The sequence below is a fragment of the Saccharothrix longispora genome, from assembly GCF_030852425.1.
Taxonomy (GTDB): Bacteria; Actinomycetota; Actinomycetes; order Mycobacteriales; family Pseudonocardiaceae; genus Actinosynnema; species Actinosynnema longispora.
Window position 1 is genome coordinate 1 of the sequence record NZ_NSDM01000002.1, and the last position, 57,671, is coordinate 57,671.

At 72.2% G+C, this 57,671-nt stretch carries 54 protein-coding genes and 3 pseudogenes (2 of these 57 only partly in view); 24 read left to right on the plus strand and 33 right to left on the minus strand.

Translation table 11 applies throughout. The features are described from left to right. A complete protein-coding gene (locus tag CKY47_RS05600; RefSeq protein ID WP_306744561.1) occupies positions 1-606 on the minus strand; it encodes a transposase in 606 nt (201 codons plus the stop codon). 287 nt (positions 607-893) lie between these two features. On the opposite strand from CKY47_RS05600, the gene CKY47_RS05605 reads away from it, so the two are divergent. The 4 genes from CKY47_RS05605 to CKY47_RS05620 are packed head-to-tail and all read left to right on the plus strand — an operon-like array spanning position 894 to position 3,562. Next, positions 894-1,661: a hypothetical protein gene (locus CKY47_RS05605; RefSeq protein WP_306744562.1), complete on the plus strand. Its 768-nt coding sequence runs from the start codon at positions 894-896 to the stop codon at positions 1,659-1,661. Positions 1,662-1,709: 48 nt separating this feature from the next. Continuing rightward, a complete protein-coding gene (locus CKY47_RS05610) occupies positions 1,710-1,910 on the plus strand; it encodes a hypothetical protein (protein WP_306744563.1) in 201 nt (66 codons plus the stop codon). Between the two features lie 52 nt (positions 1,911-1,962). Continuing rightward, positions 1,963-2,613: a transposase gene (locus CKY47_RS05615; RefSeq protein WP_306744564.1), complete on the plus strand. Its 651-nt coding sequence runs from the start codon at positions 1,963-1,965 to the stop codon at positions 2,611-2,613. A gap of 10 nt (positions 2,614-2,623) precedes the next feature. Then, positions 2,624-3,562 carry an aminoglycoside phosphotransferase family protein gene (locus tag CKY47_RS05620; RefSeq protein ID WP_306744565.1) on the plus strand — a complete coding sequence of 313 codons (939 nt, stop codon included), beginning with the start codon at positions 2,624-2,626 and terminating at the stop codon, positions 3,560-3,562. 190 nt (positions 3,563-3,752) lie between these two features. Here the strand turns inward: CKY47_RS05620 and CKY47_RS05625 are convergent, their stop codons facing one another. After that, the gene (locus CKY47_RS05625) at positions 3,753-4,400 is read right to left on the minus strand and encodes a TetR/AcrR family transcriptional regulator (RefSeq protein WP_306744566.1); all 648 of its coding nucleotides are present in this window, start codon (positions 4,398-4,400) and stop codon (positions 3,753-3,755) included. Positions 4,401-4,487: 87 nt separating this feature from the next. On the opposite strand from CKY47_RS05625, the gene CKY47_RS05630 reads away from it, so the two are divergent. Beyond that, a complete protein-coding gene (locus CKY47_RS05630) occupies positions 4,488-5,336 on the plus strand; it encodes an SDR family NAD(P)-dependent oxidoreductase (RefSeq protein ID WP_306744567.1) in 849 nt (282 codons plus the stop codon). Between the two features lie 89 nt (positions 5,337-5,425). Then, on the plus strand, positions 5,426-5,695 hold the full coding sequence (locus CKY47_RS05635; RefSeq protein ID WP_306744568.1) for a hypothetical protein: 270 nt from the start codon (positions 5,426-5,428) through the stop codon (positions 5,693-5,695). A 54-nt stretch (positions 5,696-5,749) separates the two neighbouring features. Here the strand turns inward: CKY47_RS05635 and CKY47_RS05640 are convergent, their stop codons facing one another. After that, entirely contained in the window at positions 5,750-6,607 is an 858-nt protein-coding gene (locus CKY47_RS05640; protein ID WP_306744569.1) for a phosphotransferase family protein, read from the minus strand. Between the two features lie 275 nt (positions 6,608-6,882). Between CKY47_RS05640 and CKY47_RS05645 the strand changes: the two genes are divergently transcribed. Beyond that, positions 6,883-7,449: a ribonuclease FAU-1 family protein gene (locus CKY47_RS05645; protein ID WP_306744570.1), complete on the plus strand. Its 567-nt coding sequence runs from the start codon at positions 6,883-6,885 to the stop codon at positions 7,447-7,449. A 271-nt stretch (positions 7,450-7,720) separates the two neighbouring features. Here CKY47_RS05645 and CKY47_RS05650 read toward each other — a convergent pair whose 3' ends face one another. From CKY47_RS05650 to CKY47_RS05660, 3 genes are all read right to left on the minus strand, one after another. Beyond that, entirely contained in the window at positions 7,721-8,194 is a 474-nt protein-coding gene (locus CKY47_RS05650; RefSeq protein WP_306744571.1) for a hypothetical protein, read from the minus strand. Between the two features lie 202 nt (positions 8,195-8,396). Then, a complete protein-coding gene (locus CKY47_RS05655; protein ID WP_306744572.1) occupies positions 8,397-9,641 on the minus strand; it encodes a PQQ-dependent sugar dehydrogenase in 1,245 nt (414 codons plus the stop codon). A gap of 708 nt (positions 9,642-10,349) precedes the next feature. Then, positions 10,350-10,691 carry an ATP-binding protein gene (locus CKY47_RS05660; RefSeq protein WP_306744573.1) on the minus strand — a complete coding sequence of 114 codons (342 nt, stop codon included), beginning with the start codon at positions 10,689-10,691 and terminating at the stop codon, positions 10,350-10,352. A gap of 316 nt (positions 10,692-11,007) precedes the next feature. On the opposite strand from CKY47_RS05660, the pseudogene CKY47_RS05665 reads away from it, so the two are divergent. The 3 genes and pseudogenes from CKY47_RS05665 to CKY47_RS05675 all read left to right on the plus strand — a co-directional run. After that, a pseudogene (locus tag CKY47_RS05665) lies at positions 11,008-11,676 on the plus strand (transposase family protein); the annotation flags it as partial. A gap of 166 nt (positions 11,677-11,842) precedes the next feature. Further along, a complete protein-coding gene (locus CKY47_RS05670; protein WP_306744574.1) occupies positions 11,843-12,409 on the plus strand; it encodes a hypothetical protein in 567 nt (188 codons plus the stop codon). A gap of 300 nt (positions 12,410-12,709) precedes the next feature. After that, complete coding sequence (locus tag CKY47_RS05675) at positions 12,710-13,435, plus strand: transposase family protein (protein WP_306744996.1); 726 nt, start codon at positions 12,710-12,712, stop codon at positions 13,433-13,435. Positions 13,436-13,823: 388 nt separating this feature from the next. Here CKY47_RS05675 and CKY47_RS05680 read toward each other — a convergent pair. Continuing rightward, positions 13,824-14,128, minus strand: a pseudogene (locus CKY47_RS05680) (transposase); the annotation flags it as partial. A 72-nt stretch (positions 14,129-14,200) separates the two neighbouring features. After that, positions 14,201-14,722, minus strand: coding sequence for an RICIN domain-containing protein (locus CKY47_RS05685; RefSeq protein WP_306744575.1), 522 nt, complete (start codon positions 14,720-14,722; stop codon positions 14,201-14,203). 585 nt (positions 14,723-15,307) lie between these two features. Here CKY47_RS05685 and CKY47_RS36825 point away from each other — a divergent pair. The 8 genes and pseudogenes from CKY47_RS36825 to CKY47_RS05715 all read left to right on the plus strand — a co-directional run bounded on the left by CKY47_RS36825 (position 15,308) and on the right by CKY47_RS05715 (position 20,876). Then, a complete protein-coding gene (locus tag CKY47_RS36825; protein ID WP_371320620.1) occupies positions 15,308-15,850 on the plus strand; it encodes a transposase in 543 nt (180 codons plus the stop codon). Beyond that, entirely contained in the window at positions 15,754-15,963 is a 210-nt protein-coding gene (locus CKY47_RS36830; RefSeq protein WP_371320625.1) for an IS3 family transposase, read from the plus strand. Before CKY47_RS36825 ends, CKY47_RS36830 begins: the two co-directional genes overlap by 97 nt. Before the next feature lie 8 nt (positions 15,964-15,971). Further along, positions 15,972-16,109 (plus strand): annotated as a pseudogene (locus CKY47_RS37200) (DDE-type integrase/transposase/recombinase); the annotation flags it as partial. A gap of 481 nt (positions 16,110-16,590) precedes the next feature. Beyond that, positions 16,591-17,112 carry a hypothetical protein gene (locus CKY47_RS05695; RefSeq protein ID WP_306744576.1) on the plus strand — a complete coding sequence of 174 codons (522 nt, stop codon included), beginning with the start codon at positions 16,591-16,593 and terminating at the stop codon, positions 17,110-17,112. Positions 17,113-17,191: 79 nt separating this feature from the next. Next, positions 17,192-17,320 carry a hypothetical protein gene (locus CKY47_RS05700; protein ID WP_306744577.1) on the plus strand — a complete coding sequence of 43 codons (129 nt, stop codon included), beginning with the start codon at positions 17,192-17,194 and terminating at the stop codon, positions 17,318-17,320. 234 nt (positions 17,321-17,554) lie between these two features. Continuing rightward, on the plus strand, positions 17,555-18,115 hold the full coding sequence (locus tag CKY47_RS05705; RefSeq protein ID WP_306744578.1) for a hypothetical protein: 561 nt from the start codon (positions 17,555-17,557) through the stop codon (positions 18,113-18,115). Further along, entirely contained in the window at positions 18,112-19,443 is a 1,332-nt protein-coding gene (locus CKY47_RS05710; protein WP_306744579.1) for an ATP-grasp domain-containing protein, read from the plus strand. Before CKY47_RS05705 ends, CKY47_RS05710 begins: the two co-directional genes overlap by 4 nt. Next, positions 19,440-20,876, plus strand: coding sequence for a pyridoxal phosphate-dependent decarboxylase family protein (locus CKY47_RS05715; protein WP_306744580.1), 1,437 nt, complete (start codon positions 19,440-19,442; stop codon positions 20,874-20,876). The genes CKY47_RS05710 and CKY47_RS05715 overlap by 4 nt, the downstream gene beginning before the upstream one ends. 373 nt (positions 20,877-21,249) lie before the next feature. Here the strand turns inward: CKY47_RS05715 and CKY47_RS05720 are convergent, their stop codons facing one another. The 5 genes from CKY47_RS05720 to CKY47_RS05740 all read right to left on the minus strand — a co-directional run bounded on the left by CKY47_RS05720 (position 21,250) and on the right by CKY47_RS05740 (position 27,791). Further along, entirely contained in the window at positions 21,250-21,903 is a 654-nt protein-coding gene (locus CKY47_RS05720; protein ID WP_306744581.1) for a hypothetical protein, read from the minus strand. An 817-nt stretch (positions 21,904-22,720) separates the two neighbouring features. Further along, a complete protein-coding gene (locus tag CKY47_RS05725; protein ID WP_306744582.1) occupies positions 22,721-23,854 on the minus strand; it encodes a hypothetical protein in 1,134 nt (377 codons plus the stop codon). Positions 23,855-24,173: 319 nt separating this feature from the next. Continuing rightward, the gene (locus CKY47_RS05730; protein ID WP_306744583.1) at positions 24,174-25,595 is read right to left on the minus strand and encodes a peptide ligase PGM1-related protein; all 1,422 of its coding nucleotides are present in this window, start codon (positions 25,593-25,595) and stop codon (positions 24,174-24,176) included. Between the two features lie 224 nt (positions 25,596-25,819). Next, positions 25,820-26,791 (minus strand): NAD(P)H-dependent flavin oxidoreductase, encoded by a 972-nt coding sequence (locus tag CKY47_RS05735; protein ID WP_306744584.1) that lies wholly within the window; start codon positions 26,789-26,791, stop codon positions 25,820-25,822. A gap of 58 nt (positions 26,792-26,849) precedes the next feature. Beyond that, entirely contained in the window at positions 26,850-27,791 is a 942-nt protein-coding gene (locus CKY47_RS05740) for a DMT family transporter (RefSeq protein WP_306744585.1), read from the minus strand. Between the two features lie 116 nt (positions 27,792-27,907). Between CKY47_RS05740 and CKY47_RS05745 the strand changes: the two genes are divergently transcribed. Next, positions 27,908-28,780, plus strand: coding sequence for a LysR family transcriptional regulator (locus CKY47_RS05745; protein WP_306744586.1), 873 nt, complete (start codon positions 27,908-27,910; stop codon positions 28,778-28,780). A gap of 34 nt (positions 28,781-28,814) precedes the next feature. Here CKY47_RS05745 and CKY47_RS05750 read toward each other — a convergent pair whose 3' ends face one another. From CKY47_RS05750 to CKY47_RS05795, 10 genes are all read right to left on the minus strand, one after another. Further along, positions 28,815-29,669 (minus strand): alpha/beta fold hydrolase, encoded by an 855-nt coding sequence (locus CKY47_RS05750; protein WP_306744587.1) that lies wholly within the window; start codon positions 29,667-29,669, stop codon positions 28,815-28,817. Next, complete coding sequence (locus CKY47_RS05755; protein WP_306744588.1) at positions 29,666-30,445, minus strand: alpha/beta fold hydrolase; 780 nt, start codon at positions 30,443-30,445, stop codon at positions 29,666-29,668. Before CKY47_RS05755 ends, CKY47_RS05750 begins: the two co-directional genes overlap by 4 nt. Positions 30,446-30,496: 51 nt before the next feature. Further along, positions 30,497-32,107, minus strand: coding sequence for an AMP-binding protein (locus CKY47_RS05760; RefSeq protein ID WP_306744589.1), 1,611 nt, complete (start codon positions 32,105-32,107; stop codon positions 30,497-30,499). Then, complete coding sequence (locus CKY47_RS05765) at positions 32,104-32,769, minus strand: iron-containing redox enzyme family protein (RefSeq protein WP_306744590.1); 666 nt, start codon at positions 32,767-32,769, stop codon at positions 32,104-32,106. The genes CKY47_RS05760 and CKY47_RS05765 overlap by 4 nt, the downstream gene beginning before the upstream one ends. Beyond that, a complete protein-coding gene (locus CKY47_RS05770) occupies positions 32,766-33,485 on the minus strand; it encodes a hypothetical protein (protein WP_306744591.1) in 720 nt (239 codons plus the stop codon). The genes CKY47_RS05765 and CKY47_RS05770 overlap by 4 nt, the downstream gene beginning before the upstream one ends. Before the next feature lie 11 nt (positions 33,486-33,496). Then, complete coding sequence (locus CKY47_RS05775) at positions 33,497-34,063, minus strand: carboxymuconolactone decarboxylase family protein (RefSeq protein WP_306744592.1); 567 nt, start codon at positions 34,061-34,063, stop codon at positions 33,497-33,499. Positions 34,064-34,076: 13 nt separating this feature from the next. Then, positions 34,077-35,666: a tryptophan 7-halogenase gene (locus CKY47_RS05780; protein WP_306744593.1), complete on the minus strand. Its 1,590-nt coding sequence runs from the start codon at positions 35,664-35,666 to the stop codon at positions 34,077-34,079. Between the two features lie 48 nt (positions 35,667-35,714). After that, complete coding sequence (locus tag CKY47_RS05785) at positions 35,715-36,353, minus strand: GNAT family N-acetyltransferase (RefSeq protein ID WP_306744594.1); 639 nt, start codon at positions 36,351-36,353, stop codon at positions 35,715-35,717. Positions 36,354-36,565: 212 nt separating this feature from the next. Then, positions 36,566-37,495: a ParB/RepB/Spo0J family partition protein gene (locus CKY47_RS05790; protein ID WP_306744595.1), complete on the minus strand. Its 930-nt coding sequence runs from the start codon at positions 37,493-37,495 to the stop codon at positions 36,566-36,568. A 176-nt stretch (positions 37,496-37,671) separates the two neighbouring features. Next, a complete protein-coding gene (locus CKY47_RS05795; RefSeq protein ID WP_306744596.1) occupies positions 37,672-37,950 on the minus strand; it encodes a hypothetical protein in 279 nt (92 codons plus the stop codon). A 1,547-nt stretch (positions 37,951-39,497) separates the two neighbouring features. On the opposite strand from CKY47_RS05795, the gene CKY47_RS05800 reads away from it, so the two are divergent. Continuing rightward, positions 39,498-40,793, plus strand: coding sequence for an MFS transporter (locus CKY47_RS05800; protein ID WP_306744597.1), 1,296 nt, complete (start codon positions 39,498-39,500; stop codon positions 40,791-40,793). A gap of 19 nt (positions 40,794-40,812) precedes the next feature. On the opposite strand, the gene CKY47_RS05805 is transcribed toward CKY47_RS05800, so the two are convergent. From CKY47_RS05805 to CKY47_RS05845, 9 genes are read right to left on the minus strand one after another with little or no spacing between them, the layout of a single operon-like run. Beyond that, complete coding sequence (locus CKY47_RS05805; RefSeq protein WP_306744598.1) at positions 40,813-41,685, minus strand: class-II aminoacyl-tRNA synthetase family protein; 873 nt, start codon at positions 41,683-41,685, stop codon at positions 40,813-40,815. Further along, positions 41,682-41,945, minus strand: a complete 264-nt coding sequence (locus CKY47_RS05810; RefSeq protein ID WP_306744599.1) for a hypothetical protein — start codon at positions 41,943-41,945, stop codon at positions 41,682-41,684. Before CKY47_RS05810 ends, CKY47_RS05805 begins: the two co-directional genes overlap by 4 nt. A 17-nt stretch (positions 41,946-41,962) precedes the next feature. After that, entirely contained in the window at positions 41,963-43,138 is a 1,176-nt protein-coding gene (locus CKY47_RS05815) for a cytochrome P450 (protein WP_306744600.1), read from the minus strand. Beyond that, positions 43,135-43,800 (minus strand): GAF domain-containing protein, encoded by a 666-nt coding sequence (locus tag CKY47_RS05820; RefSeq protein ID WP_306744601.1) that lies wholly within the window; start codon positions 43,798-43,800, stop codon positions 43,135-43,137. Before CKY47_RS05820 ends, CKY47_RS05815 begins: the two co-directional genes overlap by 4 nt. An 18-nt stretch (positions 43,801-43,818) precedes the next feature. After that, a complete protein-coding gene (locus CKY47_RS05825) occupies positions 43,819-44,751 on the minus strand; it encodes a PAS domain-containing protein (protein ID WP_306744602.1) in 933 nt (310 codons plus the stop codon). Beyond that, positions 44,748-47,966 carry a non-ribosomal peptide synthetase gene (locus tag CKY47_RS05830; protein WP_306744603.1) on the minus strand — a complete coding sequence of 1,073 codons (3,219 nt, stop codon included), beginning with the start codon at positions 47,964-47,966 and terminating at the stop codon, positions 44,748-44,750. Before CKY47_RS05830 ends, CKY47_RS05825 begins: the two co-directional genes overlap by 4 nt. After that, complete coding sequence (locus tag CKY47_RS05835; RefSeq protein WP_306744604.1) at positions 47,963-48,682, minus strand: thioesterase II family protein; 720 nt, start codon at positions 48,680-48,682, stop codon at positions 47,963-47,965. Before CKY47_RS05835 ends, CKY47_RS05830 begins: the two co-directional genes overlap by 4 nt. Next, complete coding sequence (locus CKY47_RS05840; protein WP_306744605.1) at positions 48,679-49,890, minus strand: condensation domain-containing protein; 1,212 nt, start codon at positions 49,888-49,890, stop codon at positions 48,679-48,681. Before CKY47_RS05840 ends, CKY47_RS05835 begins: the two co-directional genes overlap by 4 nt. Then, positions 49,887-52,850, minus strand: a complete 2,964-nt coding sequence (locus CKY47_RS05845; RefSeq protein WP_306744606.1) for a non-ribosomal peptide synthetase — start codon at positions 52,848-52,850, stop codon at positions 49,887-49,889. The genes CKY47_RS05840 and CKY47_RS05845 overlap by 4 nt, the downstream gene beginning before the upstream one ends. A 426-nt stretch (positions 52,851-53,276) precedes the next feature. Between CKY47_RS05845 and CKY47_RS05850 the strand changes: the two genes are divergently transcribed. The 4 genes in view from CKY47_RS05850 to CKY47_RS05865 are tightly spaced (each overlapping or abutting the next) and all read left to right on the plus strand, a layout consistent with a single transcriptional unit that may run on beyond the window. Next, the gene (locus CKY47_RS05850) at positions 53,277-54,194 is read left to right on the plus strand and encodes a cysteine peptidase family C39 domain-containing protein (protein ID WP_306744607.1); all 918 of its coding nucleotides are present in this window, start codon (positions 53,277-53,279) and stop codon (positions 54,192-54,194) included. Next, entirely contained in the window at positions 54,191-56,026 is a 1,836-nt protein-coding gene (locus CKY47_RS05855) for an HAD-IIIC family phosphatase (protein ID WP_306744608.1), read from the plus strand. Before CKY47_RS05850 ends, CKY47_RS05855 begins: the two co-directional genes overlap by 4 nt. Beyond that, a complete protein-coding gene (locus tag CKY47_RS05860; RefSeq protein ID WP_306744609.1) occupies positions 56,023-56,244 on the plus strand; it encodes an acyl carrier protein in 222 nt (73 codons plus the stop codon). The genes CKY47_RS05855 and CKY47_RS05860 overlap by 4 nt, the downstream gene beginning before the upstream one ends. Then, positions 56,241-57,671 carry the 5' portion of an SDR family NAD(P)-dependent oxidoreductase gene (locus CKY47_RS05865; RefSeq protein ID WP_306744610.1) on the plus strand. Its footprint extends 15 nt past the window's final position, so 1,431 of the gene's 1,446 nt are visible here — the first part of the coding sequence; it begins with the start codon at positions 56,241-56,243; its stop codon lies beyond the right edge, outside the window. The genes CKY47_RS05860 and CKY47_RS05865 overlap by 4 nt, the downstream gene beginning before the upstream one ends. Next, positions 57,632-57,671, minus strand: partial view of a phosphopantetheine-binding protein gene (locus CKY47_RS05870; RefSeq protein WP_306744611.1) — the final stretch only. It continues 233 nt past the right edge of the window; only the last 40 of its 273 coding nucleotides appear in the window; its start codon lies beyond the right edge, outside the window — the gene reads right to left on this strand; it ends in the stop codon at positions 57,632-57,634. The two genes, CKY47_RS05865 and CKY47_RS05870, sit on opposite strands and share 55 nt — an antisense overlap.

Genomic DNA, 57,671 nt, shown 5'->3' on the forward strand with positions numbered 1-57,671 from the left:
TCACCAGCGCGTCTCGCCCGCGAAATACCGGGCCGCCTTGCGCAGGATGTCGCGCTCCTCCTCGAGCTCGCGAATCCGCTTGCGCGGCGCGGCGTTCTCGTCCTCCGGTGAACCCGACGGCGGCGCGGCCGCGGGAGCGGCGGCGGTGTGGGTTCCGGTGCGTCGGCCGTCGTCGAGCCGGATCCAGTTGCGCAGCGTCTCGTGGTTGACCCCGAGGTCGTCGGCCACCGACTTGATCGTCGCGCCGGGTCGGGACCGGTAGAGCGCGACCGCCTCGGCCCGGAACTCCGGCGGGTAGTGCTTCATCACCATCTGAACGGGACTCCTGTCCACCCGGATCGTCAGGATCCAAGTGTGTCCGGTGTCCAACATCCAGGGGCAAGTCCCGTAGTCACGAGGCGAGAACTCGTGGGCGGACAGGGATGCGCGGTACAGGTCGGCGGCTCGACGCGGACGGCCGGCTTCCGTGTGGCAGATCGCTGTCTGCATCGCCAGCAACGTGGCGTTGCAGTGGCCGCCGAGCGGTTCATCGGCGACGCTGCTCTCGGCGTCCGCCAACAGGCGGTGGGCCTCGTCCAGTTTACGATCGACCTCGATGTCGTCCACTCCGAGCATCGCGTGGGCACGGGCTTCCTGTTGGGTCACCCGGCGCACAAACCGAGGAAGCCACGACGCCGTCTACCATATCAGGAACGCAGCATTAGGCCCGAACGGAATCGTCTTGCTGGATGGCAAGAGGTTCACCCCTTCGCACGAGCAGGCCATTCGACATTGAAACATTGGCCCGCAATGGAAAAGTATCGACCACCGAAGCTCATTACGTCCGTAACACATTTGGGTGAGCCATCGATCTGCCCGGTATCAGTCTTCCGAGTCGCGGGCAGGGGTCAGTCTTGAAGCAGTCAGACCAGCCGGCCAGGAACGAGGTCGACGGCGATGTCGGCACGTCCATCCAGGCCGGTTCCATCAGCGGTGACGTCCACCTGCACCCGCCTGCCGGGCCGCGGTGGCGCAGGCGCCTGCTGCTCTCCGCTGTCGCGGCGGCGACGGCCATGGGCACCTCTGCCACGGCGCTGGTCGCGCTGACGGTGTCCGACGAGCTCGCGCGGTCCGCGCCGCCCCAGGCCGTCTCCGTCACGACGCCCGCGACGGAGACCACCGGGGCGGCCGCCCACGCGCCGGTCGTGCCGACGGTGGGCGCTGTCCGGCCGATGCCCACTGTTCCGGCGACCCGCGCGTCCGGCAGCGTGATCGTCGTGGCCACGACCACGACGATCACCACCACCACCACGACGGCGTTCGCGCCGTCCGTCGCTCCCCCGCCTGCGGACGCCGTTCGCTTCAGCAGCGAGCTTGAGTTCGGCAGCTTCAACCTCGACCTGTCACCGCCGAAGCGCGTCGACGGCCGCAACGTCTGGACGCTCACCCCCGGCCGCCTGCACGGGGACGAGAACTACTGGTTGGCGGAGTGGTTCGGCGGTGGCGTGCCCGGCCAAGCCGAGTGCGCCGCCGAGATCTCCGCGCGCGGGACGCGGGACGCCGAGAACCTGGCCGCCGGCAGCACGGTGTGCGGGAGCACGCCGGAGGGCAGGATCTTCCGGATCGACGTGCTTGCCGTGGACCGCGTGACCATCACCGGCCAGGTCGTCGTGTGGGGTTAGTGCCATGTGCCCCGAATTGTGTAGTCGACTGGTCGGGCCCCAGAAGGCGTGTCCGATATGGATGTGGTGCGTCGATTGGGTGTGTCACCGCCGATGGTGAACAATGGCGGCGCCGATCCCTCGAGCACCGCTTGGACGGGCTGTCCGACGAGCGCCGTCTCGGCGCGCCGCGCGATCACCGAAGCCCGGGCCGAACAGGGTGTGGTGACCACACGCGAACAGGTGCCGCCGAACAACGACTCGCATTGATCGACCCGGTCGATGGCGCGGGTCACCGGCATGTCCCAGACGGCGTTCTCCCGTGATCCGGCGCGCCTTCGAACTCAAGCCGCACCTGGTGCAGACCGGGAAGCTGTCCGCCGATCCGCTGTTCATCGGTAAGGTCCGCGATGTCGTCGGCCTCTACCTCAACCCGCTCGCCAAGGCTCGTGTCCTGTGTGTGGACGAGAAGTCCGGGATGCAGGCGTTGGACCGCACCGCCGCGACGCTGTCGGTCATGCCCACCACTGCGGCCGGTCGCAGGCACGACTACGTCCGGCACGGCACCACCGTCGCCGCCCTCGACGTCGCCACCGGCAAGGTCATCGGCCAACACCGACGCCGCCACCGGGAGTTCCTGCGGTTCCTCAAGACCATCGATGCCAACACCCCACCGGAGTCGGGCCCGCACCTGGTCTGCGGCAACCACGCCACCCAAACCCGAGATCGAACCTGGCTCGTCCGCCATCCCCGATTCCACCTGCACTTCACCCCGACCGGATCGTCCTGGCTCAAGCTGGTGGAGCGCTGGTCAGCCGAGCTGACCAACCGCGAACTCCGCCGCAGCGCCCACCTGCGGCGCCGCCGAACTCGAAGCAAACGTCGAACCTGGATCGACGCCGGGCACGACGCCCCCCAGCCCATCGTCTGGACCGAGACCGCCGACGAGATCCTCGACGGGGTGAAGTCCTAGAGTGGCATTCATGATCACCGAGGAAGAACGCGCCGCCCGCTCACACCGCGCCCGTGATGCCGCTGTCGCCGCCGCGACGGCCCTGGGCCTGGACGCGTCCGAGGCGAAGGTCGTCTACGACGTCTTCTCGGTGGTGGTGGACCTCGCGCCGTCGCCGGTCGTCGCGCGCGTGCCGGTGGTGACCCCGCGCGGCACCACCTCGGCGGGCTTCCAGCGCACGGAGCTGGCCGTGTCGAGGTGGATGGCGTCGCGCGGCGAGTCGACCGTCGTGCCCAGTGACCTCGTCCCGGCGGAACCCGTCGAGCGCGACGGGTTCGCGATGACCTTCTGGGAGAAGGTCGAGGGCGTGCTGCCCAACGACTACGACGCGGTCAGGCGCATGCCCGCCGTCGCCCGCCTGCACTCGGTCCTGGCCGGGTACCCCGGCGAGACCGGCTTCTTCCCCGGCATCCAGGGCTACGTCGACCTCGCCTTCGACGACCTCGAAGGCCGTGAGGACCTGCTGCCCGCCGCCGACCTGGCCCGCGCCCGCGCCGAGTGGGCCGTCCTCTCGCCCGTCACCGCGTCGCCCGCCGCTTTCGCGCGCGTGTTCCCCGGCGTCCCCGTCCAGGTGGTCCACGGCGACGCACCGTTCTACAACCTGATCGAGACCCCCGACGCCGTGCTGTACTCCGACTACGAGCACGTCGGCGTCGCCCCGGTCGAGTGGGACCTCGCGCACACCGGCGAGGAGGCGATCGCCGCCTACGACGCCGCCGCGGCCGAACTCGGTCTTCGCGCGGTCGACACCGGCGTGCTGCGCGCCATGGAGCGCCTGCGCGACCTCCAGGCGGTCGCCTGCCTGGCCATGGCCCCGCAACTCCCGCTGCTGCTCGACGGCCTGTCCTCGACCCTGGAGACCTGGCGGGCCACCGAACCCTGGCGGAACGGCAAAACTCCCTCGACGTGAACGGACCGGCCGCCTGCACCCCGTGCTGCACGCATCACGCCGGTACGAGACCGCTCGTCGACATGAGCACGTGGTCGTGGGCAGTCGCTCGGCGGCATGGGCGGACGTTCGCCGAATGGGGGATCAGCGCAACGGATGTCACGGCATCGGTCAGGAGGGTCGCCGACCCGAGTGCAGAGGCAGGGCGTTGCTATGTCGTTTCACCCTCGTCCGCGACCATGCGGACGAGGGTGTCGACGAGTTCGTCGGCAGTGGTGCGCCACTTGTCCGGGCCGAGGTGGCCGCTGAGTTCCATGCCCGCGATGCCGTGGGCGCTGCTGAGCAGCAGGGCGCCGTAGTGCGGTGCGTCGCGCTCCCCGACGAGGGTGGCGACGATGGCCAGGAACTCGTCCTGGAAGCGTCCGGCCGCGCGAACGGCCGCGGCCGGGTCGCCCTCCGGTCCGCACAGCCGAAGCCGGACGCGCTCGAGGCCTTCACCACGTTCTCCGGAACGGTCTCCGCGCTGCCTGAACAACACCTGGTAGAGGTGCGGCTGGTCCCGGCCGACGCCGATGAGGGCGCGGAGAGCGCCGCGCAGCTTCTCGGAGGCGGACAGGGCCGGGTCGGTCCGCAGGGCGTGCACCCGGTCGCCGATCCGTTCCCAGCTCTCGGTCGCGACGGCGGTCAACAGGCTGTCCTTGCCCGCGAAGTGCCGGTACGGCGCTCCCCGCGTCACGCCCGCCCGCGCGCCCACCTCGCGCAAGGTGACCGCTTCGGGGCCGCCGAGGTCGAGGAGTTCGGCGGCCGCGTCGAGCAGGGCGCGGCGGGTGGCGGCGGCGGATTCCGCACGGGTGGCCATGACGCCCATCATACAGTTGACGTTGTCATCCGAACTGGTAGCGTCACCAAGGTGACAACGTCATCTGAAAATCGGAAACTGGTCGTCGTGACCGGAGCCTCCACGGGCATGGGCGCGTCAACCGCCCGCGAACTGGCCCGCCGGGGATTCCACGTCCTGGCCGGCGTGCGACGCGACCATGACGCCGACGCCATCCGATCCACCGGCGTCGAGCCGGTCATCCTCGACATCACCGAGCCCGAGCAGGTGGAAGCACTCGTCGCGCGGGTCGCCGGCGACCCGCGCGCGCTGCACGCGCTCGTCAACAACGCCGGCATCCAGGTGAACGCCCCGGTCGAAGCCCTGCCGATGACGCAGTGGCGGTGGGTGTTCGAAGTCAACCTGTTCGGCCACATCGCCATCACCCAGGCGCTCCTGCCCGCGCTGCTGCGCAGCAAGGGGCGCGTGATCAACATCAGCTCGGTCGGCGGCAAGGTCGCCATGGCCACGTACGGCGCGTACGCCGGCGCGAAGTTCGCCCTGGAGGCGGTCAGCGACTCGCTCCGCCGGGAGGTCGCGCCGCTGGGCGTGCAGGTGGTCGTGGTCGAGCCCGGCGGCGTCCGCACGGAGATGGCCACCCGCGGGATCGCGACGGCGAACACCCTGGCCGCCCGGATGACACCGGAGCAGCACGGGCGCTACGGCAGCCTGGTCCAGGCGACCAACACGCTGATGGCCTCGGGCACCGCATCGGGCCTGACCGCCGACGCCGCCGCCCGGGTCATCGCGAAGGCCGTGACGACCCGCAGACCGCGCACCCGCTACACCGTCGGCCGGGATGCCGCCCTGATCACCCGCCTGACCCGGATGCTGTCCGACCGCACGCTCGACCGCGTCCTCGCCGCCAACCTGCGCCGCCACCACCCGGAGGGAGCCGTCCGCGCCCACAGCGGCTGACGAACAACGTGGTGTTCGTCCCGCCCACCGGCGGTCGCCTGGCAGTTCTCCCATCCCGAGGCGCGCGAGCTGCGCTCAAGGTCATCGCGGTGTCGGTCTTCGCGGTGCAGGTCTTCGTGCTCGCCGCCCACGTCACCGTCGAGCCGGTGCGCGCCCTGTCCGGCGCCGAGGACGCGGACCACTCCACGGCCGGGATCGTGCCGGCGGCCGTATCGCTGCCGACCACGCCGTTCCCCGTCGGCCGCGCAACGCCGCGCTGGACACGAGTCCGGCCCGTGCCGGCGCCGACTCCGAGCAAACCCCGCTGTGCACCTCGTGGGATGAGCGCGGCACATCTCAGCATGCGTGCCGCAATCTGACTCGTACCGGTCAAACGCCGCACACGACTGCTCGCGGCATGTGGGTGCGTTTCGCTACCCGGTGACGAGAGCACCGAGTGCGGGCCACGGCGGACCCTCGCGGAGCGAGGACAGGATGTTTCGGCCGTGCCGACGCCCGTCCGGGAATTCGTCGCGGATGTCCCAACGCCAGGCGGCGACCAGCGCGAGCACGAGCCGCCGACATTCCGCGAGCAGGACGTGATCGACGCCGGGATAACGCGCGCCGACCTCCTCGGGCACGTGGGCCACGTCGAACTCGACGGGTCCGCGGCAGCACGTCTCGAAGTCGATGAACAGCAGGCCGTCACGGGTGCTGAGGAGGTTGCCGGGATGCGGTTCGCCGTGCAGCAGCTGCTCGGTGGCACCGCGGCGGCGGATGCGTTCACGAGCGCTCCGCAGCGTGCCGATGAGGAGGTGCCGGTCGGTCTCGGTGAGCGCGGGGGTGTCATCCCGGTGCGTGACCAGCCGTTCAGCCTCTGCGACCCGGTCCAGGAAGTGCGGGGTCGCGATCTCGACGCTTCGCATGCCGGCGTGCAGGCGTTGGAGCGCGTCCGCGTATGCGCCCGGGAAGTCCGGGTCGGGAGTCACGACGTCGTAGTAGGTCCACAAGGTCACGGCGAAGCCGTCGCGTTCGTAGACCCGCGGCTCGACCCGGGGCTCCAGCGCTGCGACGGGGCTCGCGGTCGCGGCGAGTCGCCCGGCGAGTTCGACCTCGAGCGCGGCCACCTCCCGCCCCACCAGCGCCACTCGGGCGAAGACGCCGCACGGCAACAGGCGCAGGGCGAGCATGTTCGAATTGTGGATCACGACCGTATCGTCGGCCCGCAGGTGCAGCTCTGCGGCCAGTGCCGTCGCCGCGGCCACCGCACGCGAAACGATCCCCGCCTCCACGACCTGGATCCTCGCACGTGCCCGCTCGTCGGCGTGAGCGCGCGTCGGCCGCTCGCGGCGCGCTGCCGGCAACGTCACCTTGACGAGCTACGCACTGGCACGATGGGTCGCCGGGCTTGGACAGGGCTGGGCGGTGTCCGCTTCTCGTGGGAAGCGACGTTCCGGACGCACGACTCGCGGCAGGCGTGCGTTCGTCGGCGACGGGATTGCCCGCCACCACGTGTACGGACAGGGAAGCGTCTGCGTCCTGCCGCCGTGTCGGGTACGAATGGTTGGTGGAACGAGTCGAGGTCTGGCGAGGCGCTCACGGCGACCCGGTCCCGTTGTTCGGGCCCTTGCCCGGTGTCCGCCTCGGTGACACGCTCGCCTACGAGTTCCGGCTGCCGGACAGCTTCGAGCCGTGGCCGGGGGGCACGCTGCTGGAACGCGTGTTCGTGCTGCTGGACCTCGGTGTCAGCATGTCGGTTCCGGCCTGGCGGTCCCATCGCGGGACCGACCGGGACCGGAGCGGGCCGACCACCTGGTACGTGGACCTCGTGCACGTCTCGACCGCCGGGGACTCGATCACGGTCCGGGACCTCTACGCCGACGTCCTGGTTCCCACCGACGGCCGCCACCAGCGACTGCTCGACCTCGACGAGTTCGCCGGCGCGATCGAGGCGGGGCAGCTCGACGTCGCCACTGCCGTCGACGGCCTGCGGCGTTGGCAACGCTTCCTCGACCTGCACCTGCACGCCGACCGCGATCCCCCCGGGACGTGGACCGACTTCCCGCCCCGGCGACTGCACGCCCTGGCCGCGGTCCCCGCCCCGCTCGGGCCGATTGTCACCGCACCAGGCTGACCACCACCGTCGGCCCGATGACGGCGAGGAACGACCGATGACGGCCGGCGGAACGGGCACGCCCGGCATGGGGTGACCGGACGCGCCGGGTGCTGGTCGGCGGCGTCCGCGGTGCTGGACCGGCACTCACCCTGTACGTACTCCGCCGGCACGCCGTCCGTCGACCCGGCGGATCGAGGGAGCACACGCAGACCGGGAAGGACCTTCTCACCCGGCAGCGGGATGTCCGCTCGTCGGCAGCAGCGGGTGTCGACCGCGAGGCCGATGTCGGTCAGCGGGGAACGTACCGGCCGAAGAGCAGGTACTCGACGGTCACCGGGCGCAACGCCAGCAACAGGCTCGCTCCCGCCGCGGCGGCGACCACGATCGGAACGGCGATGAAGACCGCGGCCGCGGCCGGCGATTCGCCGGTGGCGGACGCCACCGCGCTCAGGGCGTGGAGCAGGTAGCCCGCGCAGACCGCCAACTCCAGTGCGGCACCGGCGATCAACGCGCGTCGCCCGGCGCCGATCGCGAGCCGCACCCCGCCCGCGAGCAGCAGCACCGCCGCCACGACCTGGGCGACGACCACCGACCACGCGACGAGCGCGAACCACCCCGTTCCGGACGGCTCGACCAGGACCACGCCGGCGAGCACAGCGCCGGCGAGCGTTCCGAGCCCGACCAGCACGCCCAGGATCGCGGCCCAGGTCACCGTCCCCGGCCGCTGCCCCGCCTCGTCCAGCAACGCGTCCAGCCCGGCCATGGCGCTCCTCCGACTCGACCCCCCGTCCTGCGTATCGTCGGGATCTCCCCGACCGTTGCCCCGGGGCGACGAGGGCGTGCCTCGGAGACCGATCAACGGCGCGAGCGGGGGTCGGGAGACCCGCGTCTGTGCGTCAAGGCCGGGGACGGCCGTCCGGCCCTGGCCGTTCCCGGAGGTGTCACGGAACGAGTAGCCCAAGGTGTCAGCGGTTCGCCACCCCACTGCCGGCGCGGGCCGGCTGGACCAGCTCGAACCGCACGCGGTTGAGCCATCCCGGGAGGTCGCTGAGCACGTACAGCTCGCCGTGCACGTCGGTGCCGATCGCGGTCGGCTGGGTGGGGAGGTGTCCGATCACGGCGGACTCGTAGCCGCCGTCGAACCGGGGGCGCACGGCGAACACGCGAGTCGAGCAGTAGTCGCTCGCGACGTAGGTCCCCCGCGCCTGCGGGGTCCGGGACCCCCGGTACACCACGCCGCCGGTCACCGAGCAGTTGTCGTTGTAGTGGTCGTACTCGAAGACCGGGTCGGTGTACCGCCCGCCCGAGCGGCACTGCTGCGGGTCGAACACCGGGGTGCCCTCCCGGCAGGACCAGCCGAGGTTCGCCCCGCCCTGCCACGGGCGGATGTGGTTGACCTCCTCGACCAGGCCCTGGCCGACGTCCCCGATCCACAGCGAGCCGTCGACCGGGTCGACGGAGAACTTCCACGGGTTGCGCAGCCCGTAGAGCCAGATCTCCGGCCGCGCGCCCGGCACGCGGACGAACGGGTTGCCGGAGGGCACGCAGTAGGGCTTCGGCCCGCAGGTGCGGTTGACGTCGATGCGCACGATCTTGCCGAGCAGGGTGCCGAGGTCCTGGCCGGCCTTGAACGGGTCGTGGGTGTGGCCGCCGTCGCCGAGGGACCAGTAGAGGTAGCCGTCGCGGCCGAACGCCACCTGTCCGCCGTTGTGGTTGCCGTACTCGGCGTGCTCCTGGGTGAGCAGCACCCGCGCCCGGTCAGGAGCACCGAGGGGCACCCGCGCCAGGGTCAGCGCGCCGGCCGGCAGGCTCGTGTAGGCCACGTAGAGGGTCCCGGTCCGGGCGAAGTCCGGCGCGGGTGTGATGCCGAGCAGGCCGCGCTCGTTGTCGGAGGCGTCGATCCGGTCGGTCAGGTCGAGCACCGGCTCGGCGGCCAGGCCGGTGTCGGGGTGGTAGGCGCGGACGGTGCCCTCCTTCTCCGCGATCAGCATCCGGCCGTCCGGCAGCCCGGTGATCGCGATCGGACGCCGCAGACCGGATGCCACCTGCTCGGACACCACGGTCAACTCGGTGAGCGGCACCGTGCCGGTGCGGGACGTGCCGGCCGCGGCGGCGTCGTTCACCGACACCGAGGGCAGCAGGAACGCGGACAGGGCTAAAACGAGCAGGCCGGCCGGGACCGCGGCCGGGCGACAACGCCGTCGCAACATGGTTCGGCTCCTCGAGCGAGGTGGAAGACACATTCCGGGAGCGCTCCCGAACGTAGCGCGACTTCCCGACGACATCCAGCCGCCGTCCCACCCTCTCCCCCGGTCGACGAAGCCCGACTCCGGTGTCGTGCAGGATGGTGACGCAGGTGCGCCGCAGCAGGTGTGCGGGTGCGGCGGCCGAGCGGCGGTGGTCTCGGCGAGGCGGTGCGGGCGGCACGCCCGTCCGTCCGACCAGCGCACGACTGCCAACCAGCCGCGCGCCCGTCAGCTCGTCGAGCCTTCGCGATCACACCCGTCTCGTCCGTCCGCCGTCGAAGGCTCGGTCCCACCGACGTCCCCCGGCGAGTGCAGGTGGACTCCCTGGGGATCACTCCGGCCGTCACCAGGCGATCGCTCCCAGCGACCCGTCCAACGCCGTGACCAGCGGCTGCCACCTCTTCCGGTGTCCGAGGACAGCGGGCGGGACGGAAGCCGGCGCGGCCGGAAGGGGTGGTCGCCGGTGCGCCGATCCTGCGGATCAGCCGTCGCGGACCGGCCGGTGGAACACCTCGGGCAGCACGAGATCACGTCCGGATCAAAGCGCCGTCGTCATCGGGCAGTGCGACGTCGGCGAGGTGTGGTCAGGCCGGTATGCGCAGGCGGGCCCAGACGACCTTGGCGTTGTCGGTGGGACGCACGCCCGGGTCGCTGCTGAGTGCTCGACCACCTTCATGCCGTTGCCGCGGTTGGGGCCTGCCGTCGAGGCGCCGACCGCGGGGCACGATCGGTGGAGGCGTCCCGGACCTCGATGAGGAGTTCACGTCGGGTGTGACAGCGCACGCTGAGGTGGTGGGGTTTGTCGGCGTGGTCGCAGGCATTGTCGACGAGTACGTGGCGGACGGGTTGCGCGTCCCGGACGAAGTCCTCGCCGAACCCTCGCAGCAGGCTGCCGACCTGGGCGCGCATCACGGCCAGGCTCTCGCACTGCACCGACGTGTCCAGCAACAGACCGTCGTCCTCGTCGATGTCTTCCCCTTCGGGTGTTTTCTCCGGCTCGAAGCGGGAAGTCATGGGTGCGAACCTCTTTCCGGGCGGTGGCGCGGTCACCGTGGAGTGACGGTTCAACCGGGGGTCACCCCTGCGGTCGCCGTACGTACGCCTCGTGGGCGGGGATGAGTCGATCGCCGGCGGCGAGACCTCGTGCCGCTCAGGTCGTCGACAGCACCGGCACTGCGTCCGTCGTCACCACTTCGGTCACGCGAACGTGCGCGATGTCGGCGACAAAGACCGGACACGGCTGGTTGCCGAGGGCTCGGACACCGACCGCCTGGACCGGACGATCGATGCAAGCCCACCACGGCCGATCACCACGGGTAACCCGTCCGGCAGGTGGCGCAGGGTCGATCCCGGACGCCAGGCCCTGCCCATACCGGCACACCTGCGCTGCGGCGACACCTACATCCGCCTCGCCGCCGGATTCGGCATCGGCCTGGCCACCGTCTACCGCTACATCCACGAAGCCGTCCAACTCCCGGCCGCACGGGCACCGGACCCGGCCGACGCGACGCGCATCGTCGCGCGCAAGGCCCACATCACCTTCGACGGCACCCTGCCGCCCATCGACCGCATCGCGGCCGACCGGCCGTACCACTCGGGAAAGCACAAGCGACACGGCATGAACGTCCAAGTCCTCGCCGACCCAGCCGGTCGACTGCTGCAGACCTCGCCCGCGCCACCCGGCTCGACCCACGACCTGACCGCAGCACGCGGCCACGGCATCGTCGACGCCCTCACCACAGCGGACATCCCATGCTGAGCTGACAAGGCCTACCGGAGAGCGGGCGGCTCGGTCCGCGTGCCCTACCGCGGCAAGTGGCACAACCCCTCACCCGGCCAGCAGGCGGTCAACCGCTCACACGCCCGTATCCGCGCCCTCGGCGAACGAGCCGTCTCGATCCGCAGGACCGGGCGGCTGCTGCGCAGACTCCGCTGCTCCACCACCAGCATCGCCAACCTGACCAGAGCCGGCCTCACGCTCCACCTCAACGCTGGATGAGGGTGAAAGGCTCAGTGGTACCCGGCAGTGCGGACCGCTGCAACGAAATCTGCGGTTCCGCACCCGTGGACGCATACGGAAAGTGTCATCGCATTTCGCCCGTTCGGCACGCCACCGGGTGATTACAGTGTGAATCCGGTTGAGTCATGGAAGTGGGGGTGCTCCGATGAGGGCGGCGAAGCTCGAAAAGCTGGTGTCGGCGGCGCGGCGGTCCTTCGCGGGCGTCGTCGTCGCCATGTCGGTGGCGTTCGGAGTGGTGACCGCAGCACCCGCGGCCCAAGCCGTGGACGTCGAGTTGCTGTCGTGCGCGGGCAACGGCGCCAACACCTACCAGCCGGGAGTCACCGCGCAGCCCAGGGTCGTCTCCATCACCTCCAGCGCGGACTACGGCTCGTGCGTCTCGAGCGGATCGCCCACGATCACCTCCGGCGGGTACGCGATCACCGCGAACGGCCTGGTGTCGTGCCTGGGTGGCGGCGTCTCCATCACGGTGACCATCACCTGGAACACCGGTGAGACCACCACCGTGGCCGCGGTGGGGCTGGTCGTGCTGCGCCCCGCCAACGAGGTCGTCGTGGTCTACCAGGGCACCGTGACCGCGGGCCGGTTCACCGGAGCCGCCGTCGTGATGACCGCGGCGCTGTTCAACACCACACCGGCGCAGTGCCTCACCCCCGAAGGCGTCACCGGCACCAGCGGCCCCGCCAACATCACCATCACCCAGCTCGCCTGACCCGACCGCCCTGCCGAGGAGTACTTGCAGTCCATGTGCGACGCCTCGGGGGTCGTCACAAGAACATGTCACCCGCCGCATCCGAAGGTGAACACGTCGGGCTCGCAAGGATCACGGAGCCGGATTCGCCCCCCATCTTCCGAAGAACAGGAGCGTTGCCCAGGAGGTTGATCTCGGGGTGACAGCGCAACTACCCCGTCTGGGCAGGGTCGGTTTCCTTCCACAGAAACGATCCACCACGAGGCGGGGCTGTTGCGCTACCAGTCTACGATCGGGCTCGACCACGACCAGATCCAGGAGTTGGTCGCCCGGATCCATCCGGTCCTGGGTCCCCCGGACCGGCCGGTGGGACGACCCCCGGCGCTAAGCCTGTACCGATCCGTGCTGCTCACGCTCGTGCTGATGCGCCAGAATCCGGCACAGACCGTCGCCGCGGACTGGTTCGGCGTCTCCCAGCCCACCGTCTCCCGCATCGTCCGACGCATCGCCCCGCTGATCGGCCAGGTCACCTGCCTCCACACCCCGCCGCTGCCCGACGCACTCGCGGGCCGGGTCGTACTCGTCGACGGCGCCCTGGTCCCCACCGACGACCACGCCTCCCACCGCAAGGCCAACCACAACACCAAACACCGCCAAGCCGGTGTGACGGTGCAGGTCCCGGCAGCCCTCGACGGCACCCTGCCCGCCGTCACCGGCCCGGTCGAGGGCCGCACCCACGACAGCAACGCCTACACCCTCACCGGCCTCGACGTGCTGTTATGCGACACCCAGGTCGTCGGCGACCTCGGCTACCAGGGCACCCCCGCCATCCGACCCCGCCGCAAACGCCCCGGCCACACACGGCACACACCCGCCGACAAGACCTGGAACACCAGCATCAGCCGCATCAGATGGGCCGTCGAACACGCCATCGCCCACCCCAAGGACCGGAAGATCCTCGCCACCGGCTACCGACCCCGCCTGACCGAACTCCCCACCCTCATCCGCATCGTCACCAGCCTGGAGTACTACCGCCAAGGTTGGTGACCTTCTGAATAGCGCTCCAGTTCACCCCCTTACGGGCAGGGGCTGTCAAACACGGGCGGCTCTGGCGCACTTCCGGTGGTGACGGTGAGCAGCCGGTCGGTTGTGATCTTGCGATGGGTGCCGATCCCTTTGTGGGGACGGCATGTCCGGACTGCCGGTTCCGGTCGTCGGGTGCGTGGCAGAGAGCGGTGTTTGTGGTCCGCATCCGGGTTGTGGCCGTGCCGTCCGGCGCCCGGGGCTGCGATGACGAAGGCGTCGACAGCCCGAAACACCTTCCCGGCGAGGGCATCGATCTCCACCGCAAGGCCACGACCGCGACCGGCTACTCGCCGTCACCACCGAAAGTGCGCCAGAGCCACACGAGCGGTGTAATTCGGGTTGAAGAGGGCTACTTGCGTCCGGCGGCCAGGCGGCCGTCGAAGGCGATCTCGAAGGTGTTCAGCGCCGGCTTCCAGCGCATCATCCAGCGTTTGCGTCCGGTCCCGGTCGGGTCGAGACTCATGATCGCGAGTTGGACGCGCTTGAGCGCGGCCTGCTCGTCGGGGAGTGGCCCCGGGCCTTGACCGCGCGGCGGATACGGGCGTCGACGCTTTCGAGGGCGTTGGTCGAGCAGATCACCCGCCGGATCTCCACGTCGAAGGCCAGGAACGGCACGAACTCGGCCCAGGCGTTGTTCCAGAGCCGCACGATCGCCGGATGGAACTCGTGCGCCGCACCATCACCACCTCCACCGGCCGGCCACGACTACGGGGACCGGCCGAATACCTAGCGAAGCGGCCGCAGGAGCTGATCGGGGGAGCGCATCGCTTCCAGGTAGACGTTCCACTGCTGGTTCGCCCTGCCGGCATCACAGGGCTCCAACGCCAACGGATCGTCCAGTCCCGCGTGCGTCACGCACGAGCCGCTGTCCGCGACGCTGGAGAGCAGGGCCGGGAACATGTCCGGCTCGCCGACCGGACTCCAGTCCCACAGCTGGTCCTCCGCGCCGGTGCGACACGGCGTTTGCCGCACCGCCGTGCCGTCAGCGGTCAGGCACTGGCCGCTCGCCTGGTTTCGGAACGTTCCCACCTCGGCGTTCCAGTACCAGTACTGGTGCGGGTCGTGGTCGTTCTCGAACTCCCTCAGGAAGACCGGCATCCCGGGAACGGGACCTGCTTCCCAGACAGCTGTCTGGATGTCGACGCCGCCCACGAAGACCAGGTACTCGTCCTGGCCCGCAACCGCGGGTGACGAGCCGAACAGAACAGCGGCTGCTGTGAGAACCGCCGCCCAGGTGCGGTGGAACATGTGTTGCCTGCCCTTCTCGATCGACGATCCCCGGCGGATTCGGACCGCGGAACCGGTTCGCCGCCATTGCCGCTTCCGAGTATGTGCACAAGTTCCCGGAGGACGGGGTCCGGTCCCTCGGCCGTGTTCTCGAACCACCTGCTCGGGACCGACGACTCCGCTTACCGTCGGGTGTGGTGACACGTGGTCACCACGGCTACCTGCCGCCTCCGCAGTCGCCGGATCGTAGGCCGATCCGACTACCGCCGAACCGCTCCACCACCACGGTGTCCCGACGAGCAGGCCCGGTCTGGTTCGAGCAGCTCCGCTTCCCGGTCACCAGACGACTGGCGCCATCGCGGATCGTGCCGGCCTCACCGGTGCTCTCGCGGCAGTCCGGCAAGGTGCCCAGCGCACCGGGTACTGCGTGTCGGCCCGGTCCGGCCCTGGGCACCGACTCGTCCGGAGCGACACGGCGACCTCGTGTTGCACCGGCAACGTAACGTCCTCGGCTGCTGGCGAGTGGCCGAGCAGAACCGGCCAACGGATGAACTGAGGTTGTCCCCTTGAGCCGGACACCCTGATCCAGACGGCGGTCCGGGAAGGATGTCCTCCGTGTCAGGCAAGTCGAAGTACCCCGAGCGGTTCCGCGGGGACGCCGTCGCGCCGGCCCGCTCGTCGGACCGGCCGTTGCGGCAGGTAGCCCGCGAGTTGGGCGTGGATCACGAGACCCCGGGGAACCGGGTCCGCACCGCCGACCAGGCCCGGGCCGCTGCGCCGGTGGGCGGCGTGTCGACCGATGAGCGCCAGGAGCTGCGGGAACTGCGCAGGCGGGTGGCGGAGCTGGAGTCGGAGAAGGACATCCTCAGCAAGCCGCCGCGTATTTCGCCAAGGAAATGGGTCGTCGACCCGCTGCCACCGGTTCGTCTCCGGGCATCGCCGTCTTCGGTGTCACCCGGTTGTACGGGGTCCTGGGCGTGCGGTGCCCTGGCTTCTGCGAATGGCACGCCGCGGCTCCGGCCAGGACGGAGCGGGCTGCGGCCGACGAGCGCCTGGCCGCCGAGATCGGCGAGGTGCATGCCGGTCACCGGGGTGCCTACGGGCGTCCGCGGATCGTCGTCGCGCTGCGTCGTCGAGGCCGTCGGGTGAACCACGAGCGGGTCGGGCGGGTCATGCGCGAGCCCGGGATGGTCGGTCCACTCGCAGGCGGCGGAGGTCTTCGACCAGGCCCGATGTCGTCGCTGCGCCGGTTCCGGACCTGATCGGCCGGGACACCACCTACCCGGCCACGCGGGAGGGCTGGCTCTACCTGGCCACGGTGATCGACCTGCACAGCCGCGAGGTCGTCGGGCACGCGATGGCCGACCACATGCGCGCCGAACTGGTCCGACACGCCCTCGACCTCGCCGTCCGACGCGGCCTGACCGGCGATGCGGAATCGTTCTTCGTCACCCCAGGACCGAGCTCGACACCACCGTCCGGGACACCCGCGGCGACGTCTTCTCCTACCTCGGCCACCACAACCACAACCGTCTACATTGGACGCTCGACTACCGCATCCGCACGAGGTCCGAGTCGGCTATCGTCAGGACCCACCCCTCAGGACCCACCCCTCAGGACCCACCCCTCAGGACCCACCCCTCGGGACCCACCCCTCGGGGCGTGAAATCCGGTGTCCGGTCCTCGGGACAACCTCAGTACGCGCAACCGAAGATCCTCGCTTCCCGCGCATGACGCACGTCGCCACCCCGTCGGGCTCGAATTCCGCACTTCTGCGGTGGGCGGCATACCCACGGTGTTGCGCCGCAAGCCGTTTGGTCGATTGAGGACGGACGAGGGGACGGCGAAACTCGGACTCCCCGAACGATTCCGGAGAACGGGGAAAGTCCATGCGTCTGCGTTCCCTGATCCTCGTCGCCGCGGTCGCCCTGTCGACCGCCGTCGGCTTGTCCTCCCCCGCGTCGGCGTCCGTGCTCGACGTCAACTGCCCGCTGGGCACCCAGGTGGGCACCTACTCCCCCGGCATGACGCTGCTGCCGCGCCAGATCGACTTCACCGCCACCGGCACCCTGGGCGGCTGCGTCTCCCCCACCCACCCCGACATCACCGGCGCCACCTTCACCGCCCTGGTCAGCGGCACGTTCAGCTGCCTGTCCGGCTCCACCACCAACACCTCCACCTACCACTGGAACACCGGACAGCACAGCACCGTCCAAGGCGGCTTCGAGATCAACCTCAAACCTGGCGGCACCACCGTCCTGGTCCTGACCGGCACCGTGGTCGACGGACTCTTCCAGGGCTCGACCGTCGTGCAGACCAAGATCCTGCCCGCCACCGACCTCACCGCCTGCCTCACCCCGCAGGGACTGACCAGCGTCAGCGGCACCACCTCATTCACCGCCGTGCTCTGAACCCGTGGACACCGCGTGACGGGCACCGCGACAGCCACACCCGATCGACAGCAGTCCACTCGCGAACGAGGAGGAACCAATGCCGAACTACATCGTCATCGGCTCGGGCGGACCGATCGTCATCATCATCGAGTTGGGCGGCGTGGACGTCTCGTCCCTGCGCCCCATCGACCTGGAGAAGCTCGACGTCGCCGCGACCGCGACGTGAACCGCACCGGCTGACGGCACCTCGGTACCGGGCGAGCCGGCCGATCGGTCGAGCCGTGCCGGGCGATCACCACGGGAGCCCGCCGGACGAAGAACCCGTCCTGGACGGGGACGCACCCGTCCTCCCCACCCTCATCCGTCGGGGTGCGACGGCCTGGCCGTTCACCCGGCGACGGCCAGGCCGCCTCCGATCCAGCCGGAACCCGCACCGCGAACCTGGAAGTGGTCGTCGAACATGAATCCAGCCGTGTTCCGGTCCCGTTGTCGCCGTCTCGTCGCCGTCGCGTGCGGCTCCGCTCTGCTCGCCGTCTTCTCGGCGGTCGCGCCGACCGGCGTCGCGGTCGCGGACGACGCCCCCGCCACCGGCGTCGTCGTGTGCACCACGACCTCGACCTGGACCTACTCGCCGGGTGTCGTGCTGGTGCCGAGGCCGGTCGTCACCCGGGTCGACGACCGGTACACCTCCTGCCTGTCGCCCACCGGTGGCGGCGTCACCGGGGGTTCGAGCAGCTTCACCGTCGAGCGTGACGCGGGCTGCCTCGAACCCGTCGCCGCCGTCCCGGAGACGCGGGTGATCACCTGGGACGACGGTCGCACCAGCACGTTCAGCTACACCGTCACCGTCAGCTCCCTCCCCGGGCTCGACGTGGTCACCAAGACCGGGACCATCACGGCGGGCGCGTTCGCGGGCCATGCCGCGCAGGCGACCCAGGCCGCGCCGACCCTCGACCTCCTCCAGTGCCTGGGGCAGGGCGTCCAGCGGCAGACCGCGCTGGGCACCTTCGCGATCCTGTGACCACCCGTACCCCCGCGGGCCGGGTGGAGATCGCGGGCGTCGCGGCGGAGGTGGCGACCCTGCTGCGCGAACTCGCACCCGACCTGTGGTGGTACGACCGCTCCCCCTTCCTGAGCGACTCCGCCCGTTCCGCGCTGCCGTGGCTGCGGTACGAGCGCCGGGACCACCGCGCGGAAGCCGCCGACGGGCCACCCGGTCCGCCGGTGCCGGCGCGCTCGGTCCCCGCCGGGCGGGTCGGGATCACCTTCGCCCCCGAGGACGGCACCGGTGCGCGGTCGTGGGCGGCCGGCCGCGGGCTGCGGCTGCTCGCGCCCCCGCGAGCCGCCGCGGAAGTCGCCGCTGACAAGATCGACTCGCTGCGGCTGTTCGAGCGCGCGGGCGTGACCGTGCCGGCAACCGGGGTGGTCCTCGCCGACCCCGGTGACGCCGAGTCCTGTTGGGCGGCGGGCGGTGGCCGCCCGGTCGTGGTGCAGCGCCGCGCCAACAACCTCACCGGCAAGGGCACCCGACTGGCGACCGACGTCGCGCAGTTGCGCGCGGTGCTCGGCGACTGGCGCGGTGAGCCGCTGCGGGTGTCCGCCTTCACGCCGGGCATCCCGTTGACCGTGAGCGGGTGCGCCACCGGCGACGGCACCGCGGTGTCCGCGGTGTCGCACCAGCTGGTCGGCCTGTCCGAGCTCACCCCGTACTGGGGCGCGCACTGCGGCAACCAGTTGGTCGCCGACGACGAGCTGCCCGCCGGGGTCGGCAGGCGGTGCCGGCAGGTGTGCGAACAGGTCGGTGACCAGCTCCGCGAACTGGGCTTCCGCGGCGCGTTCGGGCTCGACCTCGTCGCGGCCGTCGACGGCACGGTCTTCGCCGTCGAGATCAATCCCCGGTTCCAGACCGTGGTGTCGCTCGTGCACGCGCAGGAGATCGCCGCGGGCCTGCTGCCGATGCTCGGCGCCCACGCCCTCGCCTCGCTGCTCCCGTCCGTGCCGGTGAGGCGGGTCCGCACCGCGTGCCTGGCACTGAGCCAGCTCGTCGTGCCCGTCGTCCACCGCGGCGTGCTCGACGCGATCCCCGCCTCCGGGTGCTACCGGCTGGAGGCCGGCGAGCTGCGACCGCTCGGGCACAAGCAGCTCACCGACCTGCGCCCCGGCGAGGCGCTGCTGTGGCAGCACGCCCGGCCCGGCGACCGGGTGCGCCCCGGTGAGGAACTGGTGCTCGTCCAGCTGCCCCACCGGGCGGCCCCGGTCGGCGAACGGCCCGCGCTCGCCCCCGTCGCCCGGGCCTGGGTCGACGCGGTCCACCGGGCCACGACCGTCATGGAGGGACCACCGCGGTGACCACCCCTGCCCCGCACGAGCTGGACCTGACCGCCGAGCAGATGCGCGCGCTGGGCCACCGGGTCGTCGACCTGGTGGTGGACCACCTGCACGAGCAGCGGAACCGACCCGTGCACCGGCGGGTGGAAGCCGGTGAGGTCGACCACGTCCTGACCGAGCCCGTCCCGGAGGACCCCGCGGACCCGGCCGGGCTCGTCGACTTCCTCGCCGCCGAGGTGCTGCCCCGGTCGCTGCGCCTGGGCCACCCCGGATGCTTCGCGTTCATCCCCAGCGCCAACAACTTCCTCGGTGTCCTCGGCGACCTGCTCGCCTCCGGGTTCAACACCTCGCCCGGCGCGTGGTTCGTCGGCGCCGGACCGGCCGCCGTCGAGCAGGTCACCGCGCGGTGGCTCGCGGAGCTGCTCGGGATGCCGGCGGGCACCGGCGGGGTGTTCACCCCCGGCGGGACGATGGCCAACCTGACTGCCGTCGCGGCGGCCCGGTACGACCGGCTCGACGACGATGCCGCCGACGCCGTCCTCTACTGCTCCGACCAGACCCACCCGGCGGTGCTGCGCGCCTGCCGCGTGCTCGGCCTCGGCGACTCCCCGCGCGTCCTGCCCAGCACCGGCCACCGCCTCGACCCCGACCTGGTGCGACGGGAGGTCGACAGCGACCGGCGGGCCGGCCGCAGGCCGTTCCTCGTGCTGGCCAACGCGGGGACCACCAACACCGGCAGCGTCGACCCGCTGCCCGAGCTCGCCCGGCTGTGCCGCGAACACGACCTCTGGTTGCACGTCGACGGCGCGCACGGGGCCGCGGCCTCGATGACCACCAGGGGCCGCGCCGCCCTGGTCGGGTTGGACGAGGCCGACTCCGTCGTCATCGACCCGCACAAGTGGCTGTTCCAGCCCTACGAGATCGGCTGCCTGCTCGTGCGGGACCCGGCCACGCTGCACCGGGCGTTCGCGCTGGGCCGGTTCCGCGCACAGGCCGGGTACCTCGACCTCGCCCGCCCCGCCCCCGGCGAGGTCAACCTGTCCGACCACGGCGTCCAGTTCACGACCGCCGCCCGAGCGCTCAAGCTGTGGTTGTCGTTCAAGGGCTTCGGCGTCGCCGCCTTCCGCGCGGCCATCGACCGCGGACTCGACCTGGCCGAGCACGCCGCCGACCTCGTCCAGCGGAGCCACGAGCTGGAACTGCTCGCCGGACCGAGCCTCGGCATCCTCTGCCTCCGGTACCGGCCACGGGCAGCGGACGGCGCCGCGGACCTCGACGCGATCCAGGCCCGGATCGCCGAGACCGTCAACCAGGGCGACCGGTTCATGATCGCCACGACCGACGTGGACGGCCGCCGCGCCCTGCGGCTGTGCACCATCAACCCCCGCACCACCCCGGCCGACGTCGACAGCCTCGTCGTCGACGTCCTGGAAGCGGGACGCGCACTGGAGTGACCAGCCTGCCGGCCTGACACCGGCCGCCCTGGACCCGGCGAGCAGCGCCTGCACCCCGAACAACCGGTGAGGGTCGACCGGGCAGGACGACGGGCACTGCGCGTTGCCGGGTGCCGGTGGGTGGGCGCGGCTGCGGGCTCGCCGGCCATTACCGGTGTCGCGCCGCGCCGTGTGGCGAGTCGGGGCGACTATCCGGCGGCCGGGCCGTGAACCGGGCCGCCCACCGCGAAGCCGATGGCTCCCACGGCGGACGGTCACCGGCCTTCGAGGCCGAGGTCCACCCCAGCGTCACGCGGTCGAGTACGCCACCGACGTGGGGCGAGCGACAGGGTCCGAGCCGCTACGCGCGCGACACGGTCCGGACGGGCAGCGGTCAGTACCTGATGACGAGGCAGCCGTTGCCTCCGACGTCGCCGGTGTACCCGCCGACACACCGCCGTCGGCTCCGTTCCCACCTCTCCCGGTGCCGGCCGCGCACTCGGACGGCACCGCCGCGCCAGGTGCGCCACCCGCACCGCCGCCGCCGCTGAGGACACCATTGCCGCCGGTGGCGCCGTTCGCACCGGGGGTGGTGGTGGACACGGTCCCCGCGCAGCTCACCGAGCTGCTCCCGGCCCCCCACGCCGCCGGTGTTGTCGCCGAGCGAGCCCTTCCCACCGTCACCGCCGCCACTGCCGGCCCGCACGGTCGTACCGGTGGTGATGCCGGAACTCCCACCCCACGCTCCGGCCTTGGTCCGGTAGACGCCCTCCCGCAGGCCACCTCCGGCACCGCCGGCGCCGACCGAGATCTTCAGGAGGGTGACCGAGGTGACGGTCAGCGTGCAGCTGGCGTTCGCGCGGCCCCGGCACCTCCCCCCACCGGGCCCGGGGACGGGGAAGGTCGGGTTGCCGGGGTTGGTGTAGACCATGAGCGAGGCCGCGTGGGCGGGCGTGGCCACGGCCGGCGGCAGCAGCAGCACCGTCAACGCCACCGAGGTGAGCCCTCTTCGGCGGGTGGCACAGCCGGACGGGTCGACGGGCCGCATGGGTCCTCCTCGGACTGGCGAATGGTGTTCACGTTTCGTGGGCGTGCACGGCAGTCGTCCGGAACGAGGACGTGCCGCGGCCGACGGGAGCCGTGCCCAGGCAGCGAGGGTCAGCTGCACCACGCGAAAGTTGTCGCATCGACCTCCGATCACCTGGGCGACACCGCACAGCCGGGCCCAGGCCGGCTCCGAGCGGACGCCGGCAGTCGAACAGCCACAAAGCCCTGCACCGTCGGGACTTCCTTCTCCAGTCCGCGATCGGGCATGGCCGGCCTCCTGCTCGTCGACCGCAGCGCCGGAGCCCGACGTTTCCGCGCCGCTCGCCGTGGAAGGGTGGGAACCGGTGATGTCAGCCGTCGCGGTCGTGATTCCGTCGAACTGACCCCATCGGTACTCGGCGTGGCATCCGGGAGTCGGGCAGTCAACGGGCGGTCGCGTCGGGCTGCCGCCGCGGGTGTTCGCCTGTGAACAGGTGGTCGTCACCGCGACGATGGGGCCTTGTGACCAGGTCGGCGGCGATGGCTACGACTACGCCGTGGACGAGGGCCGAGCCTGCGTGGCGATCTTCGACGCGGTGGGCCGCGACCTGCACGCCGGCCCGATCACCTCGATCGCCCCGGCGGTCACCCGCAACGCCCGCCGCGGTGCTGCGCGGCGGACAGGTGGTGCGGCTGCTCGACACGACCGGCGCACCCCGCTGGGCCGCGTACACGACCTGGGGCCACGGCGATGCGCGACGCGGTGCGGTTCCACCGCAACGCCTGGATGACCTGACCGGTCGCCCCGGGTCGCGAGCGCCCGGGGCGACCAACGGGCGTCAGCGGGACGGAGTCGTGGCGACCGGGGTCCAGCGGACGCCCTTCCAGGTGCCGGCGGCGGTGGTGCTGCGGCCGACCACGACGCCGTGGTTGTTCAGCGCGACCGGCGTGCTGTAGGCGCCGCCCAGCGAGTCGAGGTAGGTGAGCTGCCCGTCGCGCCAGAGGAACACGCGGCTCGACGAGTGGTCCGGCGACGAGGCGTGCCCGATGATGTCGCCGCGCTCGTTGATCGCGGTCGCCACGGAGTTGCCGGGCACGCCGAGGTCGACCTGCTTGCCGCCGGCGGGCCACAGCACCGCGCGGGACGTGCCGCCCTCCAGCACCCAGCCGATCGCGTCGCCGCGCTCGTTGAGGGACTGCTCGCCGTGGGCGAGCCGGCCGCTCTCCGACAGGACGGTCATCTCCTCGCCGTCCCAGCGCAGCGCCACCATGCCCCGGTTGGCGACGATCACACCGGCCTCGTTGATCGCCTCCGGGTCGTACGTGCCGTAACCCGGACCGGGGGTCAGCTCCGTGCACGCGCCGTCGGTGCAGCGGAGCGCGGCGAACTCCTGGAAGGCGGCGGAAGCGTAGCTCGCCGCGACGACACCGGCGTTGTTGATCGCGTACGTCGACACGTGATCACCGGTCACCGGCAGCTCCACGTGCCGCTCGCCGTCCCACACGGTGGCGTGCTGCTCGCCCCGGGACGACGTGGCGTACGACATCGGCACGCTGCCGTCGTCGTTGATCACCTGCGCCAGCGCCCACGCGGCTCCCGGTGGGGTGATGGCCTTCCGCTGACCCGCGAACCAGATCCACGGCTTCTGCGTGTCCGGCACGCCGTCGGAGGTCAACCCGAGCACCTTGCCGCTCTGACTGATCGCGCCGGCCAGACCGGGGCCGAGGTCGGTCGCACCGCCGCGCGGCGCCCACAGCACCGCGCGCGTCAGCCCGTCGCCCTGGGCGCTGCCGATGATCTGGCCGAGGTCGTTGACACCGGTGGGGTGGTAGCCGAGGGCGCCGGGCAGGCCCGCGACGCCCGGCAGTTCGGCGATGACGTGCGTGGGGGACGCGACCGCCGCGGGAGTGGTGGCCAGTGGCAGGGCTGTCGCGAGCACCAACACGGCCAGCGACGCGCGTAAGTCGGGCATGATCGCTCCGTTGCGAGTATGTCCTGAAGTGGTACTGGATCGATCAACGGTAACCCCCGCGCGCCCGCGGTGGTGTCGGCCGGACAGCGCAACGGTCCGGCCGCTCCCTCGCCCCGCGCGTGCGACACGCCGAGGCCGGGCAGGCGGTGTCGGGTCACTGCACAGGTCGACCTGGACGGCGTGTTCCGCGAGCGCGTCCGGGAGGTGCCGCGTGGTGGTCTCCGAACCCGGTCGGACGACGTGACCAGCCCGACCGCGGCGACGCGCGCCGCGGGTCGCCGATCGCACGACCGGCGTCCGCGGTCACCGTCGTCCGCGGTCAGGCCGTCGTGGCGGGCACCCGTTTCGCGGCGGTCGCGCGCAGGGCCGTGACCAGGGTGTCGTAGCGTCGCTGGGCGTCGTCGCGGGAGGTGCCGACCGCCACCATGCCGAGCTTGCCGAACTCCGGCAGGGCTCCGAGGGCGTAGTAGAACGCGCCGGTGCCGGTCGTGTGGTCGTAGGCCACGCCGTGCTCGCGCGCGATCCCCACGAGGTCGTCGTACGAGAGGGAGCGGAACGCGTCGTCCTGGATTCGATCGCTGGTGACGTAGTGGCGCGGCGAGCCGTCGGGGGCCAGGTGGTGGCCGGTGCCCAGGTCGTAGTGGCCGCCGACGAGCCCGCGCATGAACATGTACGGCGCGGTCGCACCGCCCATGCGCAGGTTGATCTCCAAGGCGTACACCTGCTCGGGGGCGGCCTCGTCCACGACGAAGTCGACGCTGAGCTGGCCCACCACGCCGGCGCTCGCCAGCGCCCGGCCCACCCGCGTGGCCAGTTCCTGCACGCGCAGGCGGTAGGCGTCACGAGCGGGGAACGCACAGCCGACGAAGGTCTGACCGGACGGGCCGCCGAGCACCTGGTCGTGGGTGGACAGGACGCGCACCCCTCCCCGCGGGTCCAGCTCCAGCTGGGCCGACGGCGAGCGGAGCGCGCGTGCCTCCACGAAGCGCTCGACCACGCCTCCCATGTGCTCGAACTTGTCCCGGAAGGAGGGCCACGTGTCGCCGGGGGCGTTCAGCCGGGTGGCGATCTGCTCGGCGATCCAGTCCTCGGTGCCCGCCTCCGGCGCGCCCTCATAGGAGAACACGGCGTTCCCGGCCCCGGCGAAACTGTCGTTGAGCTTCACCACGGCTTTCCGGAGTTCCGGCGCGGCGTGCTTCAACCGCGCCAGCGCGCGGATCAGGTCGCCTTCCGAGAACAGGTCCTCGAAACCGTCGGGCACCGGCACGCCCGCTTCTTTGAGGAGGGTGCGGCCACCGCTCTTGGTGCCCAGCGCCGACAGCGCCGGGTCGCAGGAGAACATCGGGATGCCCAACCGCAGCGCCAATTCGCGCTCCAGGTCGGTGCTGTTGAACACCACGAGGTAGGCCCGTGCGGGGTCGCGGACGGCCGCCTTGATCCCCCGGACCAGCTCGGGTCGCCGGAGCACCTTCTCGGTGAGCGGGGCCGGCGAGTCGTCGTCGCAGTCGAGCAGGGTCAGCCGGTCCGCCGCCCCGGTGCCGGCCAGCGCGGGGACCAGGCCGAGCGCGTACTCGACGGCCTCCGGAGCGATCCGCTCGCTGGTCGCGTAGACCAGGTTGACGTTCGGCTCGCGCAGCAACTGGAACTCGAAGAGCAGCCGCTGCTCGAAGTGCACCGCGCCGGGGATCTTGCGCAGCTCGTCGGGGTGCAGCGTGAGGCTGGGCACCACCACGACCGTCACGGGCGCTCCCGAGGTGTCCTCGAACAGGACGCCCAGGCGCTGTTGCAGCCGGGTGAATTCCGTCTTTTCACAAGAATCGTTCCGCACCGGGAAAGGTTACCGAATCGGGCGCGGGACGACCTACGCACAGAGCGGTGAATCCATTAATCCAAAATGATGACAATACCCGAAGAGCTGTAACGATCCGTGAGATGAATGAGAGTCATTTAATGTATGAGCCGTCTTCATCCGGCGCAACCGCGAGACAAGTCGAGGACGATCGACGCGGCGGGTTCGGCGGTCGTCCCGATCAACCCGACCCCCTGGCCCGCGTACATGGCCATGCCCTCGACGTCCCCGACGTGGCCGACGACCGGCACGAGGTCGGCGTAGCGCCGGACCGGTCCGAACGAGGCGTGCTCGGCGACGACCTCGCCCTCGCCGGGGCGCGCGCCCGGACCCGGCCGGCCCGCCTCCTCCCAGCGGGTCAGCGTGGTGTTGCGCAACGCGCGGTGCGGCGCGTCGGGCCAGCCGTCGCGGAACACCCCGGTGTGCACCGCGTCCTCGGCGGTGGCCGCCCGGAGCCGCTCGCGGTACCGGGGGTGCGTCCCCGCCTGCTCGGCGACCAGGAACCGGGTGCCGACCCACACCCCGCACGCGCCCAGCGCCACCGCCGCCCGGACGCCCCGCGCGTCGCATATCCCGCCGGCGGCGAGCACCGGGACCGGTGAGATCCGGTCGACCACCGCCGGCACGAGGGCCAGGGTGGACGTCGTGCCGCGCACGTGCCCGCCCGCCTCCCAGCCCTGTGCCACGACCACGTCGACGCCGAGGTCCGCCGCGACGCGCGCCTCGGCCACGCTCCCGGCGGTGTGGACGTGCAGGGCCTCCGCGGCCTCGATCCGCCCGCGGTAGGGCGCGGGGTTGCCCCAGAACGTGGAGACCACCGGGACGCCGTGGTCGAGCACGAGGGCGAGCCGCTCGTGCTGCGGCCGGTCGAGGACGAGGTTGACCCCGAAGGAGCGCGACGTGAGCCGCCGGACGGCGTGGATGCGGCGGTGCAGCTCCGCCGGGGACGACCACGTGCCCGGCAGGAACCCCAGCCCGCCCGCCTCGCCGACGGCGGCGACCAGCTCCGGCGTGCAGGCGTTCCCGATCGGGGCCTGCACGACCGGGACGTCGACGCCGAGCCGCCCGCGCCACCCGGCCCCGGTCACGACCGGCGCCCTCCGCGCGTGGCGGGCACCCGCCGGGAGCCGCCCGGCCGGACCGCCGCTACGCGCGCTGCGCCGCCGCGGCGGTCCGGCCGCCGGTGCGCATCCGGGTGACGAGGATGCCCGCGATCACCAGGGCCGCGCCGACGAAGGTGTTCCAGCTGACCGGTTCGGACAGCAGCACCGCGCCGATGGCCGTCGACCACAGCGGGATGACGTAGGTGACCGTCGACGCGGCCGTCGGGCCTGCGTGCCTGATGACCTGGAGGTTCAGGATGTACGCGACGCCGGTGCCCAGCGCGCCCAGCACGAGCAGCGCGATCGCCGCGCCCCAGCCCGGCCAGGTCGGCGCCACGCCGACGGCCGCCGTGACCACGGCGAGCTGGGCGGTCGCGCAGCCGACCTGGACCGTCGACAGCGCCGCCACCGAGCCCGGCCGCTGGGAGAAGAAGCGCCGGGCGTAGGCGAACCCGGCCCCGTAGCACGTGGTGGCGGCGAGGCAGGCCAGCCCGCCGACGAGGGTGCCGCCGGCGATCCCGCCCCACACGCCGAGGATGACCAGCACCCCGCAGAAGCCCAGGACCAGTCCCGTGGCCTTGGTCGCGGTCAGGCGCTCGTCGCGGACGAGCACCACGACGAACAGCATGGTCAGCAGTGGGGTGGTGGCGTTGAAGATCCCGGCCAGCACCGAGTCGACGTGCTGCTCCCCGTAGGCGAACAGGGCGAACGGGGCGGCGTTCAGCAGCGCGGCGACGACCAGCGCGTGCCCCCACGTGGCCGCGTCCCGGGGGATCGCCAGCCGCTGCACCGCGCACACGACCAGCAGGGCCAGCAGCCCGAACAGGCAGCGCCACAGGGCCACCCACAGGGGGTGGACGCCGGCGTCCACCCCGATCTTGATCAGCGCGAAGCTCGATCCCCACAGCGCGGAGAGCCCGATGAAGCTCGGCAGCCACCGCGCGGTGTCGCCGTGCGCCGTCGCGGGCGCCGTCGGCGTGGTCATGTCGGATGCCCCCTTCTGGCGGCGTCCGTCCCTTCGGGGTGCCGCTGGGGGCCATGGTCACCAGTCGGGCATCATGAGTCCAATGAGATTCGCTTGAATCCCCATGAGGATATTTCATGAGCATCGGAATTCCCCAGATCAGGGCCTTCATCGCCGTGTCGGACACAGCGAGCTTCTCCGCGGCGGCCGCGCAGCTCGGCATCAGCCAGTCGGCGGTCTCCCACGCGATCGCGTCCCTGGAGCGCGCCACCGGGCGGCAGGTCCTGATCAGGGGGAACCCGGTCCGCCCCACCTTGCTCGGCGAGCGGCTGCTGGTCCACGCGCGGATGGTGATGGCGTCGATGACCTCGATGGAGGACCTCGCGCACCACCACGACAGCGGGCTGCGCGGCAACCTCGTGCTGGCGGCTCCCCCCACCGTCTGCCACGGCCTGCTGCCCGGCCTGCTCGACCGCTGGCGCGTGGAGTTCCCCGGCATCTCGATCTCGCTGTTCGAGGGCGACGACGACGAGGTCACCGGCTGGCTGACCGGCGCGAGCGCCGACCTCGCGGTCGTCGTGGACCCGGCCGGCACGCCGCCGGGCGCGGTGCTGCTGGCCGAGGACCGCTTCCACGCGGTCCTGCGCACCGACCACCCGCTGGCCGAGAGCGGGGCGGTCGACGTCACCGACCTGGAGGACGACCCGTTCCTGCTGTCGCTGGGCGGCTGCGAGCGCCACATCCAGGAGTTGCAGCGGAGCAGCGGGGCGCGGCTCAACGCGGTCCACCGGGTGCGCCAGCTCGGCACGCTGTTCGCCATGGTCCGGGCCGGCATCGGCGTGTCGATCGTGCCGGGCCTGGCCGCCGGGATGGAGGGACCGGACCTCGTGCTCGTCCCGCTGGTGCAGCGCATCAGCCGCGAGCTGATCCTCACCGGTCCCCGCAACCGGCCCTGGCACCCGGCCACGGGCGCGCTGCTGGCCTCCGTGGAGCAGCAGCGCGCCGCCTGATCCGGCCGGGTGGCGGCGGAGCGGTGCGCGGTCGTCACGCGGCCTCGGCGAGGAAGCCGGTCACGGACGCGGCGACCGCGGCGGCGGCCTCCTCCTGGGGGAAGTCGCCGCACCCGGGCAGCAGCACCAGCCGGGAGCCGGGGACCAGCTCGGCGAACCGGTGGCCGGTCGACGGCGGCACGAGCCGGTCGGCTGCCCCGAAGAGCAGCAACGTGGGCACGTCGAGCCCCTCCAGCGGCCCGGCGAGCGCGTCGAACGACTCGCCGTAGCTCAACCGGACGCCCAGGGCGAACCGCGCCATCTCCGCGCCGCGGGCGCGGAACTGCCGGTGGTAGGCCCGGACGGCGGCCGGGTCGGGCCGGTGGTCGGGGCCGTGCGCGGCGGCCCACTTCGCGGCGAAGACCCGGTAGGGGAACAGCCGGGCCAGGGCCGGGCCCAGCACCGGCCGGGCGAGCGCGCGGTACAGGCCCAGGTTCGCGGCCCCCTCCCCCAGCGCCCCCGCCGCCAGCACGACGAGCCGGGAGACCCGGTGGGGGTGGCGGGCGGCCAGCCACGCCGCCAGCGAACCGCCCATCTGGCTCCCCACGACCACCGGGGCGTCCAGCCCGAGGGCGTCGAACAACTCGACCAGCAGGTCCGCCGCGCGCGCCGCCGTCCACCCGCGGGCGCGGGGCGCGGGCGACCGGCCGCAACCGGGCAGGTCCACCAGGACCACCCGGTGCCGCTCGGCCAGGACCGGGTGGACGTCGCGCCAGGTCGTCGCCGAGGTCAGGAACCCGTGCAGCAGCACGACCGGCGGACCGTCGGCCGGTCCGACCTCGTAGACGTGCACGTCCGCGTCGCCGAGCCCGACCACGCGGCCCTCGCCGAGCGCCCGCGCCCCGATCACCGGGCCGCTCCGAACACGTCGACCACCAGGTCGTTGAACAGGCGCGGCGCCTCGACGGGCGGGACGTGCGCGGCGGGCAGCAGCTCGACCCGCGCGCCCGGCACGAGCCGCCCCAGCTCCTCGGTCAGCACCGGCGGGAAGAGGATGTCCTCGGCGCCGCCGACGACCAGGGTCGGGCAGCCCACCTCGCCCAACCAGGCCCGGCTGTCGTGCTCCAGCGCCTGCGCGTAGATGCTGCCGAGCGCGGCCACGTCGTACTGGTCGAACATGGCCCGCCGCAGGGCCGCCTCGCGGCGGGCGAGTTCCGGTGCGCCCGCGGCGGAGAAGAGCATGCTCTTGAGCACCTCCCAGAACCCGGCGAGGTCGCCGCGCTCCAGGAAGCCGTTGAGCATGCGCAGCAGCAGGAGCGTCGGGCCGTGCGGCGCCGCGAAGGTGGCCACCAGCCCGAGGCCGGTCAGCCGGTCCGCGTGCTTGGCCGCGAAGTGCTGGGCGACGAGCCCGCCGTGCGACATGCCGACCACCGCGGCCCGGTCGACGCCGAGGCGGTCGAGCAGGACCGCGAGGTCGTCGGCGTGCTGCGCGTTCGTCGGGTGGCCGGTGTCCGACGGCGAGTCGCCGAAGCCGCGCATGTCGTAGGTGAGGACGTCGAAGTGCCGGCTGAGCACGGGTACCTGGCGCAGCCAGCCGCCCGCCAGCGTGGACAGGAGCACCAGCGGCGGGCCGCTCCCGCCGCGCCGGTAGCCGATGGCGCCGCCGGTCACGTCGATCCGTTCCACGATCTCCACTCCGTTCCCGACCCGGCGAGCCCGGGTGCGCGGTTCGTCCGGTCAGTTCGCCCGTTCCGCCTGCGCGTCGAGGCGCCGGTGGGCGGCCGGTGCGCCGTGGACCCGGTCGATCACGTGCCGGCGCGGCTTGCCCGTCTCGGTGAGGCAGCCCTCCTCGACGGTGGGCATGCGGTCGACGACCGCGTAGGACCGCACCCGCTCCCAGGGGTGCAGGCCGCTGTTGACGCGGCGCAGGGCGGCGGCGACGTCGTGGTCGGCGGGCACCTCGCCCGGCTCGAAGAACAGCAGCGCGCCCAGCCGGCCGTCGGCGCCGGGCGCGACCTGGCACAGCCCCGCCCCGGCCGCTCGGGCCACCGCGGTCTCGATGGGGGTGACGAAGACCTTCTCGCCGCTGGGCAGCACGATGAAGTCGCGCAGCCGCCCGAGCACCCGCAGGAACCCGTCGGCGTCGAACTCGCCGACGTCGGCGGTGGGCTCGAACCGGTCGGGGTCCCACCGCTTCGGCTCCACGCGACCGTCGACGAGGCGGCCGTGCAGGAACGGCGTCGGCGTGCGGACCAGTACCTCCCTGGTGCCGGGGTCGAGCCGCACCTCGCCCCACGGGATGGGCCTGCCCACGGTGCCTGGTCGGCGGGCCCCGGGGGTGTTGAGGCCGATCATGCCCAGCTCGGTGGTCCCGTAGACCTCGAAGACCGGAAGGTCGGCCGCGAGCAGCTCGGCCATCAACGCCGGGTCGGTCGGCGCGCTGCCGACGAAGATCGACCGGATCGCCGGCCCGAAGATCGACCGGTAGGCCGCCGCGGTCGCCCCCGGCTCCGCCTGCCGGCCCTTGAGCACCTTCGAGACCCGCCACCGGACGTGCTCCAGCACGCGCGGGACGGTCACGTGCAGGGTGGGCGCGTGCGCGGCGCCGTCGGCCGCCATGTGCGCCGGGTCGGACAGCACGAAGTCCAGGCCGGCCCGCAGTCCCCAGTAGAGCATCATGCGCTGGGGCAGGTGGGACAGCGGCAGGTACAGCAGCAGCCGGTCGCCGCGCCCGAAGCCGTAGATCTCGGCGAACCGGTCCATCGTGCGCAGCAGGGGGTCCGCCGCCACGGTGAACAGCTTGGGCTCCGAGAGCGTCCCGCTGGTGGAGACCACGGTGAACGGCCCCGTGCGCGGCCGCGCCGCCCCGTCGCGCGCCGCGGGGCCGGCCCGCGACACCAGCTCGGCCACCGACTCGACGCCGTCGGGCGCGGTGTGGCCGAGGAACAGCACGTCGAACCCCGCCGCGCGGAACGCGGCGACGGCGTCGGCGTTGTCGGTGAGGACGGTGCGGCAGCCGCTCTCCCCGGCCACCGCCACCGCCCTCGGCACGGGCGCGCTGGGGTACAGCGCGACCGACAGCGCCCCGACCAGCACGCAGGCCAGGTCGGCGAGCACCCACTCGTACCCGGTCGAACCGTGCACGGCGACCTTGGCGCCGGGACCGACCCCCCGCTCGCGCAGCGCCGCGGCCAACGCGGCCGCGTCGGCCCGGCACCGGGCGTGGCTGACCCGGTCGGGTTCGCCGCCGCCGCGGCGGAAGACCAGCGACGAGGTCTCGTTGCCCGCCATCGCGTCCAGCACCGCGGGCAGCGGGCAGACCTGCGGCGCCGTGGTCGCCGTGCTCATGCGCTGACCTTCGCTTCGCTCATCGCGTCGCTGAACAGCTGCCCGTAGGCGCGCAGGGTGTAGGTCCAGGTGGTGACCATCAGCTCGTAGCGCTGGTCGGTGGTGGCCGCCCGGTTGAACGCCTTGCGCACCATCTCGACGTGCTCCTGGTCCTCCTCGGCGTGCACCTTCAGGAAGGTCAGGGCCCGCTCGGCGAACGGGTAGGTCACCATGGCCGCGGACACCCTGGGGCCGAGCATGGCGCCGAGCCCCTCGGTCGCCGCGGCGAAGCCCAGCAGCGCGGCCGGGTCCTTCATCGAGACCGCCCAGTGGTTCTGCCCGACCATCGTCCAGGTGCCCAGGCCGGGCAGTCCCGCCAGGTAGGTGTCGGTGTCGTAGCCGAGCCGGCGCAGGTCCTGGACGCACAGCCGGTCGTGGTGGCGCTCCTCGATGGCGAGGTTGAGGAAGAAGTCCTGCAACCAGCCCTCGGCGCTGCGGGACGCCGCCGCCGACAGGAAGTACGGCGTCTGGGTGACCAGGTGGAAGGTCTCCCGCAGGTAGGCCGCGTACACGTCCTCGGTGAGGTCGCCGCGCAGGATCGTGTCGATGAAGGGGTGCTCGACGACGTCCTTCCGGAGCGTCCCGTCCGTCTCCGCGAGCGCCCGCTCGTAGGGGGTGGTCATGCCACGTCCTCCTTGATCCCGATCCTGGACATCACGTCGTCGAACCGCGCGCGCGTCCGGTCGAGGTAGTCGTCGGAGACGAACCCCGCCTCCATCGCCCAGGCGATCGACTCCTTGAGCTGGCCGCCGAGGTAGCCCTCCATGTGGTCCCGGTACCACTTGCAGTGCTCGACGGCCCGCTTGCGGGCCTCGGCGTTGTCGTCGAGCACCTGGTTGGCGACCGTGATGCCGAAGGCGACGTGCCGCCGTTCCTCCCGCTCGATGCGGTCGAACTGGTGGAAGTACGGCGTCCGGCTGCGCGCGAGCTGGTACAGCTCCTCCATCGCCAGCACGCCCTCGGCGTAGAGGTTGAGCCCGATGAGGACCTCGACCTCGTCGTCGCTGTAGAACAGCTTGGCGAACCGGTCGCCGATGTCGTCGATGCGGTAGGGCTCGTGGTCGAACTCGTGCCAGGGCTGGCCGAGCTTCTCGACGCCCTCGCGGAACAGCCGGGCGTGGACCACCTCGTCGGCCGCGTGCCTGATCAGGTAGTTCTTCTCGCGCAGTCCGCGGCGGCGCGGCAGCCAGCGCGCGCACAGGTCGATGATGTCCAGTTCGGAGTAGTAGAAGTTGACGTAGACGGTGAGGATGAGGTCCCAGGCGTTGCGGCCGTACTTCTCCAGGATCTCGTCCTTGAGCGTCATCGACGGGTCGCGCTCGACGGTCGTGCCGGTCATGCCACCCTCCTTCACGTGGTGGTGGGCTGCGGTGCCGCGGCGTCGAAGACGCTCTCGACATCGATGGACAGTGCTTTCAGGAACCGGCTCGTGAGGTTGTAGACCCCGATGGCGAGGACGATGTTGACGATCTCGTCGTCGCCGAACGCGGCCTTCAGCTCCGCGCGCAGTTCGTCGGTGACGCCGTCGGGGTCGCGGGTGAGCACGTCCGCGGTCCTGAGGATCAGCGCCTCGCGCTCGTCGAAGGCCGTGCGGATGCTCGCCAGGTCCCCGACGGCCGAGATCTGCGCCTCGGGGACGCCGGCCCGGCGCGCGGACGCCGTCATGTGGGCCACGCAGTAGGTGCAGTCCTGCGCCTTCGCCGTGCCCAGCGCGGCGAGCGCCCGCAGCCGCGCGCCGATCGTCGGGGACCGGTAGACCTGGGCCCAGAACGGCACGAACACGGCGAGCAGGTCGGGGCAGTGCGCCATCGCCCGCAGGATGTTGGGCACGAACCCGTACTCGCGCCGCACGGACTCGAACAGCTCCCCGACGGCCGGGGGGACGTCGTCCCCGTCCAGCAGGTCGACCATGGCCATGTCGCGTCCTCCCTCACGCCGACCGGTCGGCGGGCACCAGCAGCCGGTGGCTGACCGCCTCGTGGACCAGGCTCTGCGCGGCCTCGCGGTCGTGGGACCCGTCGCGGACGAGTTCGTCGACCAGCTCGACGCTCGTGTGCCCGCCCCCGGCCAGGGACAGGAGCCGGTCGAGGGCCTCGGTCACCGGCAGCGTCGCCCCGGTCGGGGTCACCAGGGACCGGGCCGGCCGCAGGTGGACGCCGTCGACGGCCAGGTCGTCGACGTAGGTCACGTCCGGCGAGGCGACGAGCGACTGGTGCGGGTCGACCCCCACGCCGGTGGACTTGCCGTCGAAGATCTGCTCGATCGTGTCGCGCAGCTCCGCCGGCACGTCGAGCTGCCGCAGGTAGCGGCTGTACCAGGACCGGTGCTGGAAGGCGCCGGCGATCAGCGAGATGAACGCCTGCTCCGGTTCGGCGTCCGGGACGTCGAACTGGCTGCGGGCGTGCCAGAAGTAGGAGTCCTTGTCGTCGCCGTGCCCGCTGTAGAGGAAGTAGACCTGGGCGCGCAGGCGCGCGAACTCCTTGCGGTAAGCCGACTCGTAGAAGCCCAGCACCTCTGCCCGGTCCATCTCCGGCCGGTCGAGCACGGTGTTCACGGTGACCGCCGCGAGGAACCCGCTGAGCATGGCCAGGTGCACGCCCGTGGAGAACAGCGGGTCGATGAAGCACGCGGCGTCGCCGACGGCGATGTAGCCGTCGCCGCTGAACCGGTCGTAGGCGTACGACCAGTCCCTGGCCACGTGGATCTTGTCGGCGCGCTGCGCGCCCTCCAGCCGCTTCGCCAGTTCGGGCGTGCGGGCCAGGCACTCCGCGTAGTACGCCTCCATGCCGAGGCCGCGGTTCTCCTGCACGACCCTGCTGTCCACGACCATCCCGATGCTGGTGCGGTCGTCGCGCAGCGGGATGAACCACCACCACCCGTCGCCGAACGTCGGCAGGAAGGTGTTGCCCGCGTCCAGGCCCGGCGGGCGCTCGGCGCCGGTCCAGTACGACCACACGGCGAGGTTCTTGAGGTACGGGTCCCAGTTCTGCTGGTGCAGCCGCTTGGTGACCAGCCCGCCCTGGCCGGAGGAGTCGACGATCCACCGGGTGCGTACCGCGGTGCTCACCCCTGCGGCGTCCTGGAAGGTCACCGTCGAGACGCCGTCCGCGCCGAGGGCGAAGTCGGTGACCCTGTGCTCCTCCCGCACCTCGGCGCCGTGCTCGCGGGCGTTGTCCAGCAGCAGCTTGTCGAACTCGCCCCGCTCGACCTGGTAGCCGTAGTCGTACGGCATGGCCAGGGCGTCCTTGAAGTAGACGGTCCAGGGCTCCCGGTTCTCACCCCACACCCACTCGACCCCGTGCTTCTTGATGTAACCGTCGCCCTCGACCCGGTCGAGCACCCCGATCCGGTTCATCAGCTCGGCCGTTCCGGACAGCAGCGACTCGCCGATGTGGTAGCGGGGGAACTTCTCCGCTTCGAGGATCAGCACGCGCTTGCCGAAATCGCTGAGCAGGGTGCCCGACATCGATCCGCCGGGCCCTCCTCCGATCACCACGACGTCGTAGAGGTCAGGTTCCACGGGTGCGGTTCTCCTTCACGTCCGGATCGGCCGGTGTCCGCCGGTCGATCAGCTGTAGACGGCGATGTTGGTGTCGGGCTCGATCAGGTAGCGGTAGAAGGGGTTGGTGCTGCGGAACGGCCGCGAGAACAGCTCGCCGAGCTCCAGGAGCAGGGCCACGCTGCGATCCGGCTCGTCGAGCTCGCTGTCGACGAACTCGATGCCGGTCTCGGTGAAGCCCAGCGCCAGCAGCGGCGCCATGGGCGTGGTGGAGGTGTTGAGGAACAGGTCCGCGACGATGTGCGAGTACCCGTGGCGCAGGCACCAGTGCAGGCAACCCTTGACCAGGGCCGCGAACACGCCGTAGGGCATGCCCGGCGCGCGCCGGTTGCGGTACTCCCCCATGACCATGAGCCGCTGGCACTCGACCAGCCGCCGGTCGCCGACGCGCAGCGCGTCGATGCCGGTGAACTGCTCGATCGGCAGCCCTTCCGGGGTGTCCACCACGAGCCGCATCGTGCCGACCGGGTGGCCGTCCGCAGCGGCGATCAGGTATGCGGAATTGGGGTGGTAACGGTCCTTGTGCAATGCCGGGGCATCAGCAGGAAGCCAACCGTGCTCACGACCGTATACCTCGCGCCACACCGTGTCGACATCATCGAAATCGGATTCGATGGTGGCCAGGCGTATACCGGAACCATTGGGCACGGGCGCGCAATCCTCGACGAATCGCCACAACAAGGTGGTCTCCGAAGGTGGGAGGAGATGTGCTTTCCGAATCATTTTTCGGCCGCTGCGGCCTGCTTTTCCGGAGCCTAGGTGCGGACAATTGGACGTGTCAACGAAGGGACGGTCCGACGGAAACGTCGCGGGACGGTCCCGGTGAGCCGCCCCTCACCGGGACCGTCGGCCGGGCCGCCTCAGGACACCCCGGCGCTCTGCCTCGCGATCCGGTCGGCGAAGTCGAGCCACGTCCTGGCGCACTCGCCGGCCAGGTGGGCCACCGACTCCACCCGGTGCGGCGGAACGGTCTCCAGCAGCTGCTCCCACTCCCGGATGCCGACGAGGTGCAGGTGCAGCAGCCGGAGCAGGAGGCGCCCGCTCTCCGTCATCCGGAGCGAGGGGTCCTGGCACAGGAGCCGGTACGTGCGCTTGAGCTGCTCGACGTCGCGGCTGTGGCGGTCGACGTCGGTCGAGCGGGACCTCGCCTCGGGGACGAGCGCGGTGGCCGGGGCGGCCCTACCCGCGCCGTCGTCCTCGCCGGGACGCGCCTCGGGCCGCGCCCGGGGGAGCCGTGGTCCGCGCACCCTGCCGTCCCGCCCGATCCGGGCCGTCAAGTGAGGAAGTTCCTCAGACGAGCGCCGGATCGCGCCGACCGTCTTCGGCGAGAGGCCGACCATGCCGGCGATCATGCGGTCCGACCACTGCGCGTGGAGCCGCAGGATGCGGGTCGCCGCGGCCCTGCGGTCGGCCAGCGACAGCGGCAGGCCGTGCGAGACATTCGACCGCACGGCCTCGACGAACGCCTCGTCCGCGTCGCCGCGGAAGAAGGTGACCTCGATCGTCTTCCGACCGCGCAGCTTCGCCGCGGCCAACCGGTGCATCCCGTCGACCACCCGCATGGTGGTGTGGTGCACGACGATGGGGGGCAGTTCGACGTCCAGTCCGGCCAACAGCTTCACGTGCTCCGGGTCCTCCCCCGCGACCCTTGGCGAGTCGGCGTCCCGGATCACGGCGATCGGGAGGATGTCCACCTGCGCCCCGCGGGGCGGTCGCCCCTGACGCGGGCCGGAGGGGGGCTTGCCGTCCCCGGTGCTCCCCGGGTCGTGGTTGGCGTTGCGCACTTCCACCTTTTCCCACCTCGAAGCTACGAGCGCCCACCGGTCCTCCGCCGCGGTCGGTTGCCGACCCGGCGCCACCGGGGGCGGTGACGGGCACTGCCGTGGTCGCGAAGTGGCCCGCCGCGCCTTCCGGCACCGCGCCCACCTCGCTCGTATCCGCGTGACGTGCTCACACGCCGCAGCGATCAGCCGGCCCGCGGTCCGGCGCGGCGGTGCACGCCGACCGAGCAGGAGATGGGCGTGCCGTCGACGCGGCTCACCTCCAGCGCGGCGCCGAGGTCCCGGACGGCCTCGTCGCCCAGCACCAACTCGATGTGGTCGCACTCCTCCGGCGGGGCGCCGGGCGGACCGAGGACCACCCGGAACGAGACGCAGTCGTCGTGGTCGCGGTACACCAGGATGAACCCGTCGACGAGCCCGGCGACGACGGACCTCGGCGCGTCCGTGTTGTTTGCCGTGTTCATTTCCCCCCTCGTGACCCGTGTGAGGGCGTGGCGGCACGCCTGCCTGAGACATCGCGAAACATTTCCGACACCGGGGTCGTAAACCTGTCGTGTCGCCGGGGGTGCCGGCTCCCGCAAGGGGGACCACGTGTTGCCCGTGGTCAGCCACGGTTGAACGATTATGTCGTACCAGAGCACGTGAGGCGACGTCATTGATGCCCGCGGACTCTTCACTCAGATGGAGGAAAGCAATGGCGACACTATTCCACCCGAAGGGGATGATGTGATCGGCGGACTTCGACCGACTTTTCACCGCTGCGGCCGAATCGACGTCGAGAAGGTGACATACGTCACGACCGAGGCGCTGCCGCGTTCTGGCGAAACCTCGTTGTTCGACGATTTCGACGAGGCGGGACGAACCTTTCGACAGCGTCCGCCGCAGGTCGGAGGGGTGCACCGCGATCGGACAGGACACCCGATGGCGTCAAGTGGCCCTCGCCTCCGACCGAGCCGAATTCGCGGAACATGCCCGATCATCATGGCGGCGGACCGGGCATGAATAGAATTCCACGCTTGTCCCGCCGGCAGGCGGTCGGGACGGGCCGCGCGGCACCGGTCCGTCGGGTGGCGACCGGTCGACGATCATGCGCACCCGGTCCGCTCCCCTGTCCCGGCGGACTGCGCGCTTCCCGCGACGACACGCTCCGCAATGGCGCCGGAGGTCGACCGGAGAACGCGGGCGCCCTTCTCGCGCCACACTTCCCGCAAGGGCGGGTCGTCGACACGGCGACCACCGGCCGATCCCGGACCGCACCCCCTGACCGGCGACGTGGAGTGGCCGGTCGACGACTCCGCCCCCGCTGGGCCCGTCCCCGGGGTGTGCGGTGCCGGACAAGCGGGCAGACCGGCACACGGTGCGAGGTGGATTTCGTCCCTGCTGTCCTGAGCCCTCACCGAGGCAGGGTGGTCGGCGTTCCGCCGGTCGCGCGATCGGGCTTCAGGAGCCACGGCGCGGGGCGACGGAGTTCGTCGGCACCGTCCTGACCGGGCTGCCCGTGGCCCCTCCGACGACGACGGCATCACGTGACCCGCGCCGCGGGATCGGCGGCTCACCGACGCGAGCCCTGTCCGAGGTACCGACCGAGCAGCCATGCCCGGCACGGCAAGGCTTCACGGCTACCCGACCCCGCGGTCGGCGACTCCGGTCGAAGCCGGCACGCGGACCCGGTCGGCGTGGTGTCCCGGCCCACCACCGCCCCGGCGACGGCTCCCACCCGCCGGCGATCGGCTCCGCGGAAGTCCTACCGCATGGTCACGACCCTGACCGGTGCCCGCCGCCGCGAGGGAATCGACACCAGGACGACCGCTCCTTCTGCGCGAACATTTCCGCAATCAGGTTCCGCGACCGCGCGGAACCCATTGCGAATACTCCGATTGAAGCCGATCCGCATTTGTCGGCGACAGGCATGACTTAATAACGCATGGACACCCCGGACGTGATTTGACGGATTCGACGGAACCCGAGAGGATCGGCCATGCTTCACTTCACTTAGCGACAGGGGGATGTGTTGACCTCGGGATTCCTGAGCCGGTTCGTGGTGGACGTGAGCCCGCTCCGGGAGCGGCGGGACTACCGGCTCGTCTTCACCGGCTACCTGATCTCGGTCCTGGGCAGCCAGATGGCCACGGTCGCCGTCGCGTACCAGGTCTACGTGCTCACCGGGTCGTCGTGGATGGTCGGTCTGCTCAGCGTGGTGGAGCTGGCGCCGCAGGTGCTCGGCATGCTGTTGGGCGGGGTGGTGGCCGACCGGATGGACCGGCGGCGGCTGTTGCTGGTCCTCCAGTGCGTGTCGGTGTTGGTCTCCGGCGGGTTGGCGGTCGTGGCGTTGGGGGCCACCACTCCGCTGGTCGGGGTGTTCCTGTTGGTGGCCGTGCGGGCGTTGCTCGGTGGGCTGACCGCCCCGGCCTACACGGCTCTCAGCGCGCGGGCCGTCGGGCCGAGGCTGTTGCCCTCCGCGGCGGCGCTCAACGCGATCGTCATCCAGGCCGGTGTGTTCATCGGGCCCGCGATCGGCGGTGTGCTGATCGGCTCGGCCGGGCTGCCCTGGGTGTACCTGGCGGACATGGTGAGTTTCGCGGTGTTCGCCGTGCTGCTGGTGATGACGAAGCCCGCGCCGCCCGAGCGTTCCGACGCGCACGGCGACGTGGGGCTGCCGGGTATCGGCCGGTCCCTGGTACGTGGTCTCAGGTTCACCAAGGACCAGCCGATCCTGCGCGGGGTCATGCTGATCGACCTCAACGCCATGGTGTTCGGGATGCCCCGGGCGTTGTTCCCGGCGTTCGGCACGGCCGTGTTCGACGCCGGGCCGGAGAGCGTCGGCCTGTTGTACGCCGCACCGGCGGCCGGCGCGTTGCTGGCGGCGTTGGGCAGTGGTTGGGTCGGCCGGGTGCACCGGCTGGGGCACCTGACCCTGTACTCGGTCGCGGCCTGGGGTGCCGCCATCGCTGTTTTCGGTCTCGTCACGTCGTTCCCGATCGCGTTGGTCGCGCTCGCCGTGGCCGGGGCGGCCGACGTCGTGTCGGAGATGTGCCGCAGCACGCTGGTGCAGCGCTCGGTCCCCGACGAGCTGCGCGGACGGGTCAGCGGGCTGTGGTTGGCCCAGACGAACGCCGCGCCGCGACTCGGTGACGCCAGGGCAGGCGCGATCGCCAGCCTGGCGTCACCGGCGTTGGCCGCGCTCTCCGGTGGGCTGCTGTGCATCGTCGGCGTCGTCGTGTGCGCCTGGCTGCTGCCCGACCTGCGCAAGGCCGTCAACACCGAGCACGACCCCGACCCCCGGCCGACCGAACCCGCGCAGGAGTGAGCCGCACGGGCCGGGCGGGTCAGCCGACCTGCCCGGCCCGGTGGCGTTCCAGTTCCCGCACCGCCGACCGCACGTCCCCGGCGTGGCGGTCGGTCAACGCCGAGACCCACCGCTCCAGCCCCATCCCGAGGCACGCCGAGTACGCGAACCCGTTGTCCGGCAGGGTGATGTCGCACCTCTCGGAGAAGAAGTTGCGGTGGAAGTTGACCGATGCGATCGCCACCCCGCGTTCGCTGACGAGTTCCTGCTTGACCGGGATCAGCCGCTGCATCTTCGCCCGCGGCCCGTCGGGGTCGAAGAAGGGATCGGTGGCGTCGCGCAGCGTCGCGTTCAGGCCGAGCGCCTTCGCGAACGCGACGAGCCGCTGCCGCGCCTGTTCCACGAACTCGCCCACGCTGTCGGCGCCGCCGATCCGGACGATCTCCCGCATCGAGAAGCTGAGCAGCCGGTCCAGGCCGACGTACTCCTTCTCCTGCCGGAAGCACCGGGCTCGGGTGGTGACCGTCGTCCGCTCGTCCACGGACGTCCCGCCCAAGGAGAAGTAGACGTTGTAACAGGCCGCCGAGGGCAGGACGTACCCGCTGTCCACCAGCATGTCGGCGCGCACGGTGTCCCGGTCCGCGGTGTGCGCCGACATGTCCGCGAGCTGGTCGGCACGCAGCCCCGTGACCATCATCCCCAGCTGGGGGAAGTTGTCGAAGTAGTCGATCCGCTTGAGGTCGGCGACCCGCAGCAACGGCGGGTACGACACCTCGTCGGCCCCGGATTCCCGAGCCCAGTCGAGGAAGCAGGCGTCCAGCAGCGCGACCAGCCGCAGCATGTCCGGACCGATGGTCGCCAACCCACCGGCCGCTCCCGGCAGCGGACCCTCCCGGCGTGTCCGCACGGTCACCGCACCAGGAAGTGGTCGTTGATCATGCGGAGGGTCCGGAAGGACTCCAGCTGCACGTCGTCGGACAGCAGCGGCTCGCCCCTCAACTCCTCCACGAACAGCAGGAGGGAGATGAACTCCAGCGAGCTGACGATCCTGCTGTCGATGATGTCCAGGTCGATGTCGATGTCCTCCAGCTCCGGGTGCTTGTCCAGCACCCACTTGCGCAACTCGTCGAGCAGGCCGTCGTTCATCGTCGTCTCCTCAGCGAAGTGGTCCACCGACGGGGAGTGCCGCGTCACCGGCGACGCAGCCGCACCGGGATGTGTCCCGCCCGGCGGAAGATGTGGCCGGTGACGCCGGGCGGCGAACCGCCGACCGCCTCCGGCTCGGCGAACCGTTCCCGCAGTACGCCGAGCAGCGTGTGGAACTCCCGCTCGGCCAGGAACATGCCCGGACACGCGTGCTGGCCGACCCCGAACGTCAACGCGCCCCGCTCGGTGCGCCCGAACCGGAACCGCTCAGGCTCGGTGAACACCCGTTCGTCCCGGTTGGCACTGGCGATCGAGAGCAGCACGGGGCTGCGCCTGCCGATCCGGGTCCCGCCGATCTCCAGGTCCTTCGCCGCGAACCGCAGCACGGAGTGCAGCGGCGGCTCCCAGCGCAGGCTCTCCTGGACGGCGGGTGCGATGGCGTCCTGGTCGCGCCACACCTCGGCCAGCACGTCGGGGAAGCTCAGCAGGCAGTGCATGATGTTCGAGATCGCCGAGACACTGGTCTCGGTGCCCGCGACCAGCATCAGCATGATGGTGCCCAGCAGTTCCGGCTCGCCGATCCCCGCCGAGCGGGTGGTGCCGGCGTGGCGCAGCCGGTCGATGATGGAGCCTTCGGGCAGCCGGTCGCGGTCGGCCAGCAGGGTGCGGAAGTACTCCTCCACGACCTGCTTGGCCTTGTGCGCCGGTTCGAGCTCGCCCTTCGGGTAGTCGAGCACCCGCACGATCGGGCGCATCTGCTCGTAGAGCCACGGTGCGTCGTCCGGCGGGACGCCCATCAGCCGGCACACCACCCCGTACGGCACGGCGACGGCGACCCGCGAGACGAAGTCGACCTCGCCGTCGTCCGGCAGGTCGTCCACCACGGAGCCCACCACCGGCCTGATCACGTCCCGGAGGTGGATCGCCACCGCCGACGCGCCGAAGAACGGGTTGACCAGCCGCCGCAGCGTCCGGTGCGCCTCACCGTCGGTGTCGAGCATGTTCCGGCCGAACATGAGCCGGCTGGCGCGCAGCACGAAGTCCGCCGCGAGATCGGCCCGGGCCAACCCGTCGCGCACGTCGGCGTGCGCGGTCACCACGTAGCAGCCGCTGGGCTCGGAGAAGTGCACCGGCTCGGTGGCGCGCAGGTGCGCGTACACGGGCCACGGGTCGCGCAGGAACCCGGCCCGCCCGAAGTCGACGGTGTGCTGGACGGTCATCGCTCGGCCAGCGCCCGGTGCAGCCGGGCTACCTCCACCGCCATGGCGACCTGCCGCCCGAGTTCGCCCGCGAGCGCCACGTCGGACGCGCCGAACCCGGCCTTCTTCCGGATTCCGGCGCGCACCAGCGTCAGCGTCCCGACCAGCCGACCGCGCACCGAGAGCGGGATCAGCAGTGCCGAGAGCACGCCGAGTTCCGCCGCGTCGCTCCGCGACTCCTCCGTGGCGCTGCCGCCGGACTCGGCGTAGACGACCGGGTGGCCCCCGGCCAGCACGTCGGGTGTCCGGTCACCTCTCCCCGCCGCGCCGTCGTCGAGGAACGCCAGTTGGCGTGCCACCACGGCGGGATCGAGGCCGGCGACGTGCTCGGTGACCGTCTCGGCGGGTACTCCCCCCTCCACCAGGGAGATGCGGCTGACGTCGGCGAGGAACGCCACGCCCGCCCGCGCCACGTCCCGCAGCGAGACGTCGAGGTCGACGGTGCCGGACAGCGCCGCTCCGCAGTGCGCGAGGAAGCCGAGCGCCTCCTCGGCGGACTTGCGGCCGACGATGTAGCGGATCGCCACGCCCCAGGTCTCCTGGGTGCTCGACGTGCTCGACGTGCCGGGTGTGCCGGGTGTGCCGGGTGTGGTGGGTGTGGTGGGTGTGCCGTTGTCGTCCATGTGGTGCTCGCTTCCCGCTCAGTCGTTGCGTGGCCAGCCGAAACCGCTCGGAACGGTGAGCTCGGCGTCCGGGTCGTGGTCGGAGAACAGGAAGCAGCGGGTGTTCTCGAACCGGCCGTCCTTGAGCCGCAGACCGGAGTAGATGATCACCGGCTCCGACTCGCCGTCCTTGCGCAGCAGCCGTGCCCGGAAGTTGATCACCGGTTCGCCCTCGACCAGCCTGCGCAGCAGGTCCTCGACGATCGCCTTGTTCGAGTGGATCTTGCGGACGTGGTGGCCGACGTACTCGTCGCGGTGGTCCTGGTAGCCCAGCAGTTCCAGTTCCATCCGGTTGGCCCGGAGGATGAGGCCGTTGAACCCGACGAAGTGCACCCCGGCGGGCGCGCCCTCGAAGAAGTCCTCCAGCTCCTCCAGCCGGGCCTGCTTCTCCTCCTGGCCGAGACCGGCGAGCACGTCGTCCGCGTCGTGGTTGACCAGCTGGGCGCCCCAGACGAAGGCGTCCTCGTTGGTCCCCGGCGCGCCGTGCACCTCCAGGTGCGGGTTCACGCTGGGCAGCTGCGAGATCAGCCGCCGGCGCACGAACCACCGGGTCGCCACCCACTCGCCGGCGACGAACCGCCCGGACACGTCGATCAGCACGTCGCACGTCGAGCCGTCCGCGGTGCGCAGGGCCGCTTCGACGTTGTTCAGCCGGGCACCGCCGGCGACCCGGTCCCGCAGCGACCCGGCCAGGTCGGGGTCGGCGAAGAAGTCGGCGAAGTTCCGGCCGACGAACTCCTCCCGCCGGTCCAGCGCGCCCACGATCTGCAGCATCGCGATGTTGGCGGACCGCACCGTGCCGTCGCTGTCGGTGATCTGCAGCCCCAGGGGGGCGTTGACGAAGAAGTCCTCCAACTGCTGGAGCACGGCCGGCTCCTCGTTCGTCGTGGCCTGCTCGATACCTGGACTCACGGTGTCTCCTCGTCGTCGGTGTCGGTGACGTCCCGCGGCGCGTGCTCCACTGCTGCGGCCAGCGCGCGGACGGTGCGGAGCTCGAAGAATCGCTGGAACGGGATCTCGACGCCGAGCGAATCCCGCACCCGCCCCAGCACGCGCATGGCGAGCAGGGAGTGCCCGCCCAACGCGAAGAAGTCGTCGGACAGCCCGATGTGGCCGAGACCGAGCAGTTCGCTCCAGATGGCCGCGACCTCCCGTTGCGCGGGGGTGACCGGCGGTGCGGCGGGCACAGGCGACGGATCGGCCTCCTCCTGGGCCAGTGCCCTCCGGTCCACCTTGCCGCTCGGCGTCAGCGGCAGGTCGGCGACGACGCGGATCGTCGACGGGACCTGGTGGGCGGGCAGTGACAGCCGCAGGAAGTCCAGCAGCAGTTCGGGTGTCGGTTCCGTCCCCGGCTCGGGTACCGCGGCGCACACCAGCCGGGCACCGCCCGCCGAGTCGACCGGGACGACCGCCGCCCGTGCGACCTGCGGGTGGGACCGCACGGCCCGCTCGACCTCCGCCAGACCGACGCGGAATCCGCGGACCTTCACGACCCCGCTGTTCCGCCCGAGGAGTTCGAGGGTGCCGTCGGGCCGGTAGCGGCCCCGGTCGCCGGTGTCGTACAGCAGGCGGCGCGACCCCGCCGGGGCGAACGGGTCCGGCCGGAAGCGGTCGTCCGGGTCGAGGTAGCCGTCCGCGGGTGCGGCGCCCCCGACGTGGACGGAGCCGGGCAGCCCGGCCGGAACCGGCCGCAGCGAAGGATCCAGCACGTACACCGAGGTGTTCGCGATGGGCCTGCCCAGCGGCACGGTCGCCGCGTCGCCCAGCTCCGCGGTGTCGAACCAGGTGCAGTCCGCCGCGACCTCGGTGGACCCGTACAGGTTCCACAGCGTCGCGCCCGGGACCTGGCGGTGGAAGCGGGAGACGAGGTCCACGGGGAGTTCCTCGCCGCTGCTGATCCAGTGGCGCAGCCGGGGCAGGCGGTCGCCGAGGTCGGGGAACGCCTCCAGGAGCGCGTGCAGCAGTGACGGGACCAGGGTCATCCGGGTGACGCGGTGCGCGTCGAGGCTCCGCACCAGGGTGGGGGCGTCGCGCACCACCTCGTCGGGCAGCACCACCGTGGGGACGCCGCGCAGCAGCCCGCCGAACATCTCCGCCAGGGAGTCGACGAACCCGAGCGCCGTCTTGTGGACGCACACGTCGTCCGATTCGAACGGCCGTTCGTCCCACATCCACGCCAGGCGGTTGACCATGGCGGAGTGCACACCGCGCACGCCCTTGGGGCGGCCTGTGGAGCCCGACGTGTAGAGCACGTAGGCGAGGTCGTCGGGCGCGTCCGCCGCCGGCGGTGCGGTCGCGGACCACCCACCGAGGTCGATGTCGACTGCGATCGTCGGCAGGTCGGTGTCGGGCAGGTGGTCGCGGTCGTCGGTCGTGGTCAGCACGAGCCGGACGGGTGCGTTCTCCAGCGGCCACGCGAGGTGCGCGGTGGGGTAGGCGGGGTCCAGTGGCAGGTACGCGCCGCCGGCCTTCAGCACGGCCAGCACGCTGATCACCGACGCCACGGACCTCCGCTGGTGCACCGCGACGAGCGCCCCCGCCTCGATCCCCTCCTCCCGCAGCAGGTTCGCCAGCCGGTTGGCGCGCTCCTCGACGTCGCGGTAGGTCAGCGCGGTGCCCGATGCCGGCACGAGCGCGGGCGCGTCCGGGGTGCGGGCGGCCTGCTCGGCGAACAGTTCGTGCAGGCGGCGTGCCGGCACCTCCAGCGAACGGCCGCGGACGTGCGGCGGTGCCGCCGCGTCGGCGAGGGCCAGCCGCGACAGCGGCTCGTCCGGGGCGTCCAGGGCCGCCCCGACCAGGCTGCCCAGGTTGTCCGCGAACATCGCGGCGCCGCCCTCGGTGAACAGGTCCCGGTTGTACTCCCAGGCGCAGCGGTAGCCGTCGGACTCGCGCACGGACAGCGCCAGGTCGAACCGGGCCGTCTCCCGTTCGACGCGCAACGCGCTGACGTCGAGGCCGGGCAGCCGCCACGGCACCGGGTTGGCGTTCTGGTAGGTCAACACCACCTGCGCCACGGGGTCGCGCGCCGGGTCGCGGTCCGGGCGCAGGTGGGCCACCAGTTGGTCGAAGGGCAGGTCCTGGTGGGCGAACGCGTCCACGTAGCTCTCGTGGACCCGGCCCAGCAGTTCGCGGAACGAGGGGTCGCCGGACAGGTCCACCCGCAGCACCAGCGTGTTGATGAAGCAGCCGACGACCTTCTCCGACTCGGCTCGGTTGCGGTTGGCCACCACCGTGCCGATCGCCAGGTCGTCCTGTCCCGTGTACCGGTGGAGCAGCGCGAACAACGCCGTCATGAAGAACACGAACGGCGAGACGTCCTCCAGCCGGACGAATTCGTCCAGTCGTGCCGCCGACGCCCCGGTGAGCGCGAACCGCGTCCGGCCACCCCGGTGGCCGCGCCGGGCGGGGCGGGCCAGCTCGGCGGGCGGCGCGCTGACCGGCGGCAGGCCGTCCAGCCGTTCCCGCCAGTGGCGCACCAGGAGGTCGAGGGGTTCACCGGTCAGCCATTCCCGTTGCCAGCGGGCGAAGTCCCCGTACCGGATCGGTGGTGGAACGGGTTCGGGCCCGCCCCGGTAGGCGTCCGCGAGTTCGCCGGCGAGGATGCCGAGCGACCAGCCGTCGCCGACGATGTGGTGCAGGCACAGGACGAGCACGTGGAGGTCGGGGCCCGCGCGCAGCAGCCGCACGCGGAACAGCGGCCCTTCACCGAGGTCCATCGGTTGGGCGACGACCTCGGCCGCTCGCCGCGCCAGGTCGTCCTCGGCCGCATCCTCGACCGGCAGCCGTGCCGGCCGGAACGGTGTCACCCGGGCTACGGGCTCGCCGTCGACCACCGGGTACGCGGTGCGCAGCGCCTCGTGCCGCCGCACCAGGGTGTTCAGCGCGGCTTCCAGCGCGGTGACGTCGAGCTGCCCGCGCAGCCGCAGCACGACCGGCATGTGGTAGGCCCCGGAGTCCTGGTCGAGCCGGCCGAGCAGCCACAGCCTGTTCTCGGGGAAGGACAACGGCCGGTCGCCGTCGTCCGCGCGGGCGCGCAGGGGCGGTAGTCCCCGCTGCCGCGCGTGCACCGCCCGCACGGCGTCGAAGAACCGGGCTCCCCGGCACTCCCGCTGGTCTGCCGCGTTCACCGCCCCACGCTCCCCTCTGGTCGGCGCACCACTGATTCGAGGGTCCGCCACAGCCGGGGCCAGTCCTCGGTGAAGTAGAGGTGCCCACCCGGCAGCTCGATCAGCTCGAACGACGAGGTGGTCCAGTCGGCCCACCGCGCGCACAGCCCGGCGGGCACCGCGTCGTCGTCCACCCCGCGCAGGGCGGTGATCGGGAAGGGCAGCGCCCGGACGACATCCGCGCGATACCCGGAGAACAGCGCCACATCCGCGCGGAGCGCGGGAAGCAGCAATTCCCGCAGCTGGGGCACCGACCACGCGTCCGCCCCGGTTCCCGCTCCCCGCCGGACCCAGGCGATCAGCCCGTCGTCGTCCAGGTCCGCCAGGTGGTCGGGCCGACGGGACGCCGGGTCGGCCGCGCCGCCCACGACGAGCCGGCTCGGCAGCGGACCCGCGGCGGCCAGCAGCTCCCGCGCGGTCTCGAACGCCAGCAACGCGCCGAAACTGTGCCCGTACAAGGCGAACGGCTCTCCGCCGGCCAGGTCGAGCACCTGCCCGGCGCACCGGCGCGCGGCCTCCGCCATCGAGCCGGAGTGCGGCTCGGTGAACAGTTCCTCCCGGCCCGGCAGCTGGACCGGCACCACGCGCAGGACGTCCGACTCGTAGTCCCGCCACGGCCGGTACAGCCCCGCGCCGGCGCCCGCGTGCGGCAGGCACATCAGCCTCGTCCGCGTCATGGCCGCCCCAGTCCGTCGAGCCGGTCGGAGAACGCGGTGGACAGCGCGTCGAGCCGGCTCGCCCAGCCGGCCCGTTCGGGCGCCTGGAACACGCCGTGCCAGCGCTCGTCGTCCCGCACCTCCAGCAGCACCTCGGCGTAGCCGCCGCGAGGGCTGACCGGTCGTGACCGCAGCCGGGCGGGACCGGCGTCGTGGTCCACCCGCGGCCAGCTCTGGTAGAGCAGCGTGGCCTGGTAGAGCGGCATCCTGCGGCGGTTGCCCGGCGCGCAGGCCGCGACGATGTCCTCGATCGGCAGCTCGCTGTGGGTGAGGGCGTCCACCGCGGCCTCCCAGGCGCGGGCGAGCCCGCCGTCGCGGCCGGCGCCGACGATCCGGATCGGCAACATGTTGATCATGCAGCCGATCTCGTGGTCGGCACCGGGCGGCCGGTCGGCGAACACCGTGCCCACGCAGAAGTCGTCGGCGCCGCCGACCTCGCCCAGCGCGGACGCGAACGCCCACAGCGCCAGGGTGAACACCGAGATCCCCGCTTCCCTGGCGTACGCGCGCAACCGCCCGGCTTCCCCGGCCGGCCGGCTCCACTCGTGCTCGACCACGGTTCCGCGGGTCAACTCGCGCAAGGTCGTCGACGCACCCAGGTCGGGCAGCTCCGGCACGCCGTCCAGCCGGGCCCGCCAGTGCCGTTCCAGCACGGCCCGGCGCGGCGCGGCGATCACCGGCTCCGGACGGCGGCCCGACACGCCCAGGTCGGCGCGGCCGGTGTCGAGCGCTTGGCGGTAGGCCGCGGCGAGGTCCTTGGTGAACACCTGACCGGACAGGCCGTCGAACACGATGTGGTGCACCACGACGAACAGGTCGCCGCCGCGCACGCCGGCCCGGATCAACGAACCCCCGGCCAGGTCGAGCGGGACGGCGGTCAACACCCGCGACACGTCGGCGAGTCCGACGTCCGGCGGCAGGAGCACCAGCTCCGGGCCGCCCGGGTCCGCGTGCACCTCGCGGACCAACGCCGTGCCGCGCAGCGCGAACCCGGTGCGCAGCGCCTCGTGCCGGGCGCGCACCGCGCGCAGCGCCTCGGCGAGCGCGACCTCGTCGACCAGGCCGTCGATCTCGATGTGCAGCAGCACCGACCGGGTGCCGGCGCCGATCTGCTCGGCGAACCAGAACCTGCGCTCACAGGTCGACGCGGGTTCGGTGCGCGGGCTCACGAGTCGACCTCCTCGATCGTCTTCACCAGGTCGGACAGCGTCGAGTACCGGAACACGTCCCGCAGCGTCACCTTCGGGTGCCCGGCGTCGTGCAGCGCGGTCAGGACCCGGACCGCCAGCAGCGAGTTGCCGCCGATCCGGAAGAAGTTGTCCCCCCGCCGCACGTCGAGGCCGAGCACCTGCCGCCAGATCCGCGCCACGGTGGACTCCACGCCGGTGAACGGCTCCTCGTCCGGCTCCGGCACCGCCACCGGCACGAGCGCGTCCACGTCCAGCTTCCCGTTGGGGGTCAACGGGAACTCGGCGACCGACGTGATCGTCGACGGCAGCATGTGGGCGGGGAGCCCGCGTTCCAGGTGCGCCCTGAGCTCCTCCGTCGGCGTCCCGCCGTCGAGCACCACGTAGGCGTCGAGCCGGGGCGGGGAACCGGTGGCGACGACGGCCACCGCCCGCACGCGCGGGTGCCCGGCCAGCACGGCGCGGACCTCGCCGGGCTCGACGCGGTGGCCGCGGATCTTCACCTGGTCGTCGATCCGGCCGAGGACCTCCAGTTCACCGTCGGGCCGGTAGCGCCCCAGGTCGCCGCTGCGGTAGCGGGTGCCGCCGGGGAACCGCAGGGCGGTCAGCTCCGGCCGGTTGAGGTAGCCGGCGGTCACGCCCGAGCCGGCGACGTGGATCTCGCCGGCGACGCCGACCGGGACCGGGTGCCCGGCGGTGTCGCGCACGTGCAGTTCCCACCCCGCGAGCGGCCTGCCCACCGAGCGCTCGGACCGGGTGGTGTCGGCCGCGGTCACGTCCCGCAGGGTGCAGTGGACCGTCGTCTCGGTGATCCCGTACATGTTGACCACGCGGCCGGGTTCCGGCCGGTGGTCGAACCAGGGCCGCAGCGAGGTCGTGTCCAGGGGTTCGCCGGCGCAGACCAGCAGCCGGACCGCGAGCCGGGACAGCCCGCTCCCGGCCGAGCCCGACAGCACCGCCAGCGCGGACGGCGTCTGGCTGAGCACGGTGACGCGGTGGCGCACGAGCGTCCGGTGGAACTCGGCCGGGTCCCGCGAGGTCCACCGCGGCACGACGACCAGCCGTCCGCCGGTCAGCAGGCAACCCCAGACCTCCCACACCGAGAAGTCGAAGGCGAAGGAGTGGAACCAGCTCCACACGTCGGACGCGCCGAGCCCGAACTCGCCGGACGTCGCGCCGACCAGGCTGACCACGTTGCCGTGGGTGGCCACCACGCCCTTCGGCTCGCCGGTCGAACCCGACGTGTGGATGACGTAGGCCGGGTCCCCCGGTGACACCGGGACCGGCGGACGTCCGGCGGCTTCCGCCGCCACGTCCACCGCGCGCAGCCCGTTCGGCGCCGTCGCGCGGTCGGTGACCACCACCCGGACCCCGGCGTCGGCCGCTGTGAAGGCCAGCCGTCGGGCCGGGTACGACGGTTCGAGCGGCACGTAGGCCGCCCCGGCTTTCAGCACGGCGAGCAGCGCGACGACCAGCCCCGACGAGCGCTCCAGGCACACTCCCACGCGGTCCCCGCCGACGACGCCGGCCTCCGCCAGTGCTCCGGCCAGGAGGGTCGACCGTTCGTCGAGCTCGCGGTAGGTCACGTCGCCGTCCACGTCGCTCACCGCGACCCGCTCGCCGGAACGGGCCGCCTGCCTGGCGAACAGCGAGGTGACCGTGTCCACCACCGGGGCGACCGGCGCGCCGCGCCCCAGGGCGAGCACCGCGTCCCGTTCCGCGGCCCCCAGCGTGGGCACGCCGGCCAGCGGGCGGTCGGGGTCCCGGGCGAACTCGGTGAGCACGGTCCGAACCTGCCCGGCGAACCGCTCGACGGCGGCCGGGCCGAACACCGCCTGGCGGAAGACCAGGACGCCCTGCATGGAGCCGTCCGCGCGGTCCTTGACGTAGCAGGTCATGGGGAACGTCGCGGCTCCCGGGCCCGGTGCGGGCACCGGCTCGCAGCGGGTCGGGCCGGCGCTCAGCGTCGGCAGGTCGGCCTTGGGCACGACGACGACCCGCGGGCCGGCGCCACCGTCCTCGCCGAGGACGAGTGGCAGCGGGAAGTGCGACCGCCGGTAGGCGCGCAGACCGGAATCGTGCGTCCGACGCAGGTGCCCGCCCACCGTGAGGTCCCCCGCGGCTTCGACCGGGACCAGGACGGTGTTGCCGAAGTAGCCGATCGACGCGGCGAACCGGGGTGAGCGGCCGTTGACGGTCACACCGACCACCGGCGCGGTGGTGCCGCAGTTCCGGGAGAGCACCAGCCCCACGGCGGCCAGGCACGTGGCGTACCAGCTCGCGCCCGCCGCCGCCGCGACCGACCGCACGCCGCCCCACGTCACCGGGTCCAGCGTGAACTCGACCCGCCCGGCTCCCACGCCGTCGTGGGCGGGCATCCCCCACGACAGGTCGAGGGCCGTCGTGGCGGCACGCAGCTCCGCGCGCAGGTCGGCGAGGCCCGCCGCGTCGCGGGCGGCGCGTTCGTGCCGGTTCGCGGACCACTCGCCGAACCGTCCGGGCTCGGGTGGCACGCCGTCGACCAGGAGCCACCGCGCGACGAGTTCGACGGACGGCTCGTCCACCACCAGGTGGTGCGCGCCGATGACCAGGTCCGCGCTCCGCGCCGAGTACCGCAGCAGCACCAGCCGCACCAGCGGTCCGCGGTCCAGGTCGTACGGCCCGGCCACGGCGTCGTGCGGAGTCCGGCACCCGCCGGGCCGGTCCCGGACCTCCAACGCCACCGGCCGGTCCGACGCGACGAGGCGGAACCCGTCCCGTCCGGTGACGACGCGCGAGGCGAGCAAGGGGTGCAGGCGGACGAGCTCCTCGACCCGCTCGGCGAGCCTCGCGTCATCGCGGGAACCGGTCACCCGGTACACCGCGGACACGGTGTAGCCCACCGGGTCCGCCGCCGCGGTGTCCGCGAGGTAAATACCTTCCTGACCGGGTGAAAATCGCACGCCGAATGACACGCACAGCCCCCGTGATCCACTACACCAGCCGGAAGAAACCGGCACCCGATCCTGCGATCGAACCCGTCGAATACCCGGACGAACCCGTCGAAAGAATTGCGCACATCCACCTCGACCGAGGTGGAAGATCCCCCGCCACACCGGTCACGGCGGTCGCGACCCTGCCGAGATCACCGGCAGAACCCGTTGACCTGCTTCGAACATAGCGGCGAGGTGTGACTTGTCAAGCCGCGCACCGACGCCGGGTCCGCCGAGCCGGCTTGTTTACAGCCCGACACCCCCTGTGGTACCTGTGGAATGGGCCTCGGACGAATTGATCAGGGGCGCCCGGGGGGAATGATGCCTTTTCGGATACCGGATTCACCGGGCAGGGTCCGCGCCCGACCGCCCGCGACGCACTCCGCTTGGGCGGAGTTGCGCGCGTACGGCGACGTGTTCACCTGCTACAGCGCGGCCGTCGCGGCCGCCTTGGCGGTCACCGGACCCGACTGGCGCGACGCGATCGACCCGCACCTGACGCTCACCCTGACCGACGAGCCGGACGACCTGTTCGGGTTCGTGCACTTCGCGCCGGACTTCGGGGCACGGGCGCGCCTGACCCGTGCGGGCGCGGACTCGGCCGACGAGGCGGTCGGCCGGATCGCCGCCGCGCTCGGTCGCGGCGAACCGGTGGTGGTCGCGGGCGACACCCGGTGGCTGCCCTGGCAGGTCGGCCACGGAGGGGACCCCGCACCGCACTGGTTCACCGTGGTGGCCCACGACGAGGGCGTGGAGGTGCTGGACGCGTTGGCGATGCGCAACGCCCGCGGTGAGCAGCGTCCCGTTCGGACGGTCGTCGACGACCTGCACGGGCTGCTGCTCTCGGTTCCGGTGCACGACCCGGTGATCGCGCTGCGCGAGCGGTACGCGCTCGGTGACGACGCCGGCCCGATCACCCACCCGTACAGGTGGATCGAGAGCGGGGAGCGGCCCGCCGGCCCCGCGCCGAGCGGGTCCCGCGGGCCGGCCGCGCTGCGCAGGCTGGCCCGGCACTTCCGCGACCACGCCACCGACCCGGACGCCTACCGCCAGGTGGACGACCTGTGGAGCGTCGGACGTCACCGCGCGTTCGCCGTGCGGCGGTGGACCGAACGCGCCGACAGCCGTCCCGCCGAGCGGGACCGGGTGCGGCGCCACGGCGACGACCTGCGACGGCTCTGGGCGCAGGTCCCGCCCAGGGCGATGTACGCGGCGACGACCGGCGGCGCGGGCGCGGGCGCGTTGTCCGACCTGCTCGACGAGTTGGCCGACCTGGAGTCGGCGGCCGGTTCCGGGGAAGGCGTGGCGACTTGACCGACGTCGAGCTGTCCGAGCGCGTCCGCGCGCTGGTCGCCGAGGGCGGTTTCGCCGAGGCGTGGGCGTCGCTGCGCCCCGCGTTGCGGCGCGACGGCGGCTACGGGCTCTTCCGGCGGGCCGTGCGGCTGCTCGCCACCGCCGCCGGCCGGGACTGGACTCCCGCGTACCGCCGCGAGACCCGGCTCGCCCTGCTCAGCACGTTCGAGACCGCCGAGCTCGGCGAGCTGCTGCCGGTGGCGTGTGCGATCCACGGCCTGCGGGTGGAGGTGCACGTGCCGCCGTTCGGCCAGGTGGAACAGTGCCTGCTGGAGCCGGCCGGGCTCGTGGCCTTCGCGCCGACGCACGTCCTGCTCGCCCCTAGCACGCAGGACCTGGGCCTGTCGGACCTGGTGGAGGAGCCCGAGGCGGTCGTGGACGCGGTCGTGGCGCGGTGGACGGGCGCGTGGCGGCTGGTGGCGGAACTGGGCGCGCGGCCCGTCCAGCTGCTGTTCGCCGTGCCGGACGGCGACGTCCTCGGCAACCTCGCTTCGACGGTGCCGCGGTCGCGGACGACCGTGGTGCGCGAGGTCAACCGCCGGCTGGCCGCCGCCGCGAGCCGGAGCCACGTGCTCGTCGTGGACGTCGACCGGATCGCGTCCGACCTGGGCAAGCGGACCTGGTTCGACCACCGGGTCTGGTACGCCACCAGGCAACCCGCCGGGTACGAGGGCCTGGCCGCGACCGCGCGGGAGATCGGCGCCGTGCTCGCCGCCGACGCGGGCCTGGGCTGCAAGTGCCTCGTGCTCGACCTGGACGGTTCGCTGTGGGGCGGGGTGGTCGGCGAGCTCGGCTGGGACGGTGTCGACATCGGTCCGGGCAGTGCCCGGGGTGAGGCGTTCCGGGCGTTCCAGGAGTTCCTCGCCGGCCTCCGCGACACGGGCGTCGTACTGGCCGTCAGCTCCAAGAACGACGGGGCGGCCGCGCGGGAGCCGTTCGAGCGCAACCCCCACATGCGGTTGCGACTCGACGACTTCGCGGCGTTCGTCGCCGACTGGCGGCCGAAATCCGAGCAGGTGCGGGACATCGTCGAGGCGCTGGGCGCGTCACCGGAGGACGTCGTGCTGCTGGACGACAACCCGGCGGAGTGCCTGGAAGTGCGCCAACGCCTGCCCGAGGTAGGCGCGGTGGTGCTGGACGGCCCCGTCGCGGACTTCCCCCGGCTCGTCGCCTCGTCGGTCCTGCTCGAACCGGTGTCCCGGACCGAGGAGGACACCGGCCGCGCCGCGTCCTACACCGCCCGCGGCCAGGCCGAACGGCTGCGTGGTGAAGCGGCGTCCCTGCCGGAGTTCTGGCGCTCGCTGGAGATGACCGCGCGGGTGCGGCCGGTGACCGAGCGGACCGTCGAGCGGGCCGCGCAGCTCAGCCGGAAGACCAACCAGTTCAACCTGACGCTGCGCCGCCGCTCCCCCGCCGAGATCGACGCGCTGCGCCGCGCCCCGGACTGGACCTGCCTGACCATCGGCCTGGCCGACCGGTTCGCCGACCACGGCATCGTCGGACTCTGCCTGGCCGGCCCGGTGTCGGGCGGCGAACTGCCCATCGACACCCTGGTGCTCAGCTGTCGCGTGATCGGCCGCACGGCCGAGCACCACCTGCTGGCCGCCCTGTCCCGGCGCGCCGCCGACGCCGGGGTCCGCCGCCTGCGCGGCCACTACCGCCCAGGACCGCGCAACGCGCTGGTCGCCGACCTCTACGACCGGCTCGGCTTCCAGCGCGACGACGACGGCTGGTTCCTCGACCTCGCCGGGACACCGCCCATCGACAGCCCCTACATCCGGGAGCAACCATGACCGCCCGACTCCAGGAGATCCTGATGGACCTGCTGGACCTCGACCACGAGCCGGCCGACACCGACGGGCGGCACACGATCGAGGACTGGAACTCGTTGGCACACGTGCGGATCGTGCACGCCTTGGAGTCCGAGTTCGACGTCCGCTTCCCCGACTGGGTGCTCACCGCGGACCGGGTCACGGTCGCCGAGTTGGCCGAGCTGATCCAGCCGGCGTGACCGGCACCGTCCGGTTCACCGACGCGGACGTCGCCGCGTTCGCCGACGCCTCCCACGACCGCAACCCCCTGCACGTCGACCCCGTGTTCGCCCGCTCGACGCCGTTCGGCCGGACGGTCGTGCACGGGGCACTGGCCGGGATCACCGCACTGCACCGGCTCGACCCGGACGTCCGCGGAACGCGCCTGCTCTTCCAGGAACCGGTGTTCACCGGCGAGCCCTACGCGGTCGTCCACGACGGCCGCCGGGTATTCCTGCGCGGACGAGGTCGAGTGGTGCTCAAGGCCGTGCCGCGCACCGGCACGCTGAGCCGTCCGCCGGCCGCGACGTCGACCACGCCCCTCCACGACCCGACCACCCGCACCCGGCCACGGGAACACGCGGAGATCACTCCGGGCATGGAGTTCACCGGCGGGTACGAACCCCGCTGGGACGGCTTGGCCGCTCTCACCGGGGGGTCGACCACTCCCGCGCACCTCGCGCTCGCCTTCGGCAGCTACGCGAGCGGCATGGTGTTACCGGGCAGGGACGGGGTCCTCGCCGAGATCGACCTCCGCCTCCACGCACGACCATCGCCGCACCGGCCCCTCGACTACCGGTTGCTGGTGGAGGACCACGACCCGCGAAGCCGCATCACCACCTGCTCGGCCGTCCTCACCTCCGGCGGGACACCGGTCGCCGAGCTCCGGCTGTGCTCCTTCGCCGGCCGCCGCGTCGAAGGGCCCACGCTCGACCGCGTCGCGCGGTTCCTGCCGCCGGGTTCCGGCATGACCGGCAAGACCGTCCTCGTCGTGGGGTGCAGCCGGGGTTTCGGCGCGGCCCTGACACTGGCACTGCTCAGCCAGGGCGCGGTCGTGCACGGCACCTACGCGAGTTCGCGCCCGGCCGCCGACGCCGCCGGGCCGCACGCCGATCGGCTGCGCCTGCACCACGCCGACGCCACCGACCCGACAGCCATGGCGAAGGTGCTGGGATCGATCACCGACGACCTGACCGGCGTCGTCCTCAACGCCACTCCACCGCTGCGCCCGATCACCCTGTCACCCGAAGCGGCAGCCGAAGCCAGGCACCACGCCGACCAGGCCATCGCCGCCGCCATGGTGCCCTTGAGCTGCGCACTGCCCAAGCTGGACCGAACCGACCACTGGGCCCTGTTCGTCTCGACCGAAGCCGTCACCGCACCGCCCGCGCACTGGCCCCACTACATCACGGCGAAAGCGGCCATCGAGGGCCTCGCGTCCTGGCTGGCCCACAACCACCCCGAGGTGGGCACGGCCGTGCTGCGCCTCCCGCCGATGCGCACCGAGCTGACCAACACCCCCACTGGCCACCTGAACGCCCGGGCACCCGAGGAGCTGGCCGCCGCCGTGGTGGGACGACTGCTCCGTCAGGACTGGCCGAGCACACCCTGGTCGTTCCCCGCCGAA

Coding starts and splice junctions, on each gene's coding strand:
- CKY47_RS05670 (WP_306744574.1), top strand. CDS start 11,843: ATGAGGGCGGCGAAGCTCGAAAAGCTGGTGTCGGCGGCGCGGCGGTCC.
- CKY47_RS05625 (WP_306744566.1), bottom strand. CDS start 4,400: ATGGCCACCCGTGCGGAATCCGCCGCCGCCACCCGCCGCGCCCTGCTC.
- CKY47_RS05700 (WP_306744577.1), top strand. CDS start 17,192: ATGCCGAACTACATCGTCATCGGCTCGGGCGGACCGATCGTCATCATC.
- CKY47_RS05760 (WP_306744589.1), bottom strand. CDS start 32,107: ATGAGCACGGCGACCACGGCGCCGCAGGTCTGCCCGCTGCCCGCGGTG.
- CKY47_RS05770 (WP_306744591.1), bottom strand. CDS start 33,485: ATGACCGGCACGACCGTCGAGCGCGACCCGTCGATGACGCTCAAGGAC.
- CKY47_RS05820 (WP_306744601.1), bottom strand. CDS start 43,800: ATGGACGACAACGGCACACCCACCACACCCACCACACCCGGCACACCC.
- CKY47_RS05650 (WP_306744571.1), bottom strand. CDS start 8,194: ATGGCCGGGCTGGACGCGTTGCTGGACGAGGCGGGGCAGCGGCCGGGG.
- CKY47_RS05705 (WP_306744578.1), top strand. CDS start 17,555: ATGAATCCAGCCGTGTTCCGGTCCCGTTGTCGCCGTCTCGTCGCCGTC.
- CKY47_RS05620 (WP_306744565.1), top strand. CDS start 2,624: ATGATCACCGAGGAAGAACGCGCCGCCCGCTCACACCGCGCCCGTGAT.
- CKY47_RS05745 (WP_306744586.1), top strand. CDS start 27,908: ATGAGCATCGGAATTCCCCAGATCAGGGCCTTCATCGCCGTGTCGGAC.
- CKY47_RS05740 (WP_306744585.1), bottom strand. CDS start 27,791: ATGACCACGCCGACGGCGCCCGCGACGGCGCACGGCGACACCGCGCGG.
- CKY47_RS05685 (WP_306744575.1), bottom strand. CDS start 14,722: ATGTTCCACCGCACCTGGGCGGCGGTTCTCACAGCAGCCGCTGTTCTG.
- CKY47_RS05695 (WP_306744576.1), top strand. CDS start 16,591: ATGCGTCTGCGTTCCCTGATCCTCGTCGCCGCGGTCGCCCTGTCGACC.
- CKY47_RS05775 (WP_306744592.1), bottom strand. CDS start 34,063: ATGGCCATGGTCGACCTGCTGGACGGGGACGACGTCCCCCCGGCCGTC.
- CKY47_RS05655 (WP_306744572.1), bottom strand. CDS start 9,641: ATGTTGCGACGGCGTTGTCGCCCGGCCGCGGTCCCGGCCGGCCTGCTC.
- CKY47_RS05815 (WP_306744600.1), bottom strand. CDS start 43,138: ATGACCGTCCAGCACACCGTCGACTTCGGGCGGGCCGGGTTCCTGCGC.
- CKY47_RS05765 (WP_306744590.1), bottom strand. CDS start 32,769: ATGACCACCCCCTACGAGCGGGCGCTCGCGGAGACGGACGGGACGCTC.
- CKY47_RS05795 (WP_306744596.1), bottom strand. CDS start 37,950: ATGAACACGGCAAACAACACGGACGCGCCGAGGTCCGTCGTCGCCGGG.
- CKY47_RS05860 (WP_306744609.1), top strand. CDS start 56,023: ATGACCGCCCGACTCCAGGAGATCCTGATGGACCTGCTGGACCTCGAC.
- CKY47_RS05660 (WP_306744573.1), bottom strand. CDS start 10,691: ATGACTTCCCGCTTCGAGCCGGAGAAAACACCCGAAGGGGAAGACATC.
- CKY47_RS05725 (WP_306744582.1), bottom strand. CDS start 23,854: ATGCCCGACTTACGCGCGTCGCTGGCCGTGTTGGTGCTCGCGACAGCC.
- CKY47_RS05720 (WP_306744581.1), bottom strand. CDS start 21,903: ATGCGGCCCGTCGACCCGTCCGGCTGTGCCACCCGCCGAAGAGGGCTC.
- CKY47_RS05835 (WP_306744604.1), bottom strand. CDS start 48,682: ATGACGCGGACGAGGCTGATGTGCCTGCCGCACGCGGGCGCCGGCGCG.
- CKY47_RS36825 (WP_371320620.1), top strand. CDS start 15,308: ATGTCCTCCGTGTCAGGCAAGTCGAAGTACCCCGAGCGGTTCCGCGGG.